This is a genomic window from Gordonia metallireducens (assembly GCF_021245825.1).
GTDB lineage: Bacteria > Actinomycetota > Actinomycetes > Mycobacteriales > Mycobacteriaceae > Gordonia > Gordonia namibiensis.
This window is the reverse complement of sequence record NZ_JAJQJP010000023.1, coordinates 55512-97462: the sequence shown is the minus strand read 5'-3', so window position 1 is coordinate 97462 and position 41951 is coordinate 55512. Positions and strand designations below refer to the sequence as shown.

The window sequence follows — 41951 nt, the reverse complement described above, 5'->3', positions numbered from 1 at the left end:
TCGCGGCGCACGATCTCCCGCAGTCGGCTCAAACGGTCGTTTCGGCGTTTCGTTCCTCGACTCAAGGGACTAGCGTCAGACATCGACATCCTCCTTGTTGTGGTTGGGACACCAAGCCCTTACGACCACAACAGGAGGATGTCCCGTATTTCACAACCTTCGAGCTATTACTAGGTGCGAGGAGCGATAGCGACGAGCCACGAAGGCCTGGCGAGATGACGTCGCCGGCCCTTCGTGGCTCGCTTCGCTCGCACCTCAGGGAACGGGTAAGCACCTTCGCCCCTGGGAGCGAGGTGGGTACCTCCCCCGACAACCGGCAGACTTCAGCCCGACAGGCAGACTTCGATCGACGTCTGGCAGTCGAGTTGAGGTTCGCCGGTCAGGCGTCGCCTGCGAGCGCCGGTTCCAGCTCCACCACCTGCGCACCGCCGACGTCCGGCGGGAGTTGGTGCGTGACGACCACGACGATGCGATCGGGTCCGAAGAGGTCGTCCTCGACGCCGAGGAGGCGTCGGAGGAGGGCGTCGGCGTCGTCGGCGGAGAGGTGTTCGGTCGGCTCGTCGAGCAGGACCATCGGTGTGGGGTGGAGCAGTGCGCGAGCGAGGAGCAGGCGTCGGCGCTCGCCGCCGCTGACGGCGTCGGCTCCGCCGGTCAGGGTGGTGTCCAGACCGTCGGGCAGCCGTGCGGCCCAGCCGTCGAGGCCGACCGTCGTCAGCGCCGCGAGGATCTCGTCGTCGGTGGCGTCACCGCGCGCGACGCGCATGTTCTCGCGGACCGACGTCGAGAAGAGATGCGCTTCCTCGGCGAAATAGCAACCGGCCGAGCGAAGGTCGACGGGGGCGCGGCTCGACACGTCGACGCAGGTGACGTCCCCGCCGATGGGATCGAGCAGTCCGGCGAGGGTCAGCAGAAGCGTGGACTTGCCGACGCCGCTGGGGCCGACGACCGCCAGCCGCGATCCCGGCCGCAGGTCGAGGTTCAGACCGTCCACAGGGCCGAGGATGTTCCGCTCCCCGCGGCCCCACCGCAGTCCGTCGGTCGACACCTCGACCATGCCGCGGTGGACCGCCACGTCCGCACCGGACGGCTCGGTGCTGTCCGCGGCGCGTGCACCGTCGACGAGAGCCATCACCCGTGCGGCGCTCTGACGACTCCGCTCGATCTGCAGTCCAGCCTCGGTCAGCGGCGCGGTCGACTCGAAGGCCGACAGCGGCAGCAGGATCAGCACGCCGAGGATCATCGGCGTGAGCCCCTCACCGGAGGCGATCCCGGCGATCGAACCGGTTGTCTGCGAGGCCAGCTGGATCGCGATGACGCAGGCCGCGACCAGCGACGCACCCATCGCGAGAGGGGTGGCCGCGGCGGCTGCCGCCTCGAGCCGACGACCCCGATCGGTGGCCGCGAGGTGCCGACGGTCGGCGTCCGCGGCGGTCTCGAGCAGTTCCTCACGCCGACGCGCGACAACGAGTTCCGAAGCGTGCCACAGAGTGGTCGTCGTGGCCTCGGCGGATTCGGTGGCCGCCCGCGCACCGTCGCGGAGGGTCGAGGCACCACCTCGTGCCGCGAGCCACGGGGCGAGGCCACCACTGATGATGAGTGCGACGGCGAGCACTGCGGCGGCGGGCAGCGAGACCAGTGCCATCACGACGACCGCGGCGACCGCCGTCGTCACGCCCACACCGATGGGGATCAGGCCGCGGATGAGAGCGTTGCCGATCTCGTCGATGTCATCGCCGGTGCGGGTCAACAGGTCTCCGCGCCGGAGGGTCACCGAGTAGGCCGGTGAGCCGGTCGCGAGCGCCGTGTAAACCCGTTCGCGGGCGGTCGTCATCGCGCGCAAGGCCAGGTCGTGGGTGGCGAGACGTTCGAGGTAGCGAAACAGGCCGCGCGAGATACCGAGAGCGCGCACGGCGGTGATCGCAACCGACAGGTACAGCACCGGCGGCATCTGCCAGGCCCGGGTGATCAGCCACGCCGACAAGGCCGCGAGGCCGAGCGCCGACAGCGAACCGCCGACGCCGAGCAGCAGGGCCTTGGCCACCGCACCCCGGCGCAGGCCGAGAAAACCGAGCGCCCGGATCAGTGGGTCGTCGCGCATGGCACACCTCCGTCGAATTCGACCACCTGGTCGGCGAATTCACGCGCGATCCCCCGGTGGGCCACCACGATGACCGTGTCACCGGCGCGTGCGCGGTCGCGGAGCACGGTGAGAACTGCACGTTCGGATGCCTCGTCGAGGTGAGCGGTCGGCTCGTCGAGCAGCAACAGCGGAGCCGGCGACGCGAGCACTCGGGTGAGTGCGAGCCGCTGACGCTGGCCGGCGGACAGCCCGACGCCGCCCGCACCGAGTTGGGTGTCGAGGCGCTTGGGCAGTTCGAGCACGACGGAGTCGAATCCGCTGGCCGTCGCCGCACGGTCGGTGGCATCGCGGTCGAGCGCGCCGAAGAGCTCCACGTTCTCGCCGACCGTGCCCGGCACGATGACCGGCTGCTGCGGCAGCCAGGCGATCTGTTCGTGCAGGGACTCGGGATCCGCATGGGTGACCGGGGTGGACCCGATGAGCACCGACCCGTCGTCGGGTGTCAGCAGCCCCATGATCGCGGCCAGGGTCGTGGACTTCCCCGAACCGTTGGGCCCGGTGAACAGCGTGAGCGAACCGGGCTGGACCGTCGCGCGTAAGGACTCCGGGGCCCAGCCGTCACGGCCGTGGACGCCGAGATCGAGGATGGTGATCGGCGCGCCTGCGACGGTGAGGCCCCGGCCGCCGCTGACCGGCGTCGGAGCGGCGTCCTCGGGCGAGTCGATCAGGTCGAAGACCTCCCCGGCGGCGGTGACACCGTCGGCAGAGTTGTGGAACTGCGCGCCGACGCGGCGGAGCGGCAGGTATGCCTCGGGCGCCAGTATCAACGCGAAAACACCTGCGTAGAGGGACATCTCGCCGAACACCAACCGCAGACCGATGCCCACGGCGACCAGGGCGACGCACAGGGTCGCGAGCAGCTCGAGAACCGCGCCGGACAGGAACGCCACCCGCAGCGAGCTCATCGTGGAACGTCGGTGCGCCTCACCGAGTTCGGCCACCTGGGCGGCCGGGGTCTCGGCGCGGTTCAGTGCCCGCAGCGTCGGCAGGCCGGCGATCAGATCCAACAGCTGCGCGGTCAGCCTGCTCATCGTCGCCAGCTTGCGGGTGGTGCGATCCCGGGTCATGAGCCCGACCAGGACCATGAAGATCGGGATGAGGGGCAACGTGATCAGGATGATCAGCGCCGACGGCCAGTCGGCGAAGGCGATCACCACGGTCACCGTCGGCGTGAGGATCACCGCGGTCACGAGTGCGGGCAGGTAACCGGAGAGATACGGCCCGAGGGCGTCCAGTCCCCGCAACAGCACGGTCGCCGCGTGCTCACGCAGCGTCAGGAGCGTTCGCGGCGAGGTCCGACGCGGATCGGTGAGCACGTCGAGCGCCTCGGACCGCAGTTCTGCGATCGCCTGCTCCGCCGCTCGGTGCGCGTACCGATCGTGCCCGTAGGCCATCGCGGCGCGGGCCGCCATCGCGACGGCGAGCACGACCAGGTGCACCCACTGCGCGTCGAAGGACCGCTCCGCCGGGAGGACAATCAGCTCCGACAGGATGGAGGCGGCCATACCCGCGGCCACGATGATCGCGATCACCTGCGCGACGGCGAACGCCGCCGTGACCGCGACATAGCGTCGCGTCGTCGGCGAATACCGCAGCAGCCGCGGGTCGACCGGGGGCGTCACTTGCTCGACACGCGCAACGAGGGCAGCCCGTGATGCTCCGGGATGTTCCCGACCGACAGGCGCTTACGGAACACCCAGTAGCTCCACGCCTGGTAACCGATCACCACCGGGGTGATGAACAGCGCCGCCCACGTCATCACCGTCAGTGTGTAGTCGCTCGACGACGTGTTGTCGATGGTCAGGTTCCAGTCCGGGTTCAGGGTCGAGGGCAGCGCATTCGGGAACAGCACCGCGAACAGGGTGGCCACCGTTCCGGCGATCGCGATCGAGGTGAACAGGAACGCCCACCCCTCTCGACGCACCTGCGTCGCGACGAGCATGCCCACCGCGGCCACCGCGGCGATCAGCACCGGGATCCAGGTCCAGCCGTTGCCGTACGCGAACTGGGTCCACAGCAGGAACGCGGCGGCGACGACGAGCGTCGGCCACGCGAGACGGGCTGCGTATCGCGCCGAATCCTCCTGCAGGACACCGGAGGTCTTCAGCGACAGGAACACCGCACCGTGGGTGAGGAACGCCAGGAGGGTCGTCGCACCGCCGAGCAGCGCATACGGGCTCAACAGGTTGAAGAACCCGCCCGTGTACTGGGCGTCGGCGTCGATCGGCAGGCCCCGCACCACGTTGGCGAAGGCGACACCCCACAGGATCGCGGGAATCCACGAACCCAGACCGATGCCGACGTCGCACCACTTCCGCCAGCGCGGATCGTTGATCTTGCCGCGCCACTCGATCGCGCACACACGGGTGATGAGTCCGATCAGGATGAGGAACAGCGGAAGGTAGAACGCGGTGAACATCGTTGCGTACCACCCGCCGAACGCCGCGAAGAGCGCGCCGCCCGCGGTGAGCAGCCAGACCTCGTTGCCGTCCCACACCGGTCCGATGGTGTTGAGCAGCGCGCGCCGGCGCTTGTCGGGGTCGGCCTCGGGGTCGTCCGGTGCGACCTTGTCGTCGCCACCGGTGTGACTCGATCCGAGGATCGGCATCAGCATGCCGACGCCGAAGTCGAAGCCCTCGAGGACGAAGTAGCCGACGAACAGCACGGCGATGATGAGGAACCAGAATTCCGGGAGTCCCATGTCACTCTCCTCTAGTACGCGAACGAGAGCTGTTTGGGCTCATCGGAATCGGAGTCGGCTTCGTCGTCGCTGTGGCCTGGTGGCCGGGAGTCGTAGCTCGCCGGTCCCTCGATCACGTAGCGGCGCTGCAGCATGAACCAGACGACACCCAGCGCGCCGTAGAGCAGCGTGAACCCGATCAGGGTGACGAGCACCGTCCCCGCGGTGTGGTTGGAGACACCGTTCTGCACGAGCATGCTGATGCGCAGCGGATCGAGGTCGTCCTCCCAGTTGGGTGCGACAACCCACGGCTGGCGGCCCATCTCGGTGAAGATCCAGCCGGAGCTGTTGGCCAGGAACGGGGTCGGGATCATCAGCAGTGCGATGAAGCCGAATCGCCTCGACTCGACCACCCGCTTGCGGCGCGTGTACCAGAGGCCGCCGAGGGCCACGACCACCGAGCCGGCCGCCCATGTGATCATCGCCCGGAAACCCCAGTAGGTGACGAACAGGTTGGGTGCGAAGTTCTGGTTGGCGGGCACGTTCGGGTTGTCGGCGAAGGCCTTCGTGTACTGCTCCTGCAGCTCCTCGACGCCCTGCAGGGTCGAATCGAAGGAGTGATCGGCCAGGAACGACAGCATCTTGGGGATCTCGATGATGTGATCGATGTTCTCGCAGTTGTTCTGACGTCCGATGGAGAGGACGGAGAAGCCGGGGCCTGTCTCGGTCTCGCAGAGCGATTCCGCCGAGGCCATCTTCATCGGCTGTTGCTTGAACATGATCTGTGCCTGGATGTCACCGGTGATGAACAGCGCGACGCCGGAGACGAGCGTGACCCACAGCGCGAACCGGGTGACCGGCCGCCACAGGTCGCGCGCGTCCTTCTCCAGGTCTTCCGGGGTGGCGTCGACGTGGCTCGGCGATGTGCTCTCCGGGACACCACTGGTGTCACCGGTCTCGAGTGCTTCCCGCAACTTCTTGGCGCGCCACGTGTTCCGGGCCATCCACCAGATGCCGATGGCCGCGACGAAGGTGCCCGCGGTCAGGAATGCACCGGCGATCACGTGCGGGAAGGCGGCGAGTGTCGTGTTGTTGGTGATGACGGCGAAGAAGTCGTTCATGGCCGGGCGTCCACGGGTCTCGTCCCACTCGACGCCGACGGGATGCTGCATCCACGAGTTCGCGGCGATGATGAAGTACGCCGATGCGTTGACGCCGATGGCCGCCAACCAGATACACGCCAGGTGGACGCGCCGCGGCAGCCGGTCCCAGCCGAAGATCCAGAGTCCGATGAAGGTCGACTCCAGGAAGAAGGCGACCAGGCCTTCCAGCGCCAGCGGCGCACCGAAGACATCCGCGACGAAGCGGCTGTACTCGCTCCAGTTCATCCCGAACTGGAACTCCTGCACGATGCCGGTGGCCACGCCGAGCGCGAAGTTGATCAGGAAGAGCTTTCCGAAGAAGCGGGTCGCGCGCAGCCACTGCTCGTTGCCGGTGACGTGCCACACCGTCTGCATCACCGCGATCATCGGCGCAAGACCGATGGTCAGCGGAACCAGGATGAAGTGATAGACCGTCGTGATACCGAATTGCCATCGGGAGACGTCCAGAGCGTCCATATCTGCCTCGAATCAGGTCACCGGCTCAGCCGGCGGTGCCGGAGTTGCCTACTACGTCGGGTAGTAGGCGCTGAGCGCGACGTTACGCCTGGTCACCGACCTTCTTCAAGCGCCAAAGGTCCCGTCGAGCCGTTACCAGCGGTGCATTCCCTCTCACCAGTGATCTTGAGTGACACGGACCCTGAATCCGATGGGAGTGACCGGGATCAATCGTCTCCCACAGCGATGGCGCGGTCCACCAAATCGGAAAACCGGTCTGCGTCGGCCGGCACCGGCATGACGTACCGGTTGAGATGGGTGACCCGGGCCGCGAGCGTCACGCTGCTGACGAGCCAGACCGAGTCGGCCGCCACGAGGTCCTCCGGACGCAGGATCTCGACCTTGGTCTTCCAGCCCTCCGCAACGGCGAGATCGAAGACGGCCTGCGCGGTCGTCGAGGCGAGGATGCCGATCTCGGTCGGCGGGGTGACCAGCGTGTCCCCGTACACCGCGACCACCGTCGACCGCGGCCCCTCGAGCACCGCCCCCTCGCTGCTGACGAAGATGACGTCGTCATAGCCCTCGGATGCGGCATGACGCAGCGCGGCCATGTTGGTGGCGTAGCTCAGCGTCTTCGCACCGAGGAGCTGCCAGGGCGCCTTGGCCGCGAGGTCGATGGAGAAACCGCGCTCGAGGGTGACCACCGAGACGCCGTCCGCGCGGGCGGAGGCGACGCGCTCGGGCACCCGCTCGACGGTCAGGTAGGCCGTCGGGGCATATCCGTGTTCACGCCCGCGGGTGTAGACCAGCCGCAGCAACGCCTCGTCCGACGTCCCGTGCTCGGCAGTCCACAGCTTGACCGCGTTCTCGATGGCCGCGCGCCACTCGTCGGGGTCCGGCGCCGGCAGCTCCATGGCCGTGGCGCTCCGGACGAGGCGTTCGAGGTGCAGGCGCACCCCACGCGCCCGGCCGGCCCGGACGAGCAGGGTCTCGAAGACGCCGTCGCCGCGGACCGCCGCGAGGTCGTCGGCGTGCAGGAACGGCGCATCGGCATCGTGTTGGGTGCCGTCGAGGGTGAGCAGGATCGAATCCGACATGGATAAGAGGCTCCCACGAGCGCCCGACCCCTGCTCCACACCCCTGGTGCGCAACCGACCCGTAGAATCGACCCGTGAGCCGTTCACCCATCCTGACCAGGTATTCCGAAGGCGGGGCGGTCCCCGGCCCCGGCGAGTTCCACTCATCGGAGACCCCGTGGCACTTCGGTGATCCACTCGGGGAACAGCGAGCCGCCGCCACCGGGGTCATCGTCGTCGACCGTTCCGACCGGGCCGTCATCGAGATCCCCGGCGAGGAACGCCTGAGCTGGCTGCACACCATCTCGAGCCAGCACATCGCCGCACTTCCCGACCGCCGGAGCGCAGAGAACCTGTCTCTCGACGCCAACGGTCGCGTCGAGGAACACTTCGTCATGACCGACATCGACGGCATCACCTGGGTCGACACCGAGGGAGCACGCGGTGAGGCCCTCGCCGGATTCCTCGCGAAGATGGTGTTCTGGGCCAAGGCGCAGCCGGCCCCACGGACCGATATGAGGGTCCTCACCCTCGTCGGTCCGGGTGCGGTGACCGGACCCGTTGCCGACCTCCTCGAGATCCCCGCCGACGCGGACGTCTACCAGGCGGGCAATCTGCCCGAGACACACCACGAGGACGAGCCGCTGGGGTTCTGGCGACGGATGCCGCCGCTCGGCGAGAACCGTGACCTGCCCGTCGTCGACCTCGTCCTGCCGGAGTTCGTCCTGCTGCGCTGGTGGGACGCACTCGTCGAGGCCGGTGCCCGGATGGCCGGCAGCTGGGCGTACGACGCACTGCGTGTCGCGGCCCGCCGTCCGCGCCTCGGCGCCGACACCGATGAGCGGACGATCCCGCACGAGGTCGACTGGATCGGTGGTCCGGCCGATCAGGGCGCCGTCCATCTCGACAAGGGCTGCTACCGCGGCCAGGAGACGGTGGCCCGGGTCCACAACCTCGGCAAGTCCCCACGACGCCTGGTGCTGCTGCATCTCGACGGGAGCTCGGATCAGCGTCCGACGACCGGCGATCCGGTCACCGCGGGCGGCCGCACCGTCGGCCGCCTCGGCACCGTCGCCGATCACTACGAGTGGGGTCCCATCGCGCTCGCGCTCGTCAAGCGCAACGTCGGCGCGGACGTCGAACTGACGATCGGGACCGAGGAGCCGGTGAGCGCACGCATCGACCCGGACTCCATCCGCGAGGACGATCACGTCCAGGCCGGTCGTGCCGCCGTCGAACGGTTGCGCAGCGGCTCGTCCACCCCGGGTAGCTGACGCGTGGACATCGGAACCGTGCTGGCCGTCTGCGCGGCCGGCCGAGACGTCGTCCTCGACAAGATCGGACCCTCCGCGATCGACAAGCGTCCGCTGGCCGGCCGCGCCGAGGTGCGCGAGCTGGGTCTGGTCGCCGACCACCAGCGCAACCGCAGGCATCATGGTGGCGTCGATCAGGCGGTGTACGCCTACGCCGAACCCGACGCACGACGCTGGTCCGACGAACTCGGACGTGAGCTTCCTTACGGCTGGTTCGGCGAGAACCTGCGGATCGACGGGATCGACGTCACCGACGCCTTCGTGGGCGAGCGCTGGCAGGTCGGTGACGACGGCCTCCTCCTCGAGACCACCATCCCCCGCGTACCGTGCCGGACCTTCGCGGTGTGGGCGGATGAGCCCAGGTGGGTGAAGAGGTTCATGGACCAGGCCGATTTCGGTGCCTACCTGCGCGTTCTCCAACCCGGCACGGTGGCCGCCGGCGATTCGGTGACGGTGATCCACCGTCCCGACCACGGCGTGCGGGTCCGGCAACTGCTCGTCGACGCCGACCCCGAGTCGATCAGGACACTGCTCGCCGACGACGATCTGCCGGTCAAGGTCCGCCGCGAGGCGCAGCGGATTCTGGGCAAGGTGGAGAGATCGGGCGGCGCGGCGAGGCAGGGCGCGGCACACAAGTCCTGAAGGCGCGCTAGACTGGGCAGCACGACAGAATTACTTCAAGAGAACGGGGCCGCCAAATCGTTGGCCGCCCCGTCATTTTGCGAGGGGGTCCCGTATGGGCCGCGGCCGGGCAAAGGCAAAGCAGACGAAGGTTGCTCGTCAGCTGAAGTACTCCACTCCGAACACCGATCTCGAAAGCCTGCAGCGTGAGCTGTCCGGGCAGACCAGCTCGGTAGATCGTCCGGATCCGGTGGATGAGTGGTTGGACGAGGACGAGTGGCGCCGCGCCTGAGGCGCGCCACTCATGGGTGCCGGCCTCATCGGCGACACCCGATCCCACCCCACCACGACCTCTCCGCTCAGCGGACCCGCGGTAACGCGGGTTGATGTTTTCGTACGTTCAGACGGCCGCAGGTGACTGCGGCCGTCTGATGCGTGCGCGGTCGTTTCTCGACTGCCAGCGGTGCTCACGGCGGTGACAACCGACGATGAGCATCGCTGATCTGTGCTGTCCACCGGAGTGGCGATCATCCTCTGACGACGCGAAAAGCGGCGGGAACCCGAAGGTCCCCGCCGCTTTTGCGTTGATGTGAGAGGCGGTGTGCGCCCGTGATTCTCAGAAGCGCGGGTGCTCGCCCACCAGGGAGACGCGCGAACCGGCTTCGGTGCTCTTGGGGTCGCTGGAACGCTTGATGGTGCCGAGGACCCAGTTGTCGACGTGGCGGGCGGTCAGGACCGCCTGAGCGCGATCGGTGTCCTCGGGTGCGACGACCGCGACCATGCCGACACCCATGTTGAAGGTGCGCTCCATCTCGAGCTGCTCGACGCGTCCGCGCTGCTGGATGAGAGCGAAGATCGGGGCCGGGGTCCAGGTGTTGCGTTCCAGTTCGGCAACGAGGCCCTGCGGGATGACGCGGGCCAGGTTCTCGGCCAGGCCGCCGCCGGTGATGTGCGCGAAGGTCCGCACGTCCGCCTCGGCGATCAGCGCCAGGCAGTCACGGGCGTAGATGCGGGTCGGCTCGAGCAGTTCCTCGCCGAGGGAGCGGCCGAACTCCTCGACGTGGCCGAAGAGATCCATGTGGCCCCACTCGAGCAGCACCTTGCGGGCGAGCGAGTAGCCGTTGGAGTGCAGACCCGACGATCCCATGGCGATGACGACGTCGCCGGCACGGACACGGTCGGGGGCGAGGACCTTGTCGGCCTCGACGACGCCGACGGCGGTGGCCGACAGGTCGTAGTGGTTGTCCTGCATGAGTCCGGGGTGTTCGGCGGTCTCGCCACCCAGCAGCGCACAGCCGGCCTCGACGCAGCCGTCGGCGATGCCGGCGACGATCTGCGCGACGGTCTCGGGGACGACCTTGCCGACGGCGATGTAGTCCTGCAGGAAGAGCGGCTCGGCGCCACAGACGACGAGGTCGTCGACGCACATGGCGACGAGGTCGCGTCCGACGGTGTCGTGCTTGTCGATGGCCTGGGCGACGGCGAGCTTGGTTCCGACGCCGTCGCTGGCGGCGGCGAGGACCGGTTCGCGGTAGTTGCCCTTCAGCGCGAAGAGGCCGGAGAAGCCACCGAGACCGCCGAGGACCTCGGGGCGCGAGGCACGTTTCGCATGCGGGGTGATGAGCTCTACGGCTCGTTCACCGGCGTCGATGTCGACTCCGGCCGCCGCGTACGAGGCCTGCGGCGTAGCGCCCGTCGTCTCGTCGGCCGCCGCATCCCGCTCCGTCATCTCCGCAAGCACCCCTCGTCAAAAGTTGTTTCCGGCGTGTTCGCCGACGATCACACGGTACCGGAGTGCCTTGCCCCCGGATTCAGGGACGCATCACTGCGCTGACGTTGTCGTTGGGCTTGGTCAGCGGATCGACGGTCCCGTCGTGTGCAGCGGAGGCCAGCATCTGTTCCAGAACCGCCTTGCCCATGGAGGTCTCCTTGGGCAGTTCGATCGGGTACTTGCCGTCGAAGCAGGCCGCGCACAGGTTCGACGCCGGCTGCTCGGTGGCACCGATCATCTCGTCGATGCTGATGTAGCCGAGCGAGTCGGCGCCGATGGCCTGGCGCACGCCCTCGACCATGCCCTCCTCGGACTCCATGCCGTTGGCGATGAGTTCCGCCGGGGAGGCGAAGTCGATGCCGTAGAAGCAGGGCCAGCGCACGGGGCTGGAGGCGATCCGCACGTGCACCTCGGCGGCACCGGCCTCGCGCAGCATGCGGATGAGGGCGCGCTGGGTGTTGCCGCGCACGATCGAGTCGTCGACGACGACGAGACGTTTGCCGCGGATCACCTCGCGCAGCGGATTCAGCTTGAGTCGGATGCCGAGCTGACGGATCGTCTGCGACGGCTGGATGAAGGTGCGGCCCACGTAGGCGTTCTTCATCAGGCCCTGGCCGTAGGGAATGCCCGAGCCCTGGGCGAAGCCGACGGCCGCGGGTACACCCGACTCCGGCACCGGGATCACCAGGTCACCCTCGGCCGGATGTTCCTTGGCCAGGCGGCGGCCGATCTCCACACGGGTGGAGTGCACCGACCGGCCGTGGATGTTGGAGTCCGGGCGGGCCAGGTAGACGTACTCGAAGACGCAGCCCTTCGGGGTCGGCTCGGCGAAGCGCTTGGTGCGCACGCCGTCGGCGTCGATGGCCAGCAGCTCACCGGGTTCGATGTCGCGGACGAAGGATGCGCCGACGATGTCGAGGGCGGCGGTCTCCGAGGCGACGACCCAGCCGCGGTCGAGGCGGCCGAGCGACAGCGGACGGACACCGTGCGGGTCACGTGCCGCGTAGAGGGTGTGCTCGTCCATGAAGGTCAGGCAGAACGCGCCCTTGAGGGTCGGCAGCAGTTCCATGGCCGCCTGCTCGATCGAGCTGTCGGCGGCGCCGTGCGCCAGGAGCGCGCCGACGACATCGGAGTCCGACGTCGCCGCCGAGCTCTTGATGCCCTTCTCGCGAGCGCGAGCGGCGAGGTCGGCGGTGTTGACGAGATTTCCGTTGTGCCCGAGCGCGACGCCGGTGCCGGCATCGGTGGTGCGGAAGATCGGCTGGGAGTTCTCCCAGGTGGTCGAACCGGTGGTGGAGTAGCGGCAGTGTCCGATGGCGACGTGGCCGCTCATCGCACCCAGCGTCTGCTCGTCGAACACCTGGCTGACGAGGCCCAGGTCCTTGAACACGACGACCTGACTGCCGTCGCCGACGGCGATGCCCGCCGCTTCCTGTCCGCGATGCTGCAGCGCGTAGAGGCCGTAGTAGGTGAGCTTGGCGACGTCCTCACCGGGCGCCCAGACCCCGAATACGCCGCACTCCTCGCGCGGTTCGTTCTCGGGCTGGTCCAGTGGAGCGGGTTCGGGCGCGCACCCGCCGGCTGCGGAACATCCGCCCGCCGGTGTGGGAGCGAGCAGGTTCACGTTGGCGATCGAGCGATCAGTCATCGACTAGCTCCCCTGGGCTGCGAATCGGTTAACACGTCAATGTGCTGGGAGACAATTCGGAGTTTACGTGCCTGTTGCCTTCCAGAGCGAATCTTCCAGCGGTGTCCGGAGCGCCGTAATTCCACGTGGGAGCCAGTAGTGACGGATCACACTCGGCGGATCACCTGGTTCTCGACGCTCCCGGACCCAGCGGAACCAGTGGCAACAGCTCTGCGACCAGGTCTGCGCGGTGGCCCGATGCGTCGAGTTCGCCGGCGCCGAGCGCGGCGTCGTAAGTTCGCAGCCCGGTCACCATCAGCAGCCACGTCCGAGGCGAGGTCTCGACGACATTGGGCGGCGTTCCACGCGTGTGGCGCGGACCCTCGATGCACTGCACGGCGACGAACGGCGGGACACGGACCTCGACCGAGTTGCCCGGGGCGAGGTGTTCGAGGGTCCGGGCTGTGAGGCGGACTGCGGCCGCGAGAGCCGGCCGCGACGGCGCGGGGGCCGACTCGTCGACGAGCCAGTCCGCGACCGCGAGGACGGCGGCGCGGACCTCGGCCGGGTCGGGTCTCTTACGCGGGGGCACGTCAGTCATCTTGCAACGCCGGTTGACGGCGCCCGAATTGGGGCAGTATGTCTCGCATGGGCGCGGAAGTGAACAAACAGGAGTTCACCGGCGAGGATCGCGTGAGGTTCCGGCGGCAGGTCGGTCGTGGCACCGACGCGATTGCACGGATGTTGGCCGAGGGGTTGTTCACCGACCAGGGCCGGCCACCCAAACCCCTCCTCGGCATGGAGGTGGAACTGAACCTCGTCGACGAGCAGATGCGTCCGGCGATGGCCAACGCCGCCGTCCTCGAGGCGATCGCCGATCCCGACTATCAGACCGAACTCGGGCAGTTCAACATCGAGATCAACGTCTCGCCGCGGCCGTTCACCACCGACGACACGATCTCGCTGGAACAGGCGCTGCGGACGTCACTGAACCGTGCGGAGGAGCGCGCCGCCCGTACGGACAACCACCTGGTCATGATCGGCATGCTGCCGACCCTGAAGGCCGAACACTTTGCCCATCAGTGGATCTCGGCCAACCCGCGCTACGACCTGCTGAACGAGCAGATCTTCAACGCCCGCGGCGAGGACCTCGAGATCGACATCAGCGGTGTTCCCTTGGCCGACGGCTATCACACCGAACGCCTCCACACCTCCACCGATTCGATCCTCCCCGAGGCCGCCTGCACCTCATTACAGCTGCACCTGAGGGTGGCCCCGGAGGATTTTGCCGCGCATTGGAATGCCGCCCAGGCGATCTCCGGAATCCAGGTGGCACTGGCCGGCAACTCCCCGTTCCTCGCCGAGACCGCGCTCTGGCACGAGAGCCGCATCCCGGTGTTCGAGCAGGCCACCGACACCCGGCCGCTGGAGCTGAAGAACCAGGGCGTGCGCCCGCGCGTCTGGTTCGGCGAACGGTGGATCAACACCATCTTCGACCTGTTCGAGGAGAACACCCGCTACTTCCCCGCTCTCCTGCCCGTCTCAACAGACGTCGACCCCCTGGCCGAACTCGACGCCGGACGTATCCCGATGCTCGACGAACTGCGACTGCACAACGGCACGGTCTACCGCTGGAATCGGCCCGTCTACGACATCCATGAGGGCCAGGCACATCTTCGTGTCGAGAACCGGGTGCTCCCCGCCGGACCGACGGTCGTCGACACGATGGCCAACGCCGCCTTCTACTACGGGGTCGTCCGCGGGCTCGTCGAGGCCGACCGGCCGTTGTGGTCACAGATGTCGTTCAACGCGGCCGCCGAGAACCTGCAGTCCGGTGCGCATTTCGGCATGGAGTCGCAGCTCTACTGGCCCGACGTCGGCTGGGTACGCCCGGACGAACTCGTGCTCCGTCGCCTGCTGACCCTCGCCGAGAAAGGCCTTCGCGCATACGGGGTCTCGGACAAGGCCCGCAAGCGGTACCTGTCGGTGATCGAGGGACGCTGCGTCAACCGCCGGACCGGTTCGGTGTGGCAGCGTGAGGCCGTCGCCGCCCGGGAGAGAGCGGGCGACAGCCGGTCGGCGGCACTGACCGGCATGCTCGCCGACTACGTGACGCTCATGCACGAGGGCGAACCCGTCCACACGTGGGACGTGTGACCCCGCTCACCGATCGGGTCCGGAACGCAAGCCGAAAGCCGTGTCGAGGTCGGCGTTTGGACCCGGCGTGGGCAGGAAAGTTGCCGAAGAACGATTCCGGCGACACCCTTTGTTCATGACCCGACGATCCACCGCCGCGATCCGATGACGATCACCGAGCGATACGCCGACCCCTCCGCGACCCTCGGGGTGGTCAACGACGTGCTGTCCGTGCAACTCGCACACCGGTCGGTACGCAGGTTCCGACCGGACCCCGTCGACGACAGTCGGCTTCACGCCATCATCGCGGCGGCGCAGTCCGCGCCGACGTCGTCGAACCTGCAGCCCTGGAGCGTGGTTGCCGTGCGTGACCCCGCGCGACGGAAACGCCTGGCGGCACTGGCCAACAACCAGGGCTTCATCGAGCAGGCACCGTTGTTCCTGGTGTGGGTCGCCGACCTCGGGCGGGCCCACCGCCTCGCCGCGCGGCACGATGCCCCGCTGGAGGCGACGGACTATCTCGAGACGACGATCATCGGCTTCGTCGACACCGCGCTGGCCGCACAGAACGCAGTGGTGGCCGCCGAGTCACTGGGCCTGGGAACGGTTTTCGTCGGCGCCATCCGCAACAACCCACTGGAGGTGGCCGCGGAACTCGGCCTCCCGGAGCACACCGTCGCGACGTTCGGTCTAGCGATCGGCACGCCGGACCCCGCCGAGTCGGCAGGCATCAAGCCGCGAATCCCGCAGGCAGCCGTGCTGCATCACGAGACCTACGACGCCGAGACCGCGGACGCTCAGCTCACCGGATACGACGAGTCGCTCGCGGACTACAACCGACGGCACGGACTGGACGGGGACTGGAGTTCCCGGGTGCTGACTCGACTGGCCGGGGTGTCCTCACTCCATGGTCGCGAGAAGCTGCGCGACCATCTGCGCACACGAGGTCTGCCGTCCCGGTGACCGCGCGCAGATCCCCGCGTTGCACTAACCCTGCGTTGCACTAACCCCGCGTCACCAGACCCCGGCCGGTGATGAGCGGCAGATCCAGGGCGGTCACCAGACCCGGCTTCGCATCGACCACGGCGGCAACCGAATTGACCAGCCGCATCGCCGTGACGATCATCCCGGAGACGTTGTGGTCGCCGTTCTCCCCGTGGTGGCCGAACTCGACGGTCATCTCCGGTTCGCCGGAGATCGCGACCCGGTAGCAGCCGTCACCCTCGTGCGGGGTCGGCCACTCGGGACACTGATCGGCATGCGTACGCGTGTAGTGCTCCAGCACAACACGATCCACCCCGTCGACCTGTCCGGCGACCTCGAAGCGCAACGCCGCCATGGTGCCCTTCGGGATCTCCACCGACACCGTCGAATAGTCGCGGTCGGCCTCGACACGCTCGACCCGTTCGACGAGCGGCTCGTCGAGGGTCAGGTCGAGTCCGGCGGCGATCTGGCGCACCACGCTGCCCCAGCCCATCGACAGGATGCCCGGCGACAGCAGCAACGGCGTGGTGTCCATCGGCTTCCCGAAACCGAACAGATCCCGCATGACCACCGGCTGGTAGTACGTCGAGTAGTCCGCGATCTCCTGGCACCGCACCTCGTCGATCCGCTGCGAGAGACTCGTCAACGACAGCGGCAGAACGTCATTGGCGAAACCGGGGTCGATACCGTTGACGTGCAGGCTGGCACCGCCGGATTCGCCGGCCGCGGCGATCCGGTCCAGCAGACCGTCCGGCAGGATCTTCGTCGGGAACTGCAACACGACCGGGCCGCTGGAGACCACGTTGATCCCGTTCTCCACGAAGAAGATCAGGTCCTCGATCGACTCCATCACCCGGTCGTCGGTCATCGCGGTGTGCACGATGCAGTCGGGCTTGAGGGCGATCAGTGCGTCGCGGTCGTCGGTCGCGGCGACGCCGAGGTCACGACCCAGACCCGCCAGCTCCCCGGCGTCCTTGCCGACCTTGTCCGGATTCGACACCCAGACCCCGACGAGTTCGAGGTCGGGATGGGCGTCGATCCCGGCGATGGCATGTCTTCCGACGGTTCCGGTCGACCACTCGACCACGCGCAGAGTCATGCCCCTCAAACTAGAACACGTTCCACTGCGGGCGCGGCGGTTCGGCGGCATTGCCGAAATGCGCCCCTGATAACGACCCGTCAGCGCGCCGCCGACGACCATATGTCGCCGGCGGGGCGCTGGAGGGCGGATGCCAGGGGCGGATTCCAGCGGAGATCGAGGCGGCGGCCACTATCCTCGGTGATCGATGAGCGCCATGTCCGCCGACTCGACCTCGGCCCCCCTGTACGTCGACTTCGACGGGCACCGGACCATGCTCAAGTGGCATCGTGGGCGTCGACGCGCCGACGACCCGGCCTTCACCGCTTCGCGGATCGCCGAGGGGATGCGGTTGGGCGCGAGCATCGAGGTGGACCTGGTCATCCACGCCGACCGCGGTTTCGCGATCCTCCACGACCGCGTCGTCGACCACGCCACCACCGGCACCGGGGCGATCTCGGCACTGCCCGCGGCCTACCTCCGCGGACTGTCCCTGCGCGACAACCACGGACGAGCGCTCGACGAGCCGGTCCTGCTGCTCGAGGACCTCACCGAGCTGTTCTCGACAGTCGACATCGCACCGTTGTCGCTCCTGCAGCTCGACTTCAAGGAGGACGACGCCGCGCTCGATCCGCGTGCCGTGGACATCTTCGCGCACAGCGTCGAGCCACTGGCGTCGCACTACATCCTGTCCTGCGGCGATGCGGCGGCCGTGACACGGCTGACGTCGGCCGCCCCCGGGATCCGCATCGGGTACGACCCCTGCCACCACGGCGCCGCCGACGCCGCGATCCGGTCCGGGGATTTCGAGGGTTTCGTCGCGCGTGCGCTCGCCGCGTCACCGGACGCGGAGATGGTCTATCTGGAGAACCGCCTGATCCTCGCCGCAGACCGGAGAGGATTCGACCTCGTCGACGCCTTCCACCGCCACGACCGGCTCGTCGACGGTTACACGGTGACCCGCGTCGGACCGCGTTCGGTTCCCGATGTCCGACGGCTCTTGGAGTTACGGGTCGACCAGATCACCACCGACGACCCGGAGGGGCTCGCCGCGCTCGATCTCGACGCCGCCGGGCCCGGCGGGTCACGACTGGTCCGGTGGGTCCGGCGCAGCGGGCGCCGCGGCCCGTCAGACGTGTAGTGACCAGAACGGTTCCACCGGGATGTTCCGGACGACGAACCAGGCGACCACGGCGACGAGCACCACGACGGCGGAATAGCGCATGTTCTGCCAACCGCGGATCCGCCGACCGGTCCACAGCCGCAGGCAGTACGCGCCGAACGCGAAGAGCAGCAACCCGATCGCGAGCACGAACGCCGCGTTGTAGTGCAGCGCCGCAGAGATGTCACCGTGCAGGAGCGAATAGAGCGCACGCTGCGAGCCGCAGCCCGGACAGGTCACCCCGAAGAGCAACTTGGTGGGACACACCGGGAGCAACCCACCGGGCGTGGTGGGGTCCCCCAGAAGCACGGCAGCACAACAGATCCCGGACCCGGCGACCACGATCGCCGGACCGAGGACCCGATTATTCGAGAGGACCGACACCCGTCGAAGGACGGCCCGCTCGAACCGTTCAGTACGTGGACGTGGTGGCACTGGCACCGATGATCAACACCGCGATGACGAAGTAGATCACGACGATGAGGATCGAGCCGACGATGCCGGCGATCGCACCCCAGATCGCCCACTTCTTCGCCTCGTCGGCGGCCCGCTGGGCACCTGCGAAATCACCTGCCGTCCAGAGCTTTCGCACCGAGAGCGACTTGACGATCGAGACGATACCCAAGGGCAGGCAACACAGGATCGTGGACAAGATCGCCCACACGAGGTTGTTGTCCGGTTCGGGACCGGGTGCGTACGCGCCGTACGGCTGCTGTCCGTAACCGGGCGCAGCGCCGTAGTTCGGCGGCTGGTTCGGATCGTGCGGATAACTCATCTGCGCCCTTTCGACTCTCACTGAGAACCCAAGGAGCGTAACCGACCCTGATCGTGTCCGTCCGGTCGGGAAATCAGATTGCTTCCAACGGTATACGCGCAACGTTCCAGCAGACGGGAACGTTGCGCGCTACAACAACTCGGCTTGCTACGCGGTGTCGCCGAAGAGGCGCGGCAGCGTCGCCTCGTGCACTTCGCGCAGCTCGGCGAGCGGCACCGAGAAGTAGTCCTGGATCTCGACCTCGTCGCTCCCCTGGTCGACCACGCCGATGCGCGTCCACGGCATGCCGCGGGCGTCGAGCATCGCCGAGAACCGGGACTCCTCGGTGCGCGGCACGGCGACCATTACGCGTCCGGCCGACTCGGAGAACAGCCACACGAAGGGGTCGGCATCCTCGGGCAGCAGCACGCGGCACCCGGTCTCGCCGGCCAGCGCCGCCTCGACGACGGTCTGGATGAGGCCACCCTCGCTGAGATCGTGTGCGGCCGAGATCAATCCGTCGCGCGATGCTGCGGTCAGGATCTCCGACAGCAGACGCTCGCGCTCGAGGTCGACTTCCGGTGGCACGCCACCGAGGTGGTCGTAGGCGACCTGCGCCCAGATCGAGCCGTCGAACTCGTCGCGGGTCTCGCCGAGGAGGATCAGCGTCTCGCCCGGTTCGGTGCCGAAGCCCGTGGGGATTCGACGATGGACGTCATCGATCACACCGAGGACACCGATGACGGGCGTCGGGAGGATCGCGGTGGCACCGGTCTGGTTGTAGAAGCTCACGTTGCCGCCGGTGACCGGGATGCCCAGCTGCGCGCAGCCGTCGGCGAGTCCGCGGACCGCCTGCTGGAACTGCCACATGACCGCCGGGTCCTCGGGCGAGCCGAAGTTGAGGCAGTTGGTGACGGCCTTGGGCGTCGCACCCGAGACGGCGACGTTGCGGTAGGCCTCGGCCAGCGCCAGCTGCGCACCGCGGTACGGGTCCAGGAAGGTGTAGCGGCCCGACGCGTCGGTCGCCAGTGCGATTCCGCGGCCGGTCTTCTCGTCGATTCGGATCATGCCGGAGTCGGCGTGCTCGGCCAGCACGGTGTTGCCGCGGACGTAGCGGTCGTACTGGTCGGTGATGAACTTGCGGCTGCACAGCGCCGGGCTGGCCAGCATCTGCAGCAGGGTCTCGCGCAGCTGGTCCGGCGTGCTCGGGCGCTTCAGCGGCTCGGTGGTCGAGGCGACCACGGTGTCCTGCCAGTCCGGACGCGCCACGGGACGCTCGTAGACCGGGCCGTCGTGGGCGACGGTGCGCGGCGGCACGTCGACGACGGTCTCGCCGTTCCAGGTGATGACCAGATGATCACCGTCGGTGACCTCACCGATCACGGTGGCGAGCACGTCCCACTTCTTGCAGACCTCGAGGAAGGCGTCGACGTTCTCGGGGGCGACAACCGCGCACATGCGTTCCTGCGACTCGCTGGAGAGCACCTCGGCCGGGGTCATGCCCTCGGCGCGCATCGGCACCTTCTCCAGGTCGATGTGCATTCCGCCGTCGCCGGCGGCCGCGAGTTCGCTGGTGGCGCAGGACAACCCGGCACCGCCGAGGTCCTGGATGCCCACCACGAGTCCGGCGTGGTAGAGCTCGAGGCAGCACTCGATGAGCACCTTCTCGGTGAACGGGTCGCCGACCTGGACGCTGGGGAGCTTCTTGCGGCTCGGGCCCGAGCTGTCGTCGTCGTCGAAGGTCTCCGACGCCAGGACGGACACGCCGCCGATGCCGTCGAGACCGGTGCGCGCACCGAAGAGGATGATCTTGTTGCCGGTACCCGAGGCGAACGCGAGATGCAGGTCCTCGGTCCGCAGGACACCCGCGCAGAGCGCGTTGACCAGCGGGTTGCCCGCGTAGCTCGCGTCGAAGACGGTTTCGCCGCCGATGTTGGGCAGGCCGAGGGAGTTGCCGTAACCGCCCACGCCGCGCACCACACCGTCGACGACGCGTCGGGTGTCGGGGGCGTCGGCCGGGCCGAAGCGCAGCTGATCCATGACCGCGATCGGACGTGCGCCCATCGCCATGATGTCGCGGACGATGCCGCCGACACCGGTCGCCGCACCCTGGTAGGGCTCCACGTAGCTGGGGTGGTTGTGCGACTCGACCTTGAAGGTCACCGCCCATCCGTCGCCCACGTCGACGACGCCGGCGTTCTCACCGATACCGGCGAGCATGTTGGCCCGCATCTCCTCGGTGGTGGTCTCCCCGAAGTACCGGAGGTGGACCTTCGACGACTTGTAGCTGCAGTGCTCGGACCACATGACCGAGTACATGGCGAGCTCGGCGTCGGTGGGTCGACGGCCCAGGATCTCGCGGATCCGCGCGTACTCGTCGTCCTTGAGTCCGAGTTCGCGGAACGGTTGCGGATGATCCGGGGTCGAGGAAGCGGCTGAGACGGTATCCACCTGGGCACTCACGGTGACAAGTCTAGGCGGGCCCGGGCGGTTGGAGGCGACGGGGCGGACCATCAGGTGTTCGACGGGTCTTCCCCTGGGAGATCTGTTCCGGGGACCGGGCCTGTCTCGGGATAGTCTGTTCACTCGAGCCGCGCAGTGCGCGGGACGTGCGCGGGGGTGCAGGCACGCCGACGCCGCGCGGGGGACGACGTTGACACAGGGGGACGAGATGGCCGATGTCCGCAAGGCGAGGGCACTCTTCGAGCTCGGTGTCCTGTCCTTGAACATCCCCGTCGACGGTCAGGAACCCATCAACAATCCCGCGCAGGCGGCGAAGGCGTTCACGCGTGCGACCGAGTGGGACCCCTCGCTCGGCGACGCCTGGATCGGGCGGCTCGCGTGCGGGGACAAGAGCGACGAGGTGCTGCTGGGGCTCTACCGCGCCCGCGGCACGATCGGCGCCGAACAGCGACGCCTCGGCCTTCCCCCGGGCACCATCGCCGGCCGGTGGGACACCGGGCTGTACATCGAGTACCCGGCGGTCAACGCCGTAGACGCCACCGCCGCATATGCGTCCAGCCTGATCCGCGGCGCGGACTACACCGGCGCCGAGGAGGCGCTCGACGAGGTCCCACCCGCCCACCGGCTCCCGATCGTGGAGTTCGTTCGCGCCCACCTCCACTACAAGACCCAGCGGTGGCCCGACGTGCTGACCGCCCTCACCCGCTCGGACCGGTGGGGCGACACGGTCATGCAGGCCGCGGCCGACTTCATGGCCGGGTCGGCGTGCGTAAGTCTGGGAATGCTCGGCGAGGGTATGCGGCGTCTGCAGAACGCGATCGACGGTCCGATCGCCGCCTGCTCGACGAGCGCGATGTTCGCCTACGCGCTGGCACTCCGCGAGCAGGGCCATGAGGAGAAGGCAAAGGCCATGCTCGAGCAGGTCTACGCGCGCAACCCCGCCCACTCCGCAGCGGCGCAGGCGCTGCAGTCCCCGTCGGTCCGCCTGGCCGTCACGACCCCCGAGCAGATCGCCGCCCGCACCGATCGCTGGGACCCCGCGTCGGTACCGGACCGGACCGAGACCCTGGTGTCGCAGGACGGCTCCGACGCCGGCGTCGAGAACGAGCTGGTGACCGACGCCCAGCGGGAGCTCGACGAACAGATCGGACTCGAGTCGGTCAAACAGCAGGTCGCGAAACTGCAGTCGGCCGCCACCCTCGCCCGGGTCCGCGCCGACCGCGGACTCTCGACGTCGGCGCGCAGCCTGCACCTGGCCTTCACCGGGCCTCCCGGTACCGGCAAGACCACGGTCGCCCGGATCGTCGCCAAGATCTACTGCGGGCTCGGCTTCATCAAATCCGACAAGGTCGTCGAAGCGACCCGCCGCGATCTGGTCGGCGAGCACCTCGGCTCCACCGCCATCAAGACGTCGGCGCTCATCGACTCGGCCATGGACGGCGTGCTGTTCATCGACGAGGCGTACACCCTGATCCAGAAGGGTCTGTCCGGCGGCGATGCCTTCGGCCGCGAGGCCGTCGACACCCTCCTGGCACGGATGGAGGACGACCGCGACCGCCTGGTCGTGATCATCGCCGGCTACGACTCCGAGATCGACCGCTTCCTCGCCGCCAACGACGGACTCTCGTCGCGGTTCGCGCGTCGCGTCCGGTTCGACTCCTACACCCCGCAGGAGCTCGCGCAGATCGGCGAGTTCATCGCCCGCAAACGCGATTCGGTCCTCACCCCGGAGGCGGTCGCCGAGCTGGAACTGGCGTGCGCGCCGCTCTACCACGATGTCCGCGCACACGACGGCAGCACGCGTCGGGCCACCGACCTGGCCGGTAACGGTCGTTTCATCCGCAACATCGTGGAGGCGGCCGAGGAGGAACGCGAGTTCCGGCTCAGCTCCGCCGGCGACCTCGCCTCCCTGTCCGCCGACGACCTGATGCGGATCGAACTCGACGACATCCGGTCCGCCATCTCCGGTGTGCTGTCCGGACTCAGGCGCTAGCAGCGTTCGGTCCCCGGCAGTACCGTCGAATCCCCAGACCCGCATCCGCCAGTCCCGAACACCCAGAGAGGTTGCGTCATGTCCCGCGCACGTCTGTTCCGTTCCGTCCTGCTCGCCGGTGCTGTCGCGTTGTCGATGTCGCTGGCCGGCTGCTCGTCCGACGACGCCGAACCCGCGTCGACGACGACCGCCTCGCAGCAGACCTCGGTTGAGCAGACGAGCGCCGCGCCGACCACCGAGAAGACCACGCCGAGCGCCGCCGACAGCCCCGCCCCCCGACCGTCGACGAGCGCACCCCGCTCGGCGGATGGCTCCGCCGATACCAGTGACGCCAAGGCGCTGAGCTGCCGCGACTTCCGTGCACTCGAGGACGAGGGCCGTGCCGCCGCCGTGGCAGCGCTCGGGGTGACATCGAACGCCGACCAGGTCGCCACCGTGGCCGCGACGGTCTGCCTCACCCGGCTCGATGACAAAGTCGCCGACATTGTCGATGAGCTCGTGCCCACACGCTGATACTTTCCTAGTTCATGACCACTCGCCCGTGGACAGTGCTGCACGGCCCGTTGTTCTCGCGGAGCAATCCGCTGGACCGTGAACACGCCGCACCGCGCATCAGCGCCTACATCTACGGCAACATCCTGATCCTGGCCGCGCTGATCCCGCTGCACCTCAACGACGACTTCGTCGGCATCCTGATCCTGCTCGGCACCGCGCTGTCGACCTTCGTCGCACATGTCTTCGCCGAGGCGGTGGGGCGACGCGTTCACGAGGGCGCCATCCACCCGACGATGAAGACGATGCTCCATCATCTTCGGGACTCGGTGCCGATCCTGTCCTCCGCGTCCGTCCCGTGCATCATCCTGGCGATGGCGTGGATCGGCTGGATCGATCCGCGCACCGCTCAGCTCGCCGCGGAGATCGTGATCCTCTTGCGTATCGGCGGAACGGTTTTCGTCATCGATCGGCTGAACAACGAGAGGCCGAGTCGCGCCACGCTGATCGGAGCTGCCGCGGTCACCGTGGTGGCCACCGTGATCGTCGTGATCAAGGTCGTGCTGACGCACTGAGCTAGGATTCCTCCCAGCACATCGATCGGGGGACCTTGTGACACCACTGCACGCGCGGCTTCTCGCGGTCACGACCACCATCGCGGCAACCTTCGCGGTGGCCGCGTGCAGCGTCGACGGCACTCCGGTCGCCTCGACCATCGAACCCACCACCACGACGTCGTCGAGCCGACCGCCCGAGACCCGGTCGACCTACGAGATCCCGAGTCTGCCATCGCTTCCGCGACGGACCCCGACCGTCGAGGTGCCGCCTCCCCCGAACTCGCTGTCGATCACCTGCGCCGACTACTCGGAGCTCGACGAGCCGACGCAGGTCGCCATCGTCAAGGCCAACGGTGTCACCAAGAATCCGTCACTGGTCGCCGTGCTGGTCAAGGTGCTGTGCATCAGCCGTCCGGACGACACGGTCAACACGGTCGTCAACAGCATGAAAGACGAGATCATCCACAACTGACGGCCGTGCGCGCGGCTCGTGCGTCAGCCGCCGGCGCCCTCCGTCGTGACGGTGAGGATCGCCTCGACGTATTCGGGGCGGCAGATCACGAGGTCGGGCAGATAGGTGTCGTCGTTGTTGTAGACCAGGGGCGAGCCGTCGATGCGCCCGCACCACAGCCCCTTCGCCTGAGCGACGGCCACCGGTGCGGCCGAATCCCATTCGTACTGGCCACCCGCGTGCACGTAGGCGTCCGCCTCACCGCGGACCACCGCCATCGCCTTGGCACCGGCCGAACCCATCGGCAGGAGTTCACCGCCGACCGCGGCGGCGACCTCGTCGGCGAAAGACGGTGGACGGGAGGAGCTGACGACGACGCGGGGCACGCCGGTGCGCGGGCGCGAGGCCAGCCCCTCGGTGGGTTCGACGACCGTGTCGTCGTCGACGTAGGTCACGCCGAGCGCCGGGAGTGCCACCGCACCGGCGATCAGTCCGTCGCTCGCCGACCACAACGCCACGTGCACGGCCCAGTCGGTGCGGCCCGCTCCCGGGTCGTAGGTGCCGTACTCACGCGTGCCGTCGACCGGGTCGACGATCCAGACCCGCTCGGCCTGCAGTCGGGACTTGTCGTCCGCCGATTCCTCCGAGAGCACCGCGTCGTCGGGTCGTTCCTCGGCGAGCCGTCGTAGCAGGAACTCGTTGGACTGCGCGTCGCCTGCGTTGCCCAGCTCCTTGCCGGTCAGCCCGCTGGTCTTGCGGATGTCCAGGAGGAGTTCTCCTGCGGCGGTGGCCAGTTCGCCTGCGAGTGCTCGATCGTCGGTCACGGGGTTCCCTCTCTGGCGGTACTGCTGATCGGTCGGTTCTGCTGATCCCCTGGCGGATACCCAGGGGCGTCCCCGGCCAACCGGCGTGTTCAGAGTCCCAGGTTACGGAGAACCATGTCGGCGACATCGGCGGGCGCGCCGTCGGCGGGGGTGATGACGAGTTCGGCGTCGGCCGGCCGTTCGTACGGCGAGTCGATGCCGGTGAACTGGCTGATCTCGCCGCGGCGTGCCTTGCCGTACAGCCCCTTCGGGTCCCGGCGCTCGCACTCCTCGAGCGGGGTGTCGACGAAGATCTCGTAGAACGGCAGACCCCGTTGGGCGTGGATCTCGCGGGCGCGCTGCCGCTCCTCGGCGAACGGACTGATCAACGACACGATCGCCACCGCACCCGAATCGGCGAAGAGCGCCGCGACCTCGCTCGTGCGACGGATGTTCTCGCGCCGGTCGTCGTCGGAGAAACCCAGGTCGGAGTTCAGGCCGTGCCGCAGGTTGTCGCCGTCCATCAGGTAGGCGGGCCGGCCCTCGGCGACGAATCGCCGTTCGAGTTCGACGGCGAGCGACGACTTCCCCGACCCGGAGAGTCCGGTCAGCCAGATGGTGGCACCGCGGTGCGCCCGGTGTTCCCGGGCGACCTTGCTGGCCTGCCAGACGATGTGGCTGTCGTGGCTGACCGGAGCGGTGATCATGCCCGCGCCCACGGTGCGGTTGGTGGCCTCGTCGATGAGGATGAAGCTGCCGGTGTCCCGGTTGCGCCGGTACGAGTCGAACATGACCGGTTCCTGCGTGTGCACGGTCACGCGCCCGATCTCGTTGAGCGACAACGCCTCGGCGTTCTCGTCGCGGTGCAGCGAGTTGACGTCGAGCCGGTAGTTGAGGCCGGTGATCTGCGCGCGGGTCAGTCGCGTTCCGCACAGGAGCTGATAACGGTTGTGCGAGCGGAGATCTGCATCCTCGGCGAACCAGCAGACCATCGCGTCGATGTCGCGCCCGACGTACGGCCGGTTGTTCGGCCGCGCGAGCATGTCGCCGCGCACGATGTCGATCTCGTCGGCGAGCTCGACCGACACGGCCATCGATGCGAACGCCTCGTCGACGCCGACCCCGCCCGGGCCCCAGATCTCGGTGATGGTGGTGCTGAAACCGCTCGGCAGCACGACGACCTCGTCGCCCTTGTTGAACACGCCGCCGGCGACCGTGCCCGCGTACGCGCGGTGATCGGCGCCGTCGCTGCGCTGCGGCCGGATGACGTACTGCACCGGCAGACGCGCGTCGATGAGGTTGCGGTCGGAGGCGATGTAGACGTGCTCGAGATGACTGAGCAGCGGCCGACCCTCGTACCACGGCATCTCGGCGGACTGTTCGACGACATTGTCTCCGCGCAGCGCCGACATCGGGATGAAGGTCAGGTCGACGACGTTCAGCTTGGCCGCGAAATCGATGAATTCGGCGCAGATCTCGTCGAAGCGATCCTGCGACCAGTCGACGAGGTCCATCTTGTTGACGCAGACGGTGAGGTGCGGGATCCCGAGAAGCGTCGAGAGAAACGCGTGTCGCCGGGTCTGTTCGAGGACACCCTTACGCGCGTCGATGAGGATCATCGCGAGATCCGCGGTCGACGCACCGGTCACCATGTTGCGGGTGTACTGCACGTGGCCCGGGGTGTCGGCGATGATGAACTTCCGCCTGGGGGTGGCGAAATAGCGGTACGCGACGTCGATCGTGATGCCCTGCTCGCGCTCGGCCCGCAGCCCGTCTGTCAGCAGTGCGAGGTTGGCGTACTCGTCGCCTCGCTCCGCACTGGTCCGCTCGATCGACTCGAGCTGATCGGTGAAGATCGCCTTGGAGTCGTAGAGCAACCGGCCGATCAGTGTCGACTTGCCGTCGTCGACGGAACCCGCGGTCGCGAGCCGCAACATCTCGGTGGCACCCCCGGCAGCATTGACCCCGCTCATCAGAAGTACCCCTCCTTCTTGCGATCCTCCATGCCCGACTCGGAGATCCGGTCGTCGGCGCGTGTGGCCCCGCGCTCGGTCAGCCGGGTCACCTCGATCTCCTCGATCACCTTGGTCACGTCGTCGGCGGTCGACAGGACACAACCGGTACAGGTGGCGTCGCCGACGGTCCGGAAGCGGACCGTCTCCGTCCGCACCTCCTCACCCGGGAGTTCCTGCAGAAAGCGGGTTTTCGCGAGCAGCATGCCGTCGCGGGGGATCACCTCCCGCCGGTGCGCGTAGTAGATCGACGGCAGGTCGATGCTCTCCGCGGCGATGTACTGCCAGATGTCGAGTTCGGTCCAGTTCGACAGCGGGAAGACCCGGATGTGCTCCCCCTTCGAGTGGCGTCCGTTGTAGAGCCGCCACAGTTCGGGACGCTGGTCCCGCGGGTTCCATGCGCCGAACTCGTCCCGGAAGCTGAAGACCCGTTCCTTGGCGCGCGCCTTCTCCTCGTCGCGACGCGCCCCGCCGAACACGGCGTCGAAACGATTCTCGGTGATGCCCCGCAACAGTGCCGTGGTCTGCAGCCGGTTGCGGCTCGCGCCGGGTCCGGTCTGCTCGACGACGCGACCGGCGTCGATGTCGTCCTGGACCGAACTCACGATCAGCCGGACGCCGGTCTCGGCGACCACCCGATCGCGGTAGGCGATCACCTCGTCGAAGTTGTGGCCGGTGTCGACATGCATCAACGGGAACGGGACCGGCGCGGGCCAGAACGCCTTGCGGGCGAGGTGGAACATGACGACCGAGTCCTTGCCGCCCGAGAACAGCAGCACCGGGCGCTCGAAGGTCGCCGCGACCTCCCGGAAGATGTGCACGGACTCCGCCTCGAGCGCCGCGAGATGCGACAACTCGTATCCGTGCCGGCCCGATCGGTGTGTCTGACGGTCGCCGGCGCTGCCGCCGTCCGCTTCGGTCGTGCTCGTCACCGTGCGCAACCCCCCTTGACATGTCGAATATTCAACACTAAGTGTTGACAATGTGACACCGACCGTAGGCGACCTCTCGGACGCGCGTCAACCGTCGCGTGCCGCGTCGCCGCCGACCTCGCGGGTCGTCCACATCGTCGAACTGCTGGCCGGTGCGGATCAACCGGCGCTGACCCTTGCCGAGATTGTCCGGCAGACGTCCCTCTCGCGGGCGACGGCACACGCGATCGTCGCCGAATTGACCGACCACGGCTGGCTGAGCCGCGATCCCGCCACCGGGAAATATGGGATCGGCCCCGGATTCCGGACCCTTGCGCGGGCCGCCGCGGACGCCGACCACCTGGACCGATGGGCCGCGGCCGCCGCACACGACCTGTGCGAGCGCTTCTCGATCCCCTTCTTCGTGGCCCGCCGATCCTCGGCCGACGTCGTCACACTCGCGGCGCACGCCTTTCCACCGCATCTCGCGCCCGACTCCGAACCGCATCCGTGGCTGCGCAACGGCAGCCGCCTCCGGATCCGCCCGCCGATCTGCCGCGAGTTCGTCGCCTGGGACCCGGTCGAGGCACGCGATGCCTGGATCGCCAAGGCCGCCGAACCCACCCGCACCCGGCTGCGCATGATCCTCGACGTGATCGCCGAACGCGGCTACTCGATCGAGCGGATGACCGACGACCACGCCGCGATCATCGACGCCCTGAACTCCCTGGACACAATGTCGGAGAACCTGCGGAGCCGGGTCGGCGACCTGCTGACCGAGCTGTCGGTGATCGACTACCTCCCGGACGAGCTCGACGCGGGGGCCGGCGAGGGCGTCCCGGTGGTGACCATCGGCGCGCCGATCTTCGACCACACGGGACGGGTCGTCGCCGCGATGGTCGCGTGCCCGAACTCGACACTGGACGTCGCGGATCTGCACTCGATCGCCGACGCCACCCGCGCAGCGGCCGAACGGATCTCCACGCATCTGCGATGAGTTCCACCGCGGCACCGGGTCTGCCTCTGTGCCGACCGTGAACTCCTGCGGCCGGTTTCCGAGCACCACAGAGGAGACCACCATGGCGGCGACGTACACCTTCGACATCTTCACCAGCCTCGACGGCTTCGGCTCCTACGAGGAGCCGGGCGACTGGGGCGGGTACTGGGGCAAACAGGGTCCGGAACTCCTGGACCACCGCGCCCGACAGTTCGCCGGTACGCACCGAATGGTGTTCGGCGCGACGACGTTCCGGGAGTTCGTCGCGATGACCGCGGACGCCGGCGAGGACTCCGAGTTCTTCGACCCGTGGGTGCAGGCGATGCGGGGCATGCCCACGACCGTGGTGTCGTCGACCATCACCGACACGAGCGGCTGGCCCGATGCCACGGTCGCGAGTGGTGACGGCGTCGAGATCGTCCGGCGGCTCAAGGACGAGTCCGACGTCCCCCTCCGCTCACACGGCAGCCTCACGCTGAACCGAGCACTGTTGGCGGCCGGGCTCGTCGACCGCGTCGTCGTCTCCGTGTTCCCGGTTCTCACCGGCAGATATGGCAGCGCGCCGGTCTTCGGCGGCGTCGAGGGCATCGACCTCGAACTACTGGACAGCACCGTGCTCGACGGCCGGACGCTGGAGCTGGTCTACCACCCGGAGCTCCACCGTTTGACCGACACGATTTTGCCTACTCGGTGACGCGCACCCGCCATATTCGCGACAATCGCCGGGAGTCGGCCACCGGCCGAAGAGTTCCCACGACAACGAGGAGTTCGAACATGGTCCGGACGAAGACGTTCACCAGGCTGGCCGCGGCGGCCCTGTCGATCGCGGCCGCAGCAGGACTCGGCCTCGCCGGCACGGGACAAGCCGAAGCGGCACGCGAGTTCCCGGTCTCGAACTGCATCGGCCCGAGCCCGAACATCGTCGACCTCCCGTTCATGGTGCGACGCGCCATCGTCAGCACCTACGGCGGCAACGCCTACATCGCCGCGGACTTCCCCAGCTACTTCCCCGGCGGCTATCAGTCGTCGTTGCGGATGGACTGGCACAACCTGTCCACCGGCAAGCGCGGCTGGAAGGTCAGCAACACCAAGGTGAACCCGCCCTACCAGGGGGTCCACTACTTCGTCATCCCGGTGAAGACGATCGGCAAGGGTCGGGTGAACGTCACCTTCGGCGCGACGAACCGCAATGCCCTGTGGAGCGTGCCGTCGACGAGCTGCAGCGGGACGATCGTCGTCCCCTGACGCCCGCCCACTACCAACCAAGCACTTGCTAGGTTAGGCTCGTGGGCATGAGTGATGCCGCCATCCCGCCCGCACTCGGACCCGACGATCTCGGCCCGGACACCTCTCCGGTCGCCTATGAGGTCGGCGGTCCCGAAGGTGCCGTCGCCTACGTGACACTGAACCGTCCCGAGTACCGCAACGCGCAGAACTCGGTCATGACGTATTCGCTCGACGCCGCCTTCCGCAAGGCCGTCGAGGACACGGCCGTCAAGGTCATCGTCCTGCGCGCGAACGGCAAGCACTTCTCGGCCGGTCACGACATCGGCACCCCGGAGCGCGACTTCGACACCTATTACGACAACGCCGCCGTCCTGCACTGGGATCACACCGACAAGACCGGTGCCGATCAGCGTCTCGCCCGCGAGATGGAGGTGTACATGGGGATGTGCCGCCGTTGGCGCGACATCCCCAAGCCGCTGATCGCCCAGGTCCACGGCGCCTGCATCGCCGGCGGCCTCATGCTGGCCTGGGTCTGCGACTTCATCGTCGCCTCCGACGACGCGTTCTTCTCCGATCCGGTCGCACGGATGGGTATCCCGGGCGTGGAGTACTTCGCGCACGCATACGCCCTGGGCACCCGGCGGGCGAAGGAGATCCTGTTCACCGGTGAGCGTTTCACCGCCACGCAGGCCGCCGACTGGGGCATGGTCAACCACGTCGTGCCGCGAGACCAGCTCGAGACCAAGGTGAACGAGATCGCCGAGAAGGCGGTCACCATGCCGATACAGGGCCTGTTCCTCAGCAAGAAGGCCGTCAACATCTGCGAGGACCAGATGGGACTCCGCAATTCGATGGACTCGGTCTTCGGTTGGCACCACTTCGCCCATTCGGCCAATGCCGAGGCGTCGGGCGGCGATTCGCTCGGCGGTATGGACGCCAAGTCGATGAAGGCGTCCGCCGGTTCGGGATCGGGTAGCTGACATGGACCTGCTCTTCGACGACGCGGCCGAGCAGTTCCGGGCCGAGGTCCGCTCCTGGCTGGCCGAACACGTTCCGCGCGAACCCCTCCCGTCCATGGACACCGCGGAGGGTTTCGAGGCACACCGCGAGTGGGAACGCACGATGGCCGCCGACCGCATGACGGTCGTCAGCTGGCCCGAGGAGTACGGCGGCCGCGACGCTCCCCTCCTCCACTGGGTGATCTTCGAGGAGGAGTACTACCGGTCGGGTGCGCCGGGCCGCGTCAGCCAGAACGGCATCTTCCTGCTCGCCCCGACCCTCTTCGAACACGCGAATCCCGCTCAGCTGGAACGCATCATGCCGCGAATGGCGCGCGCCGACGACATCTGGGGCCAGGCGTGGAGCGAGCCGGAGGCGGGTAGCGACCTCGCCTCGCTCCGCTCGACCGCGGTCCGCACCGACGGCGGCTGGCTGCTGAACGGCCAGAAGACGTGGAGTTCCCGGTCGAGTTTCGCCGACCGCGCCTTCGGCCTCTTCCGCACCGACAAGGAGGCCCAGCGACACAGGGGTCTCACCTACTTCATGTTCGACCTGCGTGCCGAGGGCGTCACCGTCCGTCCCATCGCACAGCTCGACGGTGAGGCCGGTTTCGCAGAACTGTTCCTGGAGAACGTCTTCGTGCCCGACGACCCGGCGAATCCCGGCGAGTCCGGGGTCATCGGCGAGGTCGACAACGGCTGGAAGGTGGCCATGAGCACCGCCGCCAACGAGCGCGGACTCTCGCTGCGGGCACCCGGCCGGTTCCTGGCCACCACCGACCGCCTCGTCGAATTGTGGCGGTCGAAGCGGGACGAGGTGCCCTCGACGGCCAACACCGATGCGCGGGTCGCCGACGCCTGGATCGGGGCCCGTGCCTACGAGTTGTCGACCTGGCACACCGTGAGCCGGCTCTCGGCAGGCGGGCAGCTCGGCATGGAGTCCTCGATCAACAAGGTCTTCTGGTCGCAGTGGGACATCGCCGCCCACGAGACCGCCCTCGATCTACAGGGACCGGACGCCGAACTCGACGACGCCTGGATGGACGGCTACCTGTTCTCCCTGTCCGGCCCGATCTACGCCGGCACCAACGAGATCCAACGCAATGTCATCGCCGAGCGACTCCTCGGCCTTCCTCGCGGAGATCGCTGATACCACATGGACTTCCAACTCTCCGACATCCACACGGACCTCGCCGCCACCGTCGACGCCATGCTCGGCAAGGCCGACATGCCCGCCGCGGCGCGAGCATGGGCGGCCGGTGACCGGACCGCGGTGACCAAGGTCTACTCCCAGCTCGCCGACGCCGGGATCAGCGGTCTCCTCATCGACGAATCCCACGGTGGCAGCAGTGCCGGCGCCGTCGAGATGGTCGTCGCCGTCGAACAACTCGGACGCCACTGCGCACCCGGGCCGATCGTGGAAAGCGTTGCCGTCCTGCCGATCCTGCTGCGCGACGCCGACGTGAACGGCCCCCTGCAGGATCTCGCCGAGGGACGGCTCGCAACCTGTGCCATCGCCCCGCTGCAACCGCTCGCGGCCGATGTCGAGTCCGCCGACGTGTACGTCGTCGAGGACGGCGTGCTGTCGACGGCCACCGTGCTCAGCACCGAACCGTCGGTGGACACCACCCGCACCCTGTCGCGGGTGGCTCCGGACAAGACCCTGGCCACCGGGGTCGACCCGACCGACGCCATCGACGCCGGCGCACTCGCCACCGCCGCCGAGCTCCTCGGACTCGGTCAGGCGATGCTCGGCCTCGCCAGTGAGTATGCGCAGTCCCGCAAGCAGTTCGGCCGGCCGATCGGCTCCTTCCAGGCCGTTAAGCACCACCTCGCCGATGTGGCCATCGCACTCGAGATGGCCCGTCCCCTGGTACATGCCGCAGCGCTGGGCATCGACGGCCAGGTGCCCGAGAGCACCAACGTGTCGCGCGATGTCTCGGCGGCCAAGGTCGCGGCGGCCGACGCCGCGCATCTGTCGGCCCGCCGTTCGCTGCAGGTGCTCGGCGCCATCGGTTACACCGCCGAACACGACATCTCGCTGTACATCACCAAGACCCGCGCGCTCCTGTCCGCATGGGGCTCGCCCGCGGTCCATCGTCGACGCATCCTGGAGACACTGTGACCACCGAGACTCTCGCGATCTCCGCCGAGGAACGTGAGGCACTGGCCGAGGCGGTGCGCGATCTGCTGAGACGCCGCGGTGACACCGCCTCGGTGCGCAAGGCGATGGCGTCGCCCGGCCGCGTCGACCGCGGCCTGTGGGAGACACTGTGCACCGAGATCGGTGTGGCGGCACTTCCCATCCCGGAGGACGCCGGCGGCGCCGGGGCGTCGTGGGCCGAGTTGGCCGCTGTCCTCGAGGAACTCGGCGCGACCCTGAGTCCGGTGCCCGCCTTCGGGTCGTCGGTGCTGGCGACCGGCGCGATCCTGCTGGCGCAGGACGACGACACCGCGTCGCAGCTGCTCCCCGCCCTGGCCGCCGGCGAGAAGACGGCCGCCCTGTGCTGGGCCGGCGAACGCGGCTGGGAGACCCCGGGTGTGCGCGCCGACGCCGGCTTGCTGTCCGGCACCGCGCATTTCGTCGTCGATGCCGAATCCGCGGACACCTTCCTGGTGTTGGCGTCGGGTCCCGGTGAACCGGTCACGTTGCATTCGGTCGCCGCCGACGCCGCCGGCGTCACGGTGTCGCCGTTGCCGCTCCTCGATCCGACGCGTGCGCTGGCCTCGGTGCGGTTCGACGAGGTCGCGTCCACCGCGATCCCCGCACCTGCCGACCTCGCCGCCCGCCTGCGGACGCTGGGGTGGGCCCTGCTCTCCGCCGAACAGGTCGGCGGCGCCCAGCGCGCCCTCGACCTCACCGTCGAGTACACCAAGTCACGTAAGCAGTTCGGCCGCACCATCGGCTCGTTCCAGGCGCTCAAGCACCGTATGGCCGACATGTACGTGCTCGTCGAGACGGCTCGTTCGATCTCTCGTGCGGCGGTCGCCGCGGTCGCCGTCGACGATCCCGAGGCTTCCGAACTGGCCCTCGCCGCCCACGTGTACTGCTCGGAGGCCTACCGGCGCATCACCGGCGAGGCCATCCAGTTGCACGGCGGCATCGGCATCACCTGGGAGCACGACATCCAGCTGTACTTCAAACGCGCGCAGGCGTCGTCGCAGATGCTGGGCGCCCCGCACCTCGCGGTCGCCGAAGCCGCTGCCGGCCTGCGCTGACCCCGGCTCTCACTCGCGGTTCCGCAGGCGGTCCAGCACCCGTTCGATCGGGTCGGTGAGGACCAGCAGCAGGATCGGCCAGCTCCCGGTTCCGGGGAAGACCAGCGTGATGATCAGCGCGATCGCCAGGGCCAGCAGGGTTCCCCAGCCGCCGGACGCCTTCGTCCAGCGCCGGGTGGCCTCGTCGTCGGCGAGCAGCTCCGGGTGCCGGTGTCCCCACTGGGCGATCGCGACGAGCGCCGCCACCGAGGCCGCGAGCACCCCGATGTAGAAGGTGGTCCCCCATTCGACCCGGCTGTCGTCGATCATCGCCGTGGCGAACGGCAGGATCACGACGGTCAGCAACCAGACGAAGGTCAGATTGATCAGGACCGAGTCGTAGGAACGGAAGTACTCCATCGTCTGGTGGTGTTGACGCCACAGGATCCAGATGACGACGAAGCTCACGAAGAAGCTCGTCAGCTCGAGGGAGTGGTCGGAGACCACCTCCGCGACCGAGGTCTCCTCACGCAGGTCGTTCGCGATGTCGACGAGCGGGAGCACCAGCAGCGTGAGCGCGATCGCCACCACCGCGTCCGCGAACGCGATCAGCCGGCTCAGACCTTCTTCCGACTTCCGATTCTCCGGTTCGGCCATGGGTTGAATGTAGAACCCGCCGCTCAGTTGCGCTCACTGTTTCCGTTCGCGCTCACGCGGAATTCGTGAGCGCGAACGGAGTAGGTGAGCGCGACGCGGGTTCAAGCGGGCAGGAAGGAAACACGCCCGCGGGAATTGCCGGCGCCGGCTACTCCCCGAACGCCGCCGCGACCGTCGCCTCGTCGAGGCCGTAGTCGGACAGCTGGTAGCGGTGCTGCGGTTTCCGCGCGCCGGACTTGCTCTCCTCGTCGAGCGCGGTCACCGCCGCGCGGGCCGCGTCGGACATGGGGGTGTCCAGCGCTGCGTAGACGCGTTCGACGGTGCCCATCGGGTCCGAGCGGAGGTCGGCGAAGTCGATGTCGAGGAACTGGGCGGGGTCGTACTTCTCCCGGGCGCGGGAGAACTCGCGCAACCCGCGCGACCACAGCTCGAGCTGGTCCTGCCCGATCTGGTCACCGGTGAAGGTCGTCGACCAGCCGGGGGTGGCGTGCTCGGCGAGGCTGCACATCGACGCGATGATGGTCGACGGCGCGCGATGGGTCTGGATCACCAGCGCATCGGGGTAGGCGGCCATCAGGGCGTCGAGCGCGAACAGGTGGCTCGGGTTCTTGAGCACCCACCGCTTACCCGGATCGTTGAGGCCGATCAGCTGCAGGTTCTTGCGATGCCGCCGGTATGCGGGCGTCCAGTCCTGTTCGGCGAGCCAGCGTGAGTAGGACGGGATGTGGGCGAGCGACTCGTAGGAGATCGACGTGACGCTCTGGCGCAACAACTGCCAGCATTCCTCGACCTCGCCCGCGTCCATGTAGTGCAGACCCATGAACTCCGGGTTCTCGACATGGTGCTGCTCGAAGCCGGCCTGGATCTGCTGGTAGACCGGGTTGTCGGCCCACGTGTCGCGCGGCGGCCGCGGCTGCGGGAACTCCGCGAGCCACATCTCGAGACCCTGGTGATCCGGGTCGGCGGCCAGAAGCCGGTGCAGCGCAGTGGTTCCCGTGCGCGGCAGACCCGTCACGAAGATCGGCCGGGTGATCTCGACATCGGCGTGCTCCGGGTTGGCCTTCCACGACGCCTCGCTCAGCAACCGGGCGACGAGTGCTCCCTTGAGGAAGAACCGGAACATCTTGCTGCCGAGCTCGGTGAGTCCGGCCTCGGACCGGTAGGAGTCGAGCAGGATGCCCAGCGGCTCGAGGTAATCGGTGTCGCCGAAGTCCTCGAGGCCGGCGGCCCGGGCGGCCGAGGCGTGCAGGTCTTCGATGGTCCCGACGTCGGTACGCGCTGCACTAGTCATGGTACTCACCGCAATTCACGTCGAGGGTGTGCCCGGTGATCGCCCGCGCCATCGGGGAGGCGAGGAACATCACGGCGTCGGCGATCTCGTCCGGCTCGGGCAGGCGCTTGAGATCGGACTTCGACGCGGTCTGCTCGTAGACCTGCTCGGGGGTGATCCCGTACTTCTTGGCCACCTCGCCGAAGTACCACTTGAGCTGGTCGTCCCAGATGTAACCCGGCGCCACCGAGTTGATCCGGATACCGCGATCCCCCAGCTCCGACGCCAGGGTCTGCGACATGGCGAGCAACGCGGACTTGGCGATCTTGTAACTGCCGTACCGCGGTTCCGAGTGCCGGATGACCATGGAGTTGATGTTCACGATCGATCCGTTGGCCTCGGCAAGCGAGTCGGTGAACGACTTGATGACGCGCAGGGTCCCGACGACGGTCACGTCGATGCTGCTGGTGATCTGATCGAAGTCGGTGCGCCCCAGTGGTTTCATCGACGGCAGCGCGAAGGCGTTGTTGACCAGGACATCGGCGCGGCCGAACTCGTCGAGTGTGGTGGCGACCAGATTGTCGACGGCGGCATCGTCGGTGATGTCGGTCGGCACGACGAGACTGGTGCCGCCGGCCGCATCTACCTCCGCGGCAACTTCTTTCAGACGCGATTCGGTGCGGGCCGCGAGGACGACCCGAGCACCCTGGGCGGCGGCACGCAGGCAGATCGAGCGACCCAGACCGGGACCCACGCCCGATACGACGACCACCTTGCCGTCGAGGAGACCTGCTCCAGAACTCATCCCAGCATCCTCTCGGCGAACGCGCGCTGGCGTGCCGCGATCCGGTCGGACCAGCCGGCGGCGTCGATCTTGTTGTGTTCGAAGTGCGGCAGGTGAGCGGCCACCTCGTCGATGCCTACGACCGTTGCCGTGGGGCCGAGTTCCGGGCCGATCGGCGAGTCGCTGCGCTGCCAGCGGAACTGCAGGATGCCCTTTTCCCGGCCGGTGGTCTCGATCCAGTTGGCGACGCCGGGATCGCGATGGGACACGACCATCCGGATCATGCCGTCCGGATCGACCTGCGCCTGAGCCGAATTGAGGCTGGTCTGGTGGTTGACGTAGTCGAGCGAGATGTACCACATGCTCCCGAGCTGGAATCCCTGGTAGGGCGCATCGGATTTCGGGATGGTGATGACCATCGCCTCGTCGGGCCCCAACCTGTAGTGACCCACCGACGAGAACTGTGTGCTGAGTCCGCCCGGTGTCTGGCGGGGCGGGGTGAACGTGTTGACCGGTTCGTCGAGATAGAACCACTTGGGGAAGTTGAACCAGGTGTTGATGCGCGCCGTCAGCATCTTCCCCGCGGTTGCGTACCTACGCGCGACACGGGCGAGATCGGCTTCCGCCGGCGCGGTTCCGACGGTGTCGACGCGCTCGATGGTGATCGAACCCTTGCGCTCGGTCCAGTCGGAGTACACCTCGCGGACCGCGAGCATCGACGCCCCTTCGCCGAGGGCGAAGTAGTTGTCGGGCGGGTCGGCGATCGCCGGCCCGAAGGTCAGCTCGAACGTGCCGTCGTCGGCGATGGTCAGGCGACGGTCGTCGAAGGCGTCCTCGCCGCCGGGCACCGCGGACGGCGTGTAGTCGCCGCGCAGTACCTGGAAGCTGAGATCGGTTGTGGTACCGCGGCGTCCGCGGACCACGTAGGTCCCGGTCGGTTCGACGTCGGCGTGGTAGTACAGCGTGTCCGGGTTGTCGAGACCCATCTTGGTCGACGGCCCGGTGGAGGTCACGAAGTTCGGGTGTGACAACGACCGGCCACGGACCAGCTGGATGATCGCGGCGATGCTGCCCGCGAGGTAGTCGTATCCCTCGGCGAGATCCTGCTCGGTCTCGGCGAACTCCGCCGAGGCGACCAGCTTCTCGGCCTCGGCGATCGCATCGGTCAGGGGCTTGGTCAGGTCCTGCGGTACAGCGATCTCGCGCGAGCTCATAGCCAGGTGTCTCCGCCCGTCCAGGTCAGGAAGTTCTCGAGTTCGGCCTGTGCCGGCGTCACCCGCGGGTGTTCGGTCGACAGGTAGCCGCCGCGGTAGAAGAGCAGCGGCTTGTCCTGCAGCACTTCGCCGAGCGTGAGTGCTCGGCCGATGACGATGTGGTGATCGCCGCCGTCGGTGACCCGTTCGACGTCGCACTCGACCCAGGTCAGCGCGTGCCGGATCACCGGCAGCCCGGCCGGTGACGGGTCCCAGGTGATGTTGGCGAACTTGTCGTCGCCCGGGGCGCCGAAGGCCGCGCTCACGTCCTGCTGTCGGTTGGACAGGACGTTGACGCAGAACTTGCCGGTCTTCTCGATGACCTTCCAGCTCCGGGAGGTCTTCATCGGGCAGAACAGCACCAACGGCGGGTCGAGGGACAGCGCGGCGAACGATTGGCAGGCGAAGCCGACGGGTTTGCCGTCGTCGTCGACGGTCGTGATGACCGTGACGCCGGTGCAGAACTGACCCATCGCGGTACGGAACTGGCGGGAGTCGAACTCCGCGGACCCGTAGGGCGTCTGGGCCATGTCAGTTCTTGAACCCGACGCTGAAGTCATGCCCCCACAGACTGACCGCGGTGCTCTCCCGGGCGATCCACTCGTCGTCGTTGACCGTTCTTCCCTCGCAACCGAACTCGACGTCGAAGCCGCCGGGCGTCTTCATGTAGAAGGAGAGCATCAGGTCGTTGACGTGCCGGCCCAGGGTCGCCGACATCGGCACCTTCTTGCGCAGGGCGCGGTCGAGGCACAGGCCGACGTCGTCGGAGTTCTCGACCTCCACCATCAGGTGGACGATGCCGGTGCTGTTGGGGATCGGCAGGAATGCCAACGAGTGGTGTCGCGGGTTGCAGCCGAGGAACCGCAGCCACGGGACCTCGTCGCCCTCTTCGCGTCCGACGACCTGCGGGGGCAGGCGCATCGAGTCGCGGAGCTTGAATCCCAGGACGTCCCGGTAGAACTCGAGTGCAGCCTTGTCGTCCTCACAGGTGAGCACGACGTGACCGAGTCCCTGTTCCTCGGTGACGAAGCGGTGACCGTAAGGGCTGACGATGCGGCGGTGCTCGAGCGCGGCCCCGTGGAACACCTCGAGGGTGTTGCCGGCGGGGTCGTCGAACACGATCATCTCGGCGACACGGCGATCGGCGATCTCCTCGTCTTTGCCCTCCCGGAAGACGACGTGCGCACCGGCCAGGCGGTCGCGGACCTCCTGCAGCGCAGCAGCGTTCGCGACCTCCCACCCCGCGCTGGCCAGGCGGTCGTGCTCCGAGGGCACGATGACCAGGCGGGCGGGGAAGTCGTCCATCCGCAGGTAGAGCGCGCCCTCGGTGAGCCCCGAGCCCTCGATCATGCCGAGGACCTTGAGGCCGTAGGTGCGCCACGCCTCGATGTCGGTCGCCTCGATCCTCATGTATCCCAATGAACGGATCGGACAGTCAGTCATCTCCACGATCTCCTGTTTTCCTGCTCCCGGGGGAGCGAGTTTGCGAGCGTTCCCTGCCCCCTGAGGAGCGAGCCTGCGAGCGTTCCCTGCTCCCTGAGGAGCGAGCCTGCGAGCGTTCCCTGCTCCCTGAGGAGCGAGCCTGCGAGCGTTCCCTGCTCCCTGAGGAGCGAGCCTGCGAGCGTCTCGAAGGGTCAGACCATCGTGTCGCCGATGGGAATCCCGAACTCGCCGTTGCCGAATGCGACGTAGGCGCGTTCCGGATCGTTGGCGGCGTGCACGCGTCCGGCGTGGGCGTCGCGCCAGAACCGCTGGATCGGAGTGCCGTTCTCGAGTGCGTGGGCGCCCGAGTTCTCGAAGAGACGGTCGATGGCGGAGATCGCCCGGCCGGTGGCACGCACCTGGTCGCGACGGGCCGCGAGACGGAGCTCCATGGGAACCTCATCGCCTGCGAGGATCAGGTCGTACTCGGCCTGCAGGTTGCCCGACAGCTGGCGCCAGGCGGCGTCGATGTCGCTGGCGGCCTCGGCGATACGGACCTTGGCGAAGGGATCGTCCTTGGCCTTCTCGCCGGCGTAGGCGGCGCGGACGCGCTTGCCCTGGTGTTCGACGTGAGCGTGGTAGGCGCCGTAGGCCATGCCGACGATCGGAGTCGCGATGGTGCTGGGATGGATTGTGCCCCAAGGCATCTTGTAAACCGGCGCGGTGTTCTGCTCGAGGCCCGGGCTCTGCCCCATCGACATGGTGCGCATACTGAGCATGCGGTGGCGGGGGACGAAGACGTCCTTGACCTCGATGGTGTTGGAGCCGGTGCCGCGCAGACCGACGACGTTCCAGACGTCCTTGATCGTGTAGTCCTCGCGCGGGATCAGGAAGCTGACGAAGTCGACCGGCTTGCCGTTCTTGATGACCGGTCCGCCGACGAACACCCAGTCGGCGGTGTCGCAGCCCGACGACCAGGCCCACGAACCGTTGACCTTGTAGCCGCCGTCGACGACCTCACCCATACCCATCGGCGCGTACGACGACGAGATGCGGACGTTGGGGTCCTTGCCCCAGACGTCCTCCTGCGCCTGCTGGTCGAAGAGTGCGAGGTGCCAGTTGTGGACGCCGATGATGCCCGACACCCAACCCGTGGACCCGCAGGCCGACGCGATACGCCGCACGGCCTCGTAGAAGGTCACCGGATCGACCTGGTATCCACCCCACTGCTCGGGCTGCAACAGCTTGAAGAAGCCGGCCGTCTCGAGGCTGGACACGGTCTCCTCGGGGATTCGGCGCAGATCCTCGGTGGCCTGCGCCCGCTGCTCGATCTCCGGGAGCAGTGCGTTGATCTTCTCCAGGACCTGCTCGGCGGCTTCGCTCCGTTGTGCTGGCATCTCGCCTGCTCCTACCTGTCTCTCCCTCGGCCGGACGGCGCCGGCCGCTTACTCATCGAGTTCGAGATTAGAACACGTTCTCATTTCTGTCGAGCACCGGGACTTTATGCCCATGTACAGCACTGA

Annotated in this window: 39 protein-coding genes; 17 read left to right on the top strand and 22 right to left on the bottom strand. The window is 68.0% G+C overall.

What is annotated here, in order from left to right:
- Positions 1 to 379 precede the first annotated feature (379 nt).
- The 5 genes from cydC to LQD00_RS07860 all read right to left on the bottom strand — a co-directional run bounded on the left by cydC (position 380) and on the right by LQD00_RS07860 (position 7515).
- Positions 380 to 2098, bottom strand: a complete 1719-nt coding sequence (gene cydC, locus LQD00_RS07880; RefSeq protein WP_232716613.1) for a thiol reductant ABC exporter subunit CydC — start codon at positions 2096 to 2098, stop codon at positions 380 to 382.
- A complete protein-coding gene (cydD, locus tag LQD00_RS07875) occupies positions 2080 to 3762 on the bottom strand; it encodes a thiol reductant ABC exporter subunit CydD (RefSeq protein ID WP_119031326.1) in 1683 nt (560 codons plus the stop codon). Before cydD ends, cydC begins: the two co-directional genes overlap by 19 nt.
- Positions 3759 to 4841 (bottom strand): cytochrome d ubiquinol oxidase subunit II, encoded by a 1083-nt coding sequence (gene cydB, locus LQD00_RS07870; protein ID WP_232716611.1) that lies wholly within the window; start codon positions 4839 to 4841, stop codon positions 3759 to 3761. The genes cydD and cydB overlap by 4 nt, the downstream gene beginning before the upstream one ends.
- Before the next feature lie 11 nt (positions 4842 to 4852).
- Entirely contained in the window at positions 4853 to 6439 is a 1587-nt protein-coding gene (locus LQD00_RS07865; protein ID WP_232716610.1) for a cytochrome ubiquinol oxidase subunit I, read from the bottom strand.
- 206 nt (positions 6440 to 6645) lie between these two features.
- Positions 6646 to 7515, bottom strand: a complete 870-nt coding sequence (locus tag LQD00_RS07860) for an aminodeoxychorismate lyase (protein ID WP_232716608.1) — start codon at positions 7513 to 7515, stop codon at positions 6646 to 6648.
- A gap of 74 nt (positions 7516 to 7589) precedes the next feature.
- On the opposite strand from LQD00_RS07860, the gene ygfZ reads away from it, so the two are divergent.
- The 3 genes from ygfZ to LQD00_RS07845 all read left to right on the top strand — a co-directional run bounded on the left by ygfZ (position 7590) and on the right by LQD00_RS07845 (position 9720).
- Entirely contained in the window at positions 7590 to 8768 is a 1179-nt protein-coding gene (gene ygfZ / locus LQD00_RS07855; RefSeq protein WP_232716606.1) for a CAF17-like 4Fe-4S cluster assembly/insertion protein YgfZ, read from the top strand.
- Positions 8769 to 8771: 3 nt separating this feature from the next.
- Entirely contained in the window at positions 8772 to 9449 is a 678-nt protein-coding gene (locus LQD00_RS07850; RefSeq protein ID WP_119031321.1) for an MOSC domain-containing protein, read from the top strand.
- Positions 9450 to 9543: 94 nt separating this feature from the next.
- On the top strand, positions 9544 to 9720 hold the full coding sequence (locus LQD00_RS07845) for a DUF3073 domain-containing protein (protein WP_005194294.1): 177 nt from the start codon (positions 9544 to 9546) through the stop codon (positions 9718 to 9720).
- A 324-nt stretch (positions 9721 to 10044) separates the two neighbouring features.
- On the opposite strand, the gene purM is transcribed toward LQD00_RS07845, so the two are convergent.
- The 3 genes from purM to LQD00_RS07830 form a co-directional block, all read right to left on the bottom strand.
- Positions 10045 to 11157 (bottom strand): phosphoribosylformylglycinamidine cyclo-ligase, encoded by a 1113-nt coding sequence (purM, locus tag LQD00_RS07840; protein ID WP_232716604.1) that lies wholly within the window; start codon positions 11155 to 11157, stop codon positions 10045 to 10047.
- 82 nt (positions 11158 to 11239) lie between these two features.
- The gene (gene purF, locus LQD00_RS07835) at positions 11240 to 12847 is read right to left on the bottom strand and encodes an amidophosphoribosyltransferase (RefSeq protein WP_232716602.1); all 1608 of its coding nucleotides are present in this window, start codon (positions 12845 to 12847) and stop codon (positions 11240 to 11242) included.
- Positions 12848 to 13007: 160 nt separating this feature from the next.
- Positions 13008 to 13427, bottom strand: a complete 420-nt coding sequence (locus LQD00_RS07830) for a sterol carrier family protein (protein WP_232716601.1) — start codon at positions 13425 to 13427, stop codon at positions 13008 to 13010.
- Positions 13428 to 13474: 47 nt separating this feature from the next.
- Between LQD00_RS07830 and LQD00_RS07825 the strand changes: the two genes are divergently transcribed.
- The gene (locus tag LQD00_RS07825) at positions 13475 to 14983 is read left to right on the top strand and encodes a glutamate--cysteine ligase family protein (RefSeq protein WP_232716599.1); all 1509 of its coding nucleotides are present in this window, start codon (positions 13475 to 13477) and stop codon (positions 14981 to 14983) included.
- 144 nt (positions 14984 to 15127) lie between these two features.
- Positions 15128 to 15925, top strand: coding sequence for an NADPH-dependent oxidoreductase (locus LQD00_RS07820; RefSeq protein WP_232716597.1), 798 nt, complete (start codon positions 15128 to 15130; stop codon positions 15923 to 15925).
- A gap of 40 nt (positions 15926 to 15965) precedes the next feature.
- On the opposite strand, the gene LQD00_RS07815 is transcribed toward LQD00_RS07820, so the two are convergent.
- Positions 15966 to 17045: an NAD(P)H-dependent amine dehydrogenase family protein gene (locus LQD00_RS07815; protein ID WP_232716595.1), complete on the bottom strand. Its 1080-nt coding sequence runs from the start codon at positions 17043 to 17045 to the stop codon at positions 15966 to 15968.
- Positions 17046 to 17241: 196 nt separating this feature from the next.
- Between LQD00_RS07815 and LQD00_RS07810 the strand changes: the two genes are divergently transcribed.
- Positions 17242 to 18165, top strand: coding sequence for a glycerophosphodiester phosphodiesterase (locus tag LQD00_RS07810; protein WP_406566983.1), 924 nt, complete (start codon positions 17242 to 17244; stop codon positions 18163 to 18165).
- Here LQD00_RS07810 and LQD00_RS07805 read toward each other — a convergent pair.
- The 3 genes from LQD00_RS07805 to purL all read right to left on the bottom strand — a co-directional run bounded on the left by LQD00_RS07805 (position 18154) and on the right by purL (position 21454).
- Positions 18154 to 18570, bottom strand: coding sequence for a DUF2752 domain-containing protein (locus tag LQD00_RS07805; protein ID WP_232716591.1), 417 nt, complete (start codon positions 18568 to 18570; stop codon positions 18154 to 18156). The two genes, LQD00_RS07810 and LQD00_RS07805, sit on opposite strands and share 12 nt — an antisense overlap.
- Before the next feature lie 28 nt (positions 18571 to 18598).
- Positions 18599 to 18961 carry a CD225/dispanin family protein gene (locus LQD00_RS07800; RefSeq protein WP_232716590.1) on the bottom strand — a complete coding sequence of 121 codons (363 nt, stop codon included), beginning with the start codon at positions 18959 to 18961 and terminating at the stop codon, positions 18599 to 18601.
- A 147-nt stretch (positions 18962 to 19108) separates the two neighbouring features.
- A complete protein-coding gene (gene purL, locus LQD00_RS07795) occupies positions 19109 to 21454 on the bottom strand; it encodes a phosphoribosylformylglycinamidine synthase subunit PurL (protein ID WP_232716589.1) in 2346 nt (781 codons plus the stop codon).
- A 157-nt stretch (positions 21455 to 21611) separates the two neighbouring features.
- Between purL and eccA the strand changes: the two genes are divergently transcribed.
- From eccA to LQD00_RS07775, 4 genes are all read left to right on the top strand, one after another.
- The gene (gene eccA, locus LQD00_RS07790) at positions 21612 to 23396 is read left to right on the top strand and encodes a type VII secretion AAA-ATPase EccA (protein WP_232716620.1); all 1785 of its coding nucleotides are present in this window, start codon (positions 21612 to 21614) and stop codon (positions 23394 to 23396) included.
- A 78-nt stretch (positions 23397 to 23474) separates the two neighbouring features.
- Complete coding sequence (locus LQD00_RS07785; RefSeq protein ID WP_232716588.1) at positions 23475 to 23909, top strand: hypothetical protein; 435 nt, start codon at positions 23475 to 23477, stop codon at positions 23907 to 23909.
- Positions 23910 to 23923: 14 nt separating this feature from the next.
- Positions 23924 to 24463 (top strand): hypothetical protein, encoded by a 540-nt coding sequence (locus tag LQD00_RS07780; protein ID WP_232716586.1) that lies wholly within the window; start codon positions 23924 to 23926, stop codon positions 24461 to 24463.
- A gap of 37 nt (positions 24464 to 24500) precedes the next feature.
- The gene (locus LQD00_RS07775; RefSeq protein ID WP_232716584.1) at positions 24501 to 24917 is read left to right on the top strand and encodes a hypothetical protein; all 417 of its coding nucleotides are present in this window, start codon (positions 24501 to 24503) and stop codon (positions 24915 to 24917) included.
- Positions 24918 to 24940: 23 nt separating this feature from the next.
- Here the strand turns inward: LQD00_RS07775 and LQD00_RS07770 are convergent, their stop codons facing one another.
- The 3 genes from LQD00_RS07770 to cysD form a co-directional block, all read right to left on the bottom strand.
- Positions 24941 to 25720: a 3'(2'),5'-bisphosphate nucleotidase CysQ gene (locus LQD00_RS07770; protein WP_232716582.1), complete on the bottom strand. Its 780-nt coding sequence runs from the start codon at positions 25718 to 25720 to the stop codon at positions 24941 to 24943.
- Between the two features lie 89 nt (positions 25721 to 25809).
- Positions 25810 to 27672, bottom strand: coding sequence for an adenylyl-sulfate kinase (gene cysC / locus LQD00_RS07765; RefSeq protein ID WP_232716580.1), 1863 nt, complete (start codon positions 27670 to 27672; stop codon positions 25810 to 25812).
- Positions 27672 to 28643: a sulfate adenylyltransferase subunit CysD gene (cysD, locus tag LQD00_RS07760; RefSeq protein WP_406566981.1), complete on the bottom strand. Its 972-nt coding sequence runs from the start codon at positions 28641 to 28643 to the stop codon at positions 27672 to 27674. The genes cysC and cysD overlap by 1 nt, the downstream gene beginning before the upstream one ends.
- A 52-nt stretch (positions 28644 to 28695) precedes the next feature.
- On the opposite strand from cysD, the gene LQD00_RS07755 reads away from it, so the two are divergent.
- The 7 genes from LQD00_RS07755 (at position 28696) to LQD00_RS07725 (ending at position 35063) form a co-directional block, all read left to right on the top strand.
- The gene (locus LQD00_RS07755; RefSeq protein WP_232716578.1) at positions 28696 to 29619 is read left to right on the top strand and encodes an IclR family transcriptional regulator; all 924 of its coding nucleotides are present in this window, start codon (positions 28696 to 28698) and stop codon (positions 29617 to 29619) included.
- An 82-nt stretch (positions 29620 to 29701) separates the two neighbouring features.
- The gene (locus LQD00_RS07750; RefSeq protein ID WP_232716576.1) at positions 29702 to 30313 is read left to right on the top strand and encodes a dihydrofolate reductase family protein; all 612 of its coding nucleotides are present in this window, start codon (positions 29702 to 29704) and stop codon (positions 30311 to 30313) included.
- A gap of 80 nt (positions 30314 to 30393) precedes the next feature.
- On the top strand, positions 30394 to 30864 hold the full coding sequence (locus LQD00_RS07745; RefSeq protein WP_119031281.1) for a hypothetical protein: 471 nt from the start codon (positions 30394 to 30396) through the stop codon (positions 30862 to 30864).
- A gap of 47 nt (positions 30865 to 30911) precedes the next feature.
- Entirely contained in the window at positions 30912 to 31826 is a 915-nt protein-coding gene (locus LQD00_RS07740; protein WP_232716574.1) for an enoyl-CoA hydratase, read from the top strand.
- A gap of 1 nt (position 31827) precedes the next feature.
- Positions 31828 to 32994, top strand: a complete 1167-nt coding sequence (locus LQD00_RS07735; RefSeq protein WP_232716573.1) for an acyl-CoA dehydrogenase family protein — start codon at positions 31828 to 31830, stop codon at positions 32992 to 32994.
- Between the two features lie 6 nt (positions 32995 to 33000).
- Positions 33001 to 33969, top strand: coding sequence for an acyl-CoA dehydrogenase family protein (locus LQD00_RS07730; RefSeq protein ID WP_232716571.1), 969 nt, complete (start codon positions 33001 to 33003; stop codon positions 33967 to 33969).
- Positions 33966 to 35063: an acyl-CoA dehydrogenase family protein gene (locus tag LQD00_RS07725; protein WP_232716569.1), complete on the top strand. Its 1098-nt coding sequence runs from the start codon at positions 33966 to 33968 to the stop codon at positions 35061 to 35063. Before LQD00_RS07730 ends, LQD00_RS07725 begins: the two co-directional genes overlap by 4 nt.
- A 9-nt stretch (positions 35064 to 35072) precedes the next feature.
- On the opposite strand, the gene LQD00_RS07720 is transcribed toward LQD00_RS07725, so the two are convergent.
- The 7 genes from LQD00_RS07720 to hsaA all read right to left on the bottom strand — a co-directional run bounded on the left by LQD00_RS07720 (position 35073) and on the right by hsaA (position 41825).
- Entirely contained in the window at positions 35073 to 35699 is a 627-nt protein-coding gene (locus LQD00_RS07720) for a TMEM175 family protein (RefSeq protein WP_232716567.1), read from the bottom strand.
- 148 nt (positions 35700 to 35847) lie between these two features.
- A complete protein-coding gene (locus tag LQD00_RS07715; protein ID WP_232716566.1) occupies positions 35848 to 36990 on the bottom strand; it encodes a sulfotransferase family protein in 1143 nt (380 codons plus the stop codon).
- Positions 36983 to 37774, bottom strand: a complete 792-nt coding sequence (locus LQD00_RS07710; protein ID WP_119031274.1) for an SDR family oxidoreductase — start codon at positions 37772 to 37774, stop codon at positions 36983 to 36985. Before LQD00_RS07710 ends, LQD00_RS07715 begins: the two co-directional genes overlap by 8 nt.
- Complete coding sequence (locus LQD00_RS07705; RefSeq protein WP_232716564.1) at positions 37771 to 38967, bottom strand: hypothetical protein; 1197 nt, start codon at positions 38965 to 38967, stop codon at positions 37771 to 37773. Before LQD00_RS07705 ends, LQD00_RS07710 begins: the two co-directional genes overlap by 4 nt.
- Positions 38964 to 39536 (bottom strand): 3-hydroxy-9,10-secoandrosta-1,3,5(10)-triene-9,17-dione monooxygenase reductase subunit, encoded by a 573-nt coding sequence (gene hsaB, locus LQD00_RS07700; RefSeq protein ID WP_006865385.1) that lies wholly within the window; start codon positions 39534 to 39536, stop codon positions 38964 to 38966. Before hsaB ends, LQD00_RS07705 begins: the two co-directional genes overlap by 4 nt.
- Position 39537: 1 nt before the next feature.
- Positions 39538 to 40449: an iron-dependent extradiol dioxygenase HsaC gene (gene hsaC / locus LQD00_RS07695; RefSeq protein ID WP_232716562.1), complete on the bottom strand. Its 912-nt coding sequence runs from the start codon at positions 40447 to 40449 to the stop codon at positions 39538 to 39540.
- A gap of 191 nt (positions 40450 to 40640) precedes the next feature.
- On the bottom strand, positions 40641 to 41825 hold the full coding sequence (hsaA, locus tag LQD00_RS07690; RefSeq protein WP_232716561.1) for a 3-hydroxy-9,10-secoandrosta-1,3,5(10)-triene-9,17-dione monooxygenase oxygenase subunit: 1185 nt from the start codon (positions 41823 to 41825) through the stop codon (positions 40641 to 40643).
- Between the last annotated feature and the right edge of the window lie 126 nt (positions 41826 to 41951).

Coding starts and splice junctions, on each gene's coding strand:
- LQD00_RS07735 (WP_232716573.1), top strand. CDS start 31,828: ATGGACCTGCTCTTCGACGACGCGGCCGAGCAGTTCCGGGCCGAGGTC.
- cydC (WP_232716613.1), bottom strand. CDS start 2,098: ATGCGCGACGACCCACTGATCCGGGCGCTCGGTTTTCTCGGCCTGCGC.
- LQD00_RS07825 (WP_232716599.1), top strand. CDS start 13,475: ATGGGCGCGGAAGTGAACAAACAGGAGTTCACCGGCGAGGATCGCGTG.
- LQD00_RS07730 (WP_232716571.1), top strand. CDS start 33,001: ATGGACTTCCAACTCTCCGACATCCACACGGACCTCGCCGCCACCGTC.
- LQD00_RS07750 (WP_232716576.1), top strand. CDS start 29,702: ATGGCGGCGACGTACACCTTCGACATCTTCACCAGCCTCGACGGCTTC.
- LQD00_RS07845 (WP_005194294.1), top strand. CDS start 9,544: ATGGGCCGCGGCCGGGCAAAGGCAAAGCAGACGAAGGTTGCTCGTCAG.
- LQD00_RS07705 (WP_232716564.1), bottom strand. CDS start 38,967: ATGAGCTCGCGCGAGATCGCTGTACCGCAGGACCTGACCAAGCCCCTG.
- purL (WP_232716589.1), bottom strand. CDS start 21,454: ATGGTCCGCCCCGTCGCCTCCAACCGCCCGGGCCCGCCTAGACTTGTC.
- hsaB (WP_006865385.1), bottom strand. CDS start 39,536: ATGGCCCAGACGCCCTACGGGTCCGCGGAGTTCGACTCCCGCCAGTTC.
- LQD00_RS07830 (WP_232716601.1), bottom strand. CDS start 13,427: ATGACTGACGTGCCCCCGCGTAAGAGACCCGACCCGGCCGAGGTCCGC.
- LQD00_RS07820 (WP_232716597.1), top strand. CDS start 15,128: ATGACGATCACCGAGCGATACGCCGACCCCTCCGCGACCCTCGGGGTG.
- LQD00_RS07810 (WP_406566983.1), top strand. CDS start 17,242: ATGTCCGCCGACTCGACCTCGGCCCCCCTGTACGTCGACTTCGACGGG.
- purF (WP_232716602.1), bottom strand. CDS start 12,847: ATGACTGATCGCTCGATCGCCAACGTGAACCTGCTCGCTCCCACACCG.
- LQD00_RS07740 (WP_232716574.1), top strand. CDS start 30,912: ATGAGTGATGCCGCCATCCCGCCCGCACTCGGACCCGACGATCTCGGC.
- LQD00_RS07785 (WP_232716588.1), top strand. CDS start 23,475: ATGTCCCGCGCACGTCTGTTCCGTTCCGTCCTGCTCGCCGGTGCTGTC.
- cysC (WP_232716580.1), bottom strand. CDS start 27,672: ATGAGCGGGGTCAATGCTGCCGGGGGTGCCACCGAGATGTTGCGGCTC.
- LQD00_RS07715 (WP_232716566.1), bottom strand. CDS start 36,990: ATGACTAGTGCAGCGCGTACCGACGTCGGGACCATCGAAGACCTGCAC.
- LQD00_RS07865 (WP_232716610.1), bottom strand. CDS start 6,439: ATGGACGCTCTGGACGTCTCCCGATGGCAATTCGGTATCACGACGGTC.
- LQD00_RS07780 (WP_232716586.1), top strand. CDS start 23,924: ATGACCACTCGCCCGTGGACAGTGCTGCACGGCCCGTTGTTCTCGCGG.
- hsaA (WP_232716561.1), bottom strand. CDS start 41,825: ATGCCAGCACAACGGAGCGAAGCCGCCGAGCAGGTCCTGGAGAAGATC.
- LQD00_RS07710 (WP_119031274.1), bottom strand. CDS start 37,774: ATGAGTTCTGGAGCAGGTCTCCTCGACGGCAAGGTGGTCGTCGTATCG.
- LQD00_RS07860 (WP_232716608.1), bottom strand. CDS start 7,515: ATGTCGGATTCGATCCTGCTCACCCTCGACGGCACCCAACACGATGCC.
- LQD00_RS07745 (WP_119031281.1), top strand. CDS start 30,394: ATGGTCCGGACGAAGACGTTCACCAGGCTGGCCGCGGCGGCCCTGTCG.
- eccA (WP_232716620.1), top strand. CDS start 21,612: ATGGCCGATGTCCGCAAGGCGAGGGCACTCTTCGAGCTCGGTGTCCTG.
- purM (WP_232716604.1), bottom strand. CDS start 11,157: ATGACGGAGCGGGATGCGGCGGCCGACGAGACGACGGGCGCTACGCCG.
- LQD00_RS07815 (WP_232716595.1), bottom strand. CDS start 17,045: ATGACTCTGCGCGTGGTCGAGTGGTCGACCGGAACCGTCGGAAGACAT.
- cydB (WP_232716611.1), bottom strand. CDS start 4,841: ATGGGACTCCCGGAATTCTGGTTCCTCATCATCGCCGTGCTGTTCGTC.
- hsaC (WP_232716562.1), bottom strand. CDS start 40,449: ATGACTGACTGTCCGATCCGTTCATTGGGATACATGAGGATCGAGGCG.
- LQD00_RS07720 (WP_232716567.1), bottom strand. CDS start 35,699: ATGGCCGAACCGGAGAATCGGAAGTCGGAAGAAGGTCTGAGCCGGCTG.
- LQD00_RS07800 (WP_232716590.1), bottom strand. CDS start 18,961: ATGAGTTATCCGCACGATCCGAACCAGCCGCCGAACTACGGCGCTGCG.